The organism is Lysobacter dokdonensis DS-58, from assembly GCF_000770795.1.
Taxonomy (GTDB): Bacteria; Pseudomonadota; Gammaproteobacteria; order Xanthomonadales; family Xanthomonadaceae; genus Noviluteimonas; species Noviluteimonas dokdonensis.
Genome location: NZ_JRKJ01000003.1, coordinates 57,672 through 114,536, shown reverse-complemented (window position 1 = coordinate 114,536; position 56,865 = coordinate 57,672). Strand labels below are relative to the sequence as shown.

Here is a 56,865-nt window from a genome sequence, read left to right as displayed (position 1 = left end):
TGCTCACGTGCGACATCCTCGACCCGGCGACGATGCAGGCCTACGGCCGCGATCCGCGCGGCGTGGCCAAGCGCGCCGAAGCGTTCCTCAAGTCCAGCGGCATCGCCGACCAGGCCTTCTTCGGCCCGGAGCCGGAATTCTTCATCTTCGACAGCGTCCGCTACGCCAATGACATGGGCCACACCTTCTTCCACATCGATTCGGAAGAAGCCGCGTGGAACTCCGGCCGCGAATACGAAGGCGGCAACACCGGCTACCGCCCGATGGTGAAGGGCGGTTACTTCCCCGTCGCGCCGCTCGACTCGCTGCACGACCTGCGCGCCGAGATGTGCAAGACCCTCGAACAGGTCGGCATGGAAGTCGAAGTGCACCACCACGAAGTCGCGAACGCGGGCCAGTGCGAGATCGGCACCAAGTTCAACTCGCTGGTGAAGAAGGCCGACGAACTGCTGACGATGAAGTACGTCATCAAGAACGTCGCCCACCGCAACGGCAAGACGGTCACCTTCATGCCCAAGCCGATCGTCGGCGACAACGGCAGCGGCATGCACGTGCACCAGTCGCTCGCCAAGGGCGGCGTGAACCTGTTCTCGGGCGACGGCTACGGTGGCCTGTCGCAGATGGCGCTGTGGTACATCGGCGGCATCTTCAAGCACGCCCGCGCGATCAACGCGTTCGCCAACTCGACGACCAACTCGTACAAGCGCCTGGTGCCGGGTTACGAAGCGCCGGTGATGCTCGCGTACTCCGCGCGCAATCGCTCGGCCTCCTGCCGCATCCCGTACGTGGCCAACCCGAAGGCGCGCCGCATCGAGATCCGCTTCCCCGATCCGATGAACTCCGGCTACCTGATCTTCGCCGCGCTGATGATGGCCGGCCTGGACGGCATCAAGAACCAGATCGATCCGGGCGCGCCGAGCGACAAGGACCTGTACGACCTGCCGCCGGAAGAAGAGAAGAACATCCCCACCGTGTGCCACTCGCTCGACCAGGCGCTCGAAGCGCTCGACAAGGACCGCGAGTTCCTCAAGGCCGGCGGCGTGTTCACCGACGACTTCATCGACGGCTACATCGCGCTGAAGATGCAGGAAGTCACGCGCTTCCGCGCGGCGACGCATCCGCTCGAGTACCAGATGTACTACACGCTGTAACCGGTAACGCGTGACCCCACCCAACCCCTCCCCTGCATGCAGGGGAGGGGCTTCGAACGGGAGACGGCATGGTCGACAAGGGCGACGTCGCGTGGATGTTCGTGTCCACCGTGCTGGTGATGCTGATGATCGTGCCCGGGCTCGCGCTGTTCTACGGCGGCCTGGTCCGCGCGAAGAACATCCTGTCGGTGTTGATGCAGGTCCTCGTCGTCGCTTCGCTCGCGCTCGTGCTGTGGGTGGGGTACGGCTACTCGCTCGCCTTCGATGGCGGCAATGCGTGGATCGGCGGATTCGGCAAGGCGATGCTCGCCGGTGTCGGGCCGTCGTCGACCGTCGCGACGTTCACGCAGGGCGTCGTGATTCCCGAGCTGGCTTACATCGCGTTCCAGGGCGCGTTCGCTGCCATCAGCTGCGCGCTCGTCGTCGGTGCGATCGCCGAACGGGCGAAGTTCGCCGCGGTGTTGTTGTTCGCGGCGTTGTGGTTCACCTTCGCGTATCTCCCGCTCGCGCACATGGTGTGGGCGGGGAACGGATTTCTCTTCAAACTCGGTGCGCTCGACTTCGCGGGCGGCACCGTCGTGCACATCAACGCGGGCGTCGCGGGGCTGGTCGGCGCCTACATGCTCGGGCCGCGCATCGGGTTCGGGCGGGAACGTCTCTCGCCGCACAACCTGCCGCTGACGTACGTCGGCGCGTCGTTGCTGTGGGTCGGCTGGTTCGGATTCAACGCGGGTTCGGCGCTGGAAGCCAACGGCGTTGCCGCGCTCGCGTTCGCCAACACCTTGCTCGCCGCCGCGGCCGCGGTGCTGGCGTGGAGCGCGGTTGAAGCGGTGTTGCGCGGACGCGCATCGATGCTGGGTGCGGCATCCGGCGCGGTCGCAGGCCTGGTCGCGATCACGCCGGCGTGCGGCACGGTCGGCGTCGGCGGCGCGATGGTGATCGGTGCGTGCGGCGGCGCGGCGGGATTCTGGGGCGTCAATGCGTTGAAACGACACCTGCGTGCGGACGACTCGCTCGACGTGTTCGGCATCCATGGCGTGTGCGGCATCGTCGGCGCGGTGTTGACCGGCGTGTTCACCGCGCCTGCGCTCGGCGGCACGGGCGCAGCGGATTTCGACATCCTCCGGCAGGTCGGCGTGCAATGCGCGGGCATCGGCATCACGCTCGCATGGTCCGGCCTGGTCGCCTACCTCGCCTTCCAGATCGCGCATCGCCTGCGCGGACTGCGCGTCGACCACGACAGCGAGCGAGAAGGCCTCGATATCAGCGCCCACGGCGAATCGGCCTACGAGATCTGATCGAAATCCGCCGCAAATCGCAGCGCGTTCCGCACCGCTGATCCTGCAACGCTGAGGACCATCCCGGCCTCCCGCATCGGATGCCGTGCATGGCCAGGCTGCTCGCGTTCTTCCTGTTGTTGTTCGCCGGATGGCCGGCGGACGCGCGCTTCGTCTCCGTCGATCCCGTTCCCGCCGACGCGGACACCGGCGCGAACTTCAACCGCTACGCCTACGCCAACGACAACCCGTATCGCTACACCGATCCCGACGGCCGCTGGGCGGAAGATCTCTTCATCGGCGTCCCGAGCCTCGCGTTCGGTGCGAAGAGCCTGTACGACAACGTCCGCGGCGGTGACATCGGCGCTGCGATCGTCGACGGCCTGGGCATCGGCGCGGATGCCGCGGCGATCCTCATCCCCGGCGTGCCGGGCGGCGCCGGGCTCGGGATCCGTGCAGGCCGCGAGGCGGCGGAGCGGTTGCCGGATGCGGCGACCGTATGCCGAGGCGGAACATGCACCGCCGCGACCTTCAGCAATGGGACCGGCGTAACGCTCGATTCGCAAGGCAAGTTGCAAAACGTTTCAGTCACCAGTTCCGCCACAGGGGATGTTCCGGTGCTTTCGGCCACGATCAAACATGGGAAGGTCGGTTCGACGACGGTCGGTGACGTGCGCGCCGCAGGCGGGGATGTCGTTCCGACGCCGCGGGCCCATAACGTCGATCACTGCACGCTTTGCGGCATCACGGCCGAGCAGGCCGAGGCGCTTTTCAAGGTCGCGCCCAACCCCAATACGAAGAAATGACATGACCGACTGGATCGACGACATCGAACGGCGCGCCAATCGCGCGACACCCGGGCCATGGCGCTCCTACATCGAAGGACGCGACTTCTGGGGCGGAAGCAACGTCATCACGACCGCAGGCGAGGACATCGAGCCTCTGGGCGGGACCTATGCGGAGCAGGATTTCATCGCGCACGCGCGCCAGGACATTCCGCGCCTGCTCGATGAGATCACGCGCTTGAATTACGCCCTGTCGTGGGCAGGAGCGCCACAGCCCGATCACTGGTTGGCCGATATCGCGTCGCGCGTGGATGCGGTCATGGAGGGCCCGTGGCATGCACCGCCGGAGGAAGGCGCACGTCCGAGCGTCCAAGCGCAAGGGACGACGATCCATCTCGATGGCGCAACCCCGCGCGACGTCGATTTCATTGCGCACGCGCGGGACGACATCCCCCGGCTGATCGCGGAGATCCACCGCCTCCGAGGCGCGCTGAAATCCTCAGCTCCGTAGCCGAACCGCCGGCGCCCCCGCGCCCTTGCCTTCCACGAACATCCCCACGCGCTCGCCCACGCGGCGGAACAACAGATCGATGCGCTCACCGCCGAGGGCGACGTCGTGCAACCGCACTTCATCGATGCCGTCGGGCAAGTGCGGACGCTCGACGTGGATCTCGCCGCGCATGCCGTCGATCTCCACGCCCAGGCACGCCTGCAGCAGCATGAACGGTGCGCCGGCCGCCCACGCCTGCGGCATGCAGGCGACGGGGTAGGCGATCGGTGGTGCGCCTTGCACGCGGCGGAATCCGCAGAACAATTCAGGCAGGCGCATGTCGAAATGCACGGCGGTCTCGAATGCGCTGCGCAACAATTCCACGGCCGCGGCGCGGTGACCGTAGCGGGCGATGCCCGCCGCGCACAGCGCGGTGTCGTGCGGCCAGATCGAACCGTTGTGATAACTCATCGGGTTGTAGCGCGCCTGCCCGGAGGCCAGCGTGCGCAGGCCCCAGCCCGTGTGGAAGTCGTTCTGCATCAGGCGCTGCGCAACGGATGCGGCGCGCGCCGCATTCGGCAGTCCGCAGAACAGCAGATGCCCGGGATTGCTGGACCGCACGCCGCACAATGCGCCGTCGCCATCCATCGCGATGCCGTAGAAGCCCTGGTCTTCCATCCAGAACTTCGCTTCCACCGCCGCCTGCATGCGCGCTGCGCGACCGGCCCATACCTGCATGCCGGCTTCGTCGCGCCGCAGTTCGGCGAGTTCGGCCATGGCGCGGAACGCCGCGTACGCATAGCCCTGCACTTCGACCAGCGCGATCGGGCCCTTCGGGAACCGACCGTCGGCGTGGAAGACCGAGTCTTCGCTGTCCTTCCAGCCTTGGTTCGACAAGCCCGTGTTTTCGCCGCGCGCGTAGTCGAGGAAACCATCGCGGTTGGCATCGCACACGCGCTCGATCCAGCCGGTCGCCGCGATCAACGCCGGCCACAACGCATCGACGAACGCTGCATCGCCCGTGCGCCGCGCGTACGCGCCGGCGAGCATCACGAACAACGGCGTCGTGTCCACGCCGCCGTAGTAACGGCCGAAGGGCAACTCGCGCAGCGCGGACATCTCCCCGCGCCGCGTCTCGTGCATGATCTTGCCGGGCGCCGAATCCAGGAACGACGACTCTTCCTGCGCCTGGTGCGCGGCAAGGAACCCGAGCACGCCGCGCGCGATGCCCGGATCGAGCCACAAGGTCTGCAGCGCGGTGATCACCGCGTCGCGTCCGAACGGCGTCGAGAACCACGGAATGCCCGCGTAAGGATACGGACCGGTCTCCAGCTCGCTCGTCAGCAATGCCAGGTCCGCGCGCGAGCGTTGCATCCACGCATCGAACAACGGCCCGCTGCTGCGCACGCGCCCGCCGCGCCGGCCGCGCGAGCGCATGCGCTTGCGGGCCTTCGCCGCCGCGTCGCGATGGCGTTCGCGCGAGGGCATCGGCCCGCCGGGTTCGCTGCCGACCTCGATGAACAGCGACTGCTCCACGCCGGGCACCAACTGCAACAGGAATTCGAAGGTGCCGCCTTCGACGCTGGACGCCGGCTGCGAAAAGGCGATCGCCGATTTGCGCACCACCTGATCGAGCCCCTCGTAGCGGAAAATCACGCCGTTCGGGCCCATCAATGCTTCGGCATCGAGCAATTTGCCGCGCGCAGGCCGCACCTGGCCGCGCACTTCGAACATGTCGCGGAAGTCCGCGGCCACTTCCAGGCGCAACGGCGCCATGAACGCGTTCGTGCCGTAGTTCATCAGCGTGATGCGTTCGAACAGGCGCTCTTCGAACAGGAACCGCGCACGCAACAGATGGATCAACCCGTGCGCCGCCGCCGCGGTCTCGCCCAGCGGCGGCAACTGGCGGTTGGTCATGTGCGCGAGGAAGAAGACGTTGTCCGCGGTGACCGCGGCGCTCAGCAACGCGGGCTGCGTATCGCCCAGGCGCAGGCGGAACATCGACAGCAGGCGCGTGTCGTCGCGGAACAGGCCGGTGCTGCCTTCCTCGACATCACCGTAGCCGTTGGCGACGAGGAAGCTGTCGCCATCTTTCAGGACATGCGTCGAATACAGCGCGGCGGTCGCGGCCGGATCCATCCTCCGTCACGCCATCCGCAAACCGAGATCCTGCGCGCGGCTGCGCGCGAGCTGGGCATACAACCTGGCGTAGCGCTCGGCCATCACCTGCGCGGTGAAGCGGCGCTCGAACGTCGCGCGGATCCCGGCGCGGTCGTAGCGCATCACCGCGCGCACCGCGGCCACGGCATCGCCCTCGTTGTCGACGATGCGCCCGGTCACGCCCTCGTCGATCACCTCGGGCACCGAACCGCAGCGCCAGGCGACCACGGGCGTTCCGCATGCCATCGCTTCGATCATCACGATGCCGAACGGCTCGGGCCAATCGATCGGGAACAACAACGCGGCGGCATTGCCGAGGAATTCGGGCTTCTGCGCATCGCCGATCTCGCCGACGAACTCGACATCGTGCGAGCCGCGCAGCAGCGGCGCGATCTCGCGTTCGTAATAGGCCTTGTCCGCGCCATCGACCTTCGCGGCGATCTTCAGCGGCATGCCGACGCGGCGCGCGATGGCGATCGCGCGATCGACGCGCTTCTCCGGGGAGATGCGGCCGAGGAAAGCGAGGTAGCTGCCGCACGGATTCGGATTGAACGGCAGCAGATCCGCCGGCAAGCCGTGGTGCACCGTGCCGATCCAGTTGGAATTGCGCAACGGGCGGCGCTGGTCCTGCGAAATCGACGCGAGCGGAAACTGATGCCAACGCCGATACACGACCGGCAGATCCTTGAGATCGAGCCGACCGTGCAAGGTCGTGAGCGTGTGCGCCGCGCAATCCTCGAAGAACGGGAAGTGGATCATGTCCACGTGGAAATGCAGGACGTCGAACTCGTCCATGCGCTGGCGCACTTCGTGCAGCATGCCCATGTGCGCGGCGAGATCGGATTTCAGTTCGGCCGGGTCGAGGCGGATCGCCTGGTCGCGCACGGAGACAAGCTCGGCGCGCGTCTGCGCTTCGGCCGAGGCGAACAACGTGACGTCATGGCCGGCATCCACCAGTGCATCGGTGAGCCAGGCGACGACACGCTCCGTGCCGCCGTAGAGTTTCGGTGGGACCGCTTCGTAGAGCGGCGTGATCTGCGCAATTTTCAAACGTCGTTCCCCGCAGGCCGCGATTCGTGGTGGCGGCCGTTGCGTCAAGGTAACGACGGCTTCGTAAACGAAGCGTGCGTATCACCGCCGGTACAAACGGTTACACGCGCGCTTGCCCTGTTCAGCCACGCAAGACTCAGCCGCGCGGGCCGCCCATCACCGGCAGGATGACGCCGTTGACGTACGAGGCCGTCACCGGGGATGCGAGGAACACGAACGCCGGCGAGATCTCTTCGGGCTGCGCCGGGCGCTTCATGTCGCTCTTCTTGCCGAATTCCGCGACCTTCTCCGCCGGACTGTCGGCGGGATTGAGCGGCGTCCATACCGGGCCGGGTGCGACGGCATTCACGCGGATGCCGCGTTCGAGCAGGTTCGAAGCGAGCGACTTGGTGAACGCATGGATCGCGCCCTTGGTGGCCGAGTAGTCGAGCAGCTTCTCGCTGCCGAACAACGCGGTCTCCGATCCGCAGTTGATGATCGACGCGCCCTCCTCCATGTACGGCAGCGCCGCGCGCGCCATGTGGAAGTAGCCGCCGATGTTGGTCTGCAGCGTTTCCTGGAAACGCTCCTCGGTGATGTCTTCGATGCGATCGCTATGCAACTGGAACGCCGCGTTGTTCACCAGGATGTCCAGCTTGCCGAAGGCCTTGATCGTCTTGCCGACCGCCTCTTCGCAGAAGCGCACCGACTTGACGTCGCCCGGGATCAGCACGCACTTGCGGCCTTCGCGTTCGACGCATTCCTGCGTCTTGCGCGCGTCTTCGTGCTCGGACAGGTACACGATCGCCACGTCCGCGCCTTCGCGTGCGAACAGCACGGCCACCGCGCGGCCGATGCCGGAGTCGCCGCCGGTGACGATCGCGGCCATGCCATCGAGCTTGTCGCTGCCGACGTAATCGGGCGCGAGGAAGCGGGGCTCGAGTGCGAGGTCGTGCTCGTTGCCGGGCTTGGCCAGGTGTTGCGCGGGAAGGTCCGTCGGTTGCGCGCGCGTACCGGCCTGCGTCGCTTTCTTCGTGGCCTTCTTCGCCTTCGGCTTGCCCGCGTCCTTCGCATCCTGTTGCTGCTGCATGGCGCGTTGCGCGCGCGCCGCGGTCTCGCCCGTGCCCTTGCCGACGGTCTTCTTCGCCATGTCGCACACCTTCTGGCTCGTGGGATGCACGGACGTTAGACAGGTGCGCGTGGAACGCGCATGAATCGAGGCGCCATCACGTTGCGCAGCCAACGGCCGCGCTAGCGTTTCCGGCGTTCATGGAATGCAAGGAGTCCGTCATGCCGCGCGACACGTCCGGCGATTCGCATCGCAGCCACATCGAGCACCGCGACCCCCGCATGGCCCATCGGCCGCACGACGAAGACGTGCGCATCGACCGCCGCGACCGCGACATCTACGACGGGCTCCCGTCGGTCACCAACCGCAACTTCTCCCCCGTCAGCCAGGGCGACGGTTTCGGCTACGCCGGGCAGGGCGGCTACGGGGACAACGTCGAACAGCAGGGCTACAAGGGCGTCGGGCCCACGGACCGCTGGCGCACGGACGCGCGCATCGAAGAGTTGTTGCATGTCCACCTGACCGACGCCGATTCGATCAACGCCACCGCCGTGATCGTGGCGGTGAGCGAAGGCAACGTCACGCTCAACGGATGGGTTCCCGAGCGGAAAATGAAACACGAAGCCGAAGAGCTGGCCTGGAACATCGCGGGCGTGAAGGACGTGACCAACCGCATCACCATCGGCGAGTCGCCCGATGCGCTCGGCAAGCCGGGCGAGGCGATGCGTTCGGGCGGGGATCAGCAGGGCAGTGGTTTTTCCAGCTCGCAGCGCGTCGACATCTCCGACACTGCGCTCGGCGACGAGGATGAAGACGCCACCGGCAACGACCGGACCAACGGCAGGACGTGACGCGCACTCACATCGCGTCCACCCCGGGCTCACGGCGGTTCGGGAGAATGGAGCGGATGGAATCGCGTGACGTGCCCTTGACCGAGGGCGGCTTGCCGTTGCCGCCGTCGCCCGCGCCCGACTGGGCCTTGTTCCTCGATGTCGATGGATGCCTGCTGGACTTCGCGCAGCATCCTTCGCAAGTGGTCGTGCCCGTGCACCTGCAGCGCGACATCGTGCGCCTGTCCGATCTGCTCGGCGGTGCGCTCGCACTGGTGAGCGGACGGTCGCTGGAATCGATCGACGAGATGTTCGGTGAATTGCGCGCGCTTCCCGCGGCGGGCATGCACGGATTGGAACGCCGCGAACCCGACGGCCGCCGGACATTCCCGCCGATCGCGCCGCAAGCCTTGGATGGCGTGTACGCCGAGGCGCGGCAGTTGGCGATGAGCCATCCGGGCGCGATCATCGAACGCAAGGGCCCCAACCTGGCGCTGCATTGGCGTGCCGCGCCCGAAGCGCGCGATGCATTGCGCGCCTTCGCCGCGGCTGCGCTGCGTGTGTTGCCCGACTATCGCGCGCAGGGCGGCGACATGGTGCTCGAACTGCGGCCGGGTGGATCGTCCCCCGACAAAGGCACGGCGGTCGAAGGCTTCATGGCGCAAGCGCCGTTCCGTGGCCGCACGCCGGTGTTCGTCGGCGACGACCTCACCGACGAACACGCCTTCTCGATCGTCAACGCGTGCGAAGGATTCAGCGTGCTCGTCGGCGATCGCCATCCGAGCGCCGCGCGTTGGCGTCTTCCGAATCCCGCCGCGGTGCGCGACTGGCTCGCACGCGCAACGCTCGGCGCCCACGATGGAGTGCACGCATGATCCGGCCGTCGAACCTCGACCTGGGCGTCATCGGCAACGGCACGTTCGGTGCGTTGCTCGATTCCACCGGCACGGTGGTGTGGTGCTGCCTGCCTGCATTCGACGGCGACCCGGCGTTCTGTTCGCTGCTCTCGCCCAAGCGCGATGGCGGGATGTGGTCGGTGGAAATCGAACACTTCGCCGGCAGCGAGCAACAGTACATCCCCAACACCGCCATCCTGCGCACCATCCTGCGCGACAAGCATGGCGGCGCGGTGGAAATCACCGACTTCGCGCCGCGCTGGCGCCACTACAACCGCCTGTACCGGCCCGTCGGCCTCTATCGCCGCGTGCGCCCGATCGCGGGCGCGCCGCGCATCCGCATCAAGCTGCAGCCGCTCGCCGACTGGGGCGCGCGCGAACCCGAGCGCACCTGGGGCAGCAACCACATGCGCTGGTTGTTGCCGGGGCACGTGCTGCGGTTGACCACCGATCTGTCGTTGCGCCTGCTGCGCGACGAGCTGCCGTTCGTGCTGGATCGGGAACTGCATTTCGTGCTCGGCCCCGACGAGACGTTGACGCAACCCATCGCCGCCTACATCCGCGACGCCGAAGAACGCACGATGATCTACTGGCGCGAATGGACGCGTTACCTCTCCATTCCGCTGGAATGGCAGGACGCGGTGATCCGCAGCGCGATCACGCTGAAGCTGTGCCAGTACGAAGACACCGGCGCGATCATCGCCGCGATGACCACGTCCATCCCCGAAGCGCCGCACACGCAGCGCAACTGGGATTACCGGTATTGCTGGCTGCGCGACGCGGCCTTCGTGGTGCGCGCGCTCAACCGCCTGGGCGCGACGGCGACGATGGAGGAATACATCCGCTACATCTTCAACCTCGTCACCGGTGAGCGCGCGGACCTGCAACCGGTGTACGGCATCGGCTTCGAGGCGGCGCTGCACGAAGACGAGGCCGAAGCGCTCGAAGGCTATCGCGGCATGGGCCCGGTGCGCGTCGGCAACCTGGCCTGGAAGCAGGTGCAGCACGATGTCTACGGCAGCGTGATGCTCGCCTCGACGCAATTGTTCTTCGACCAGCGCCTGCAACAACCGGGCGATGCGTCGACGTTTTCGCGGCTGGAACCCCTCGGCGAACAGGCCTGGTTGATGCACGACCAGCCTGACGCCGGGTTGTGGGAGTTCCGCGGCCGCACGTCGGTCCACACATACTCGTCGGTCATGTGTTGGGCCGCGTGCGACCGCCTCGCGAAGATCGCCGCCCGCTTCGGCATGGGCGATCGCGTGGAGCATTGGCGCGGTCGCGCCGATCGCATTCGCACGGCCATCCTCGACAATGCGTGGAACGAAGAACGCGGGCACTTCGCCGACGCCTTCGGCGGCGACCGGCTCGACGCGAGCCTGTTGCTGCTCGCCGACACCGGTTTCATCGACGCCGACGATCCGAAGTACGTCGCGACGGTGGAGGCCATCGGCAAGGGCCTGCGCCGCGGGCACGGCTTGTATCGCTACATCGCGCCCGACGATTTCGGCGCGCCGGAAACCAGCTTCACGATCTGCACGTTCTGGTACGTCGAGGCGCTCGCCGCGATCGGCCGCACCGAAGAAGCGCGCGCGTTGTTCGAGAGCGTGCTCGCGCGCCGCAATCCGCTCGGATTGTTGTCGGAAGATCTCGGCTTCGAGGATGGCGAGGCGTGGGGCAACTTCCCGCAGACCTACTCGCACGTGGGCCTGATCAGTGCCGCGATGCGCCTCTCGCGCCCGTGGCAGGAAGCCACGTGATGCCGGGCCGTCGACGATGAGTCGCCTGGTCGTCGTCGCCAACCGCGTCGCGATGCCGAACGAACATCGCGCCGGCGGGCTGGCCGTGGCGATGCGTGCAGCGCTGAAGGAGCACGGCGGCATGTGGTTCGGCTGGAGCGGCAAGCGGGTGCGCGATTCGTCGGGCACGCTGCACATGCTCGAGGACGGCAACACCACGTATTGCACGATGGACCTGTCGGTCGAGGACTTCGATCACTACTACAACGGCTTCGCGAACCGCACGCTCTGGCCGCTGCTGCATTTCCGCCTCGACCTCGTCGATTACCGGCGCGACACGCAGGATGGCTACCGCCGCGTCAACGCGTTGTTCGCCGAGAAGCTCGCGGGACAATTGCGCAAGGACGATATCGTCTGGGTGCACGACTACCACATGATCCCGCTCGCGCAGCGCCTGCGCGAACTGGGCGTCGGCAATCGCATCGGGTTCTTCCTGCACGTGCCGATGCCCTCGTCGGACCTGCTCGCCGCGTTGCCCAACCACGAAGTGTTGTTCGGTGCGCTCGCGGCCTACGACCTGGTCGGCTTCCAGACCGAGCGCGACCTGGACCGCTTCCAGAGTTACATCCGCCTCTATCTCGGCGGGAAGACCTTCGCCGATGGCCGCATGCGCATGGCCGACGGCCGCGAGTTCCGCGCAGGCGCGTTCCCGATCAGCATCGACACCGAGCACATCGCACGCCAGGCGAAGGCGGCGAGCACGCGGGCGTCGGTGCTGCGATTGCGCGAGAGCCTGGGCAGCCGCGTGCTCGCGATCGGCGTGGATCGCCTGGACTACTCGAAGGGATTGCCGGACCGCTTCCGCGCATTCGAACGCTTCCTCGACCGCTACCCCGAGATCCACGGACAAATCACGTACCTGCAACTGGCGCCGGTTTCCCGCAGCGAAGTGCCGGAGTACCAGGCATTGCGGCGCGAACTCGAAGGCCTCGCGGGCCACATCAACGGCCGCCACGCCGCGCCGGACTGGACGCCGGTGCGTTATGTCAATCGCGATTTCTCGCATGGCGTGCTCACGGGCTTCTATCGCAGCGCCGACATCGGGTTGGTGACGCCGCTGCGCGACGGCATGAACCTCGTCGCGAAAGAGTTCGTCGCATCGCAGGATCCGAAGACACCGGGCGTGCTCGTGCTGTCGCGATTCGCGGGCGCGGCGGCGGAAATGAAGGAAGCGTTGCTGGTGAATCCCTACGACCTCGACGGCGTCGCCGACGCGCTCGCGCAGGCGCACGCGATGCCGGCCGCCGAACGCAGGGAACGCTGGGAGGCGCTGCACAAACGCCTGAAGCGCCACGACATCACGCTGTGGCGGCACAAGTTCCTCGAAGCGCTGGTGGCCTAGGCTAGGCGCCGCCGGCGTAACCGAGTTGGCGCCAGGCCTCGAACACGACGACGGCGACCGCGTTCGACAGATTGAGGCTGCGGTTGTTCGGTTGCATCGGCAGGCGCAAGCGATGCGGTTCCGGCACCTGCGACAGGACGTCCTCGGGCAGGCCGCGCGTTTCCGGGCCGAAGAGGAAGGCATCGCCCTCGACATATGCCGGCGCGTCGAACCGCGTGCGGCCGCGCGTGCTCAAAGCGAACAGGCGCTTGGGCGCGATCGCGGCCAACGCATCGGCGAGCGACTCGTGGACTTTCAGCGGCGCGTACTCGTGGTAGTCCAGGCCCGCGCGGCGGAGCTGCGCATCGTCGAGGGAGAAACCGAGCGGGCGGATGAGGTGCAAGCGTGCGCCGGTGTTGGCGCACAGGCGGATCACGTTGCCGGTGTTCGGCGGGATCTCGGGTTGATACAGGACGACATCGAACATCCGCGCATTGTGCGACGGATCGAATCGAAAGCGATCAACCCTTGCCGACCGGGATCTGCACCTTGCGCAGGACGTGCAGTGCGCCCGGCAGCATCGAATGGAAATCGACGCGGCGTTCCACCGGAGCGACGGCCTTCGCGGCGGCGGCGGCGACGCAGTCCTCCGACGGTGCGGCGGCGCCCGCGGGCGCGACCGCGCCGACGAGGATCAGCAGGCCGGCGACGGGGAGGGCGAGCAGGCCGCGCTTGAGCTGCAGTTGGAGGGACATGGCGAACTCCTTTCGAACCGCCGGACGGTGGTGTCCGGATATCCCTTTAGATGCACGAGGCGTGCCAATGGTTAACACCTTGATTCGAAACGTATCGTCGGAGGCGAAGCCGGTGTCCGCGGACGTCCGCGCCCCTCACCACGCCATCGGCTGTCCGCGCCAGTCGAGGAACCGGCCACTGTCGGCGTCCCCGAGGCCGGCGATCGTTTCCAGCAAGCCCGCCGCCGATTCCTCGGGCGCGAGTTCGCCGCCGGCGCCACCCATGTCGGTGCGGACCCAGCCGGGGCTCAACGCGACGACCGTGATGCCGCGCGGCTTCAGCGCCAGCGCCAGTTGCACCGTCGCCATGTTCTGCGCGGCCTTGCTCATCGAGTAGCTCGGCGAGCGGAATTCCGTGCGCCCGGCGAACGACGCCATCTGCGTGGAGATGTTCGCCACGCGCGCGCCATCGGCCAGCAATTTCTCCACGGCCTGCACGAGCAGCAGCGGGCCGATCGCGTTGATGCGCAGGCTGTCTTCGAGGATGTCGGCGTGCAACTTTCCCCAGCGCTCGCCGCTGTGCAGCACGCCGGCGTTGTTGATCATCAGGTCGATCGACGCGCCGTCGAGCACGAGCGGCAACTCGCGCGCCAGCTCGTCGCGCGATTTCTCCGATGCCACATCGAGAGGAAGCACATGCAGGCGCCCGGGGTATTGCCCCGTGAGCGTATTCAGCGCGGTGGCCTTGCCGGGATGGCGCGCGGTGGCGACGACGCGGTCGCCGCGCGCGAGCAGGCCGCGCACCAATGCGAGCCCCAGCCCGCGATTGGCGCCGGTAACGAGGCTGTGGGCGGGCGTGGCCATGCGCATCCTTGTCGGTGTGCCGTCCGGCCTAGTGTATCGGCGGCGGGCGCGGGCTAGGATCGAGGGTCTGCACGATCGCCCATTTCCCGGAGCCACATTCGCATGATATCGACCCGCAGGACGCGCGCCGCCCGTCATTCCCGCCCCTTCGCCACCGGCGCCCTCGCGCTCGCGCTGTCCGTCGCCCTCGGCGGGGCGGCCTTCGCGCCCGCGCCCGTGCAGGCGAAGACGCCGGCTGCCTCCAGCGTCGACATCCCCTTCGAAACCTTCACGCTGCCCAACGGCCTGCGCGTGGTGGTGCACACCGATCGCAAGGCGCCGATCGTCGCGGTCAACCTCTGGTACCACGTCGGCAGCAAGGATGAGCCCTCGGGCCGCAGCGGATTCGCGCACCTGTTCGAGCACCTGATGTTCAACGGGTCGGAAAACCACAAGGGCGATTTCTTCCCGCCGCTGGAAACCGTCGGCGCCACCGACCTCAACGGCACGACCAACACCGACCGCACCAACTATTTCGAGAACGTCCCCACCACCGCGCTCGACACCGCGCTGTGGATGGAGTCCGACCGCATGGGCCACCTGCTCGGCGCGATCGACCAGCCGACGCTCGACGAGCAGCGCGGCGTGGTGCAGAACGAAAAGCGCCAGGGCCAGAACCAGCCCTACGGCCAGGTGTGGGAAGTCCTGCAGAAGACGATGTATCCGGCAGGCCATCCGTACCACCACACCACGATCGGATCGATGAACGATCTGAACGCGGCGAAGCTCGACGACGTCAAGACCTGGTTCCGTACCTGGTACGGCCCGAACAACGCCGTGCTCGTGCTCGCCGGCGACATCGACCTGGCCACGGCGAAGCAGAAGGCCGCCGAATTCTTCGGCGACATCCCCGCCGGCCCGTCGATGGCGCAACCGAAGATCGATCCGGCCCGCCGCACGCAGACCACGCGCGCGACGATGGAAGACAAGGTCCCGCAGACGCGCATCTACCGCGTGTGGAACGTCGCCCAGTACGGCGCGGCCGATGTCGAACGCCTGCAGTTGCTCGCGCAGGTGCTCGGCGGCAGCAAGTCGTCGCGCCTGGACAAGCGCCTGCTGTTCGACGACAAGACCGTCGACAGCGTGTCGGCGTACGTCGATGCGTCGCAGCTGGGTTCGAACTTCCTCATCCAGGCCGACGTGAAGCAGGGCGTGGACGAGGCGAAGGTGGAAGCGGCGATCGACGAGGAGCTCAAGCGCCTGATCGCGCAGGGCCCGACGGCCGCGGAACTGGAACAGGCGCGCACCGTGTTCAAGGCCGGCTTCGTGCGCGGCATCGAGCGCATCGGCGGCTTCGGCGGCAAGGCCGACGCACTCGCCGAATGCGCGATCTACATGAACGACCCGGGTTGCTTCCGCGAGAGCCTGAAGACGATCGAGACCGCTTCGGTCGCCGACATCCAGAAGGCCGGCAAGGACTGGCTGTCGCAGGGCGACCACGTGCTCGTCGTGCAACCGGGCGCGCGCAAGGAACTGCCGGAAGACCCGGCAGGCACGCCGGCGCCGTTCGAATTGCCGAAGGCCGATCCGAAGTTCACCACGACCGCCAGCACGGTCGACCGCAGCAAGGGCGTGCCGATCACCGGCGACTACCCGTCGCTGAAGTTCCCGGCGCTGCAGCGCGGCACGCTCAGCAACGGCACGCAGGTGATCCTCGCCGAACGCCACGACGTGCCCGTCGTGCAGATGAGCTACATGTTCGGCGGCGGCTATGCGTCCGACCAGGGCAAGAAGCTCGGCACCTCCGGTTTCTCGATGGGCATGCTCGACGAAGGCGCGGGCGACATGGACGCGCTGGCGTTCGGCAACCGCGCCGAAGCGCTGGGCGCCAACCTCGGCGCGTCGGCGTCGCTGGACGGTGCGACCGCCTACCTGTCGGCGCTGAAGGAAAAGCTCGACCCGTCGCTCGACCTGTTCGCCACGATGCTGCGCAACCCGCGCTTCGACCAGAAGGAAATCGATCGCGTCAAGGCGACATGGATCGCCGGCATCAAGCAGGAGAAAGCCAAGCCGCAGGGCGCCGCGATGCGCGTGCTGCCGCCGCTGCTGTACGGCGACAACCATCCCTACGCGATTCCCTTCAGCGGCACGGGCACCGAAGCCTCGATCGGCTCGCTCACCCGGGAAGACCTGGTGAACTACCACCACGCGTGGGTGCGCCCGGACAATGCGACGCTCGTGATCGTCGGCGACACCACGCTGGCGCAGATCACGCCGCTGCTGGAGAAGAAGTTCGGCGACTGGAAGGTCGACGGCAGCGCGCCGAAGCTCGCCACGCCCGCGCAGGTCGCGCTGCCGAAGCAGCCGCGCGTGTACCTGATCGACCAGCCCGGCGCCGTGCAGGCCAACCTGTACGTCGGCCAGTTGCTGCCCTCGAGCAAGGACAGCGGTGCGATCAAGGTCGATTTCGCCAACAGCGTGCTGGGCGGCGAGTTCTCCTCGCGCCTCAACATGAACCTGCGCGAAGACAAGCACTGGGCGTACGGCGCGTACAGCATGGCGTCGAATGCCCTGGGCCAGCGTCCGTGGATGGCCTTCGCGCCGGTGCAGATCGACAAGACCGCCGAAGCGCTCGGCGAGCTGCGCCGCGAAATCACCGAGTACGCCAACGGCAAGGCGCCGCCGAAGGCCGAGGAGGTCACGCGCATCCAGAACACCGAGATCCGCGGCATGCCCGGTTCGTACGAAACCGCGGGCTCGGTCATGTCGACCATCGGCGGCATCGTGCGCTACGACCGCCCGGATGATTACGTCGCCAAGCGCATGCAGGAAGTCGAAGGGCTCGATGCCGCGCAGGTCGCGCAAGCGGCGAAGGCGATCGATCCGGATGCGTTGACGTATGTCGTCGTCGGCGATCTGTCGAAGATCGAGCAGCCGGTGCGCGCGCTGAACATCGGCGCGGTGTCGGTGGTCGATGCCGACGGCAAGCCGGTCGGCGCTTCGGCCACCGCCCCGGCGGCGAAGAAGTGATGCGCGCGAAGATCGTGGCGCTCGCCCTGGTGTGCACCCTTCCGGCGTGCACGTGGGTGCACATGGCGCCGGGCGCGAGCGCGGTAAAGGTCGTCACCGGCCAACCCGCGGGATGCGAGAAGCGCGGAGAGGTCGAGGTGTCGGTGAAGGACAGCGTCGCCTTCTACGACCGCAACGAGTTGCGCGTGCGGGACGAACTGGAAACGCTCGCGCGCAACGAGGCGCCCGGACTCGGCGCCGACACCGTGCAAGCGTTGGGTCCGCCGGCGGACGGCAGCCAGCGTTTCGCCGCGTGGAAGTGCCGCTGACGGTGTAACGGCCTGATGTAACGGCCGCTTCGCGCGGCCAGGGCCGGACGCCGTCCTCAACTTCATGAATCCCCGGGCCGTGCGCGGCCCGGGACCTGCATGGAACCGTGTGCAGCGGCGGTGAAGCCGGTATCCTGTCGTGCTCCGTGAACCGGCAATACGCCGCCGTACGCGGAAGTCCCGCTACTGACCGCAAGGCATCGCCCATGTTGTTCCAACACGTCGCCATCGCCGGCCTCGCCCACGTCGACGCGCCGCGTCGCCTGAGCTCGGACGAAATCAACGCCCGGCTCAAGCCCACGCTGGATCGCCTCAACATCAAGACCGACGTGCTGAAGGACGTCGCGGGCATCCATGCGCGCCGTTTGTGGGACGAAGGCATGCAGGCGTCCGACGCCGCCACGCTCGCGGCCGTCAAGGCGCTGGCCGATGCCGGCATCGATCCGGACAAGGTCGGCCTGCTGGTCAACACCTCGGTGAGCCGCGACTACCTGGAACCGTCGACCGCCTCCATCGTCAGCGGCAACCTCGGCCTGTCCGACCTGTGCCAGAACTTCGACGTGGCCAATGCGTGCCTGGCGTTCCTCAACGGCATGGACATCGCCAGCCGCATGATCGAGCGCGGCGAGATCGACTACGCGCTGGTCGTCGACGGCGAGACCGCGGACCTTGCGTACGAAAAGACCGTCGAGCGCCTGCTGCGCCTCGAAACGACGGAAGAAGAATTCAAGAACGAACTCGCGACGTTGACGCTGGGCTCCGGCGCCGCCGCGATGGTGCTCGCGCGTGCCGAACTCGCCCCGGGCGCGCCGCGCTACAAGGGCGGCGTGACGCGCGCGGCCACCGAGTGGAACAAGCTGTGCCGCGGCAACCTCGACCGCATGGTCACCGACACGCGCATGCTGCTGATCGAAGGCCTGAAGCTCGCGCAGAAGACGTGGGCCGCGGCGAAGATCGCGCTGGGCTGGGTCGCCGACGAGATGGACGAATTCGTCATCCACCAGGTCAGCCAGGTGCACACCGCCGCCTTCGTGAAGGCCTTCGGCATCAACCCGAAGAAGGTGCTGACCATCTTCAACGAGCACGGCAACATCGGCCCGGCCTCGGTGCCGATCGTGTTGTCGAAGCTGCGCGAGATGGGCCGCTTGAAGAAGGGCAGCCGCGTGGCGCTGCTGGGCATCGGCTCGGGCCTGAATTGCTCGATGGCCGAAGTCGTCTGGTGAAGCGGGACGGCACGCCGTTTTCGGGCGGCGCGTTTCCCGACTACCCCTTCCAACCGCAGCGGATCGACATCCGCGACGGCATCGCGCTGTCGTACCTCGACGAAGGCCCGCGCGAGGGCGAAGTCATCGTCATGCTCCATGGCAATCCGTCGTGGAGCTATTACTGGCGGCATCTCGTGCTCGGGTTGCGCGATCGGTATCGCTGCATCGTGCCGGACCACGTCGGCATGGGGTTGTCGGACAAGCCGGATGACGCGGCGTACCGCTACACGCTGCAGTCGCGCGTCGACGATGTGGATGCATTGCTGGCCCAGCTCGGCATCGACGGCCCGGTAACGCTCGCCGTGCACGATTGGGGCGGCATGATCGGCATGGGCTGGGCGATGCGCCACGCCGAACGCGTGAAGCGCTGGGTGGTGCTCAACACCGCGATGTTCACGCTGCCGACGGACAAGCCGATGCCATGGCAGTTGTCGCTCGGGCGCGATACGAAACTCGGTGCGCTGGCGATCCGCGGGTTCAATGCCTTCTCGGGCATCGCCTCGTACGTGGGCGTCGACCGCCGCATGCCGGCCGCCGTGCGTCGCGCGTACGTCGCGCCGTACGACACGTGGGCCAATCGCATCGCGACGCTCCGCTTCGTGCAGGACATTCCGCTGAAGCCGGGCGACGCCGCGTGGGATCTCGTGTCCGCAGGCGGCCGCGCTTTGCCGACGTTCGCCGATCGTCCCGCCTACATCGGTTGGGGGCTGCGCGACTTCGTGTTCGACAAGCATTGCCTCGACGAATTCACGCGCGCCTGGCCGAATGCGCAAGTGCACGCATTCGACGACGCCAATCACTACGTGCTGGAAGACAAGCACGAGGTCCTCGTGCCGGAGATCCGCACGTTCCTCGATGCGCACCCGCTGACGTGAGCGCCGCCTGCAACATCGCCGCCTCGTTGCCCGCGCTCGCGCGCGCGCGCGGCGAGCAGGTCGCGATGCGTTGTCCCGGCCGCGACGGGCGTTACGACGTCGCGATCACCTACGCGGACCTGGATCGCCGCAGCGATGCGATCGCCGCGGGCCTGGGCAAGCGCGGGATCGTGCGCGGCACGCGCACCGTCGTGATGGTGCGCCCGACGCCCGAATTCTTCCTGTTGATGTTCGCGTTGTTCAAGGCCGGCGCCGTGCCGGTGCTCGTGGACCCGGGCATCGACAAGCGCGCGCTGAAGCGATGCCTCGACGAAGCGGAACCCGATGCGTTCATCGGCATTCCGCTCGCGCACTTCGCACGCACCTTGCTGGGATGGGCGCGCAGTGCGCGCATCCGCGTCACCACCGGCCGCCGCGCGCTGCTATCCGATGCGACGCTCGCCGACGTCGAACGCGATGGCGCGAATGCCGGCCCGCAACTCGCCGACACACAACCGGACGACATCGCCGCGATCCTCTTCACCAGCGGATCGACGGGCGTGCCGAAGGGCGTGGTGTATCGCCATCGGCACTTCGTCGCGCAGGTCGAAATGTTGCGTGATGCCTTCGGGCTCGCGCCCGGCGGCGTGGACCTGCCGACGTTTCCGCCGTTCGCGTTGTTCGATCCCGCGCTGGGCGTGACATCGATCATTCCCGACATGGATCCCACGCGGCCGGCGCAGGCCGATCCGCGGCGCCTGCTGCAAGCCATCGAACGCTTCGGCGTGACCCAGTTGTTCGGATCTCCGGCGCTCGTCGGCGTGCTCGCGAGGCATGGCGCGCATCTGCCCACGGTGAAGCGCGTGTTGTCGGCCGGCGCGCCCGTGCCGGCCGATGTGGTCGCGCGCATGCGCGATCTGCTGCCAGGCGACGCGCAACTGTGGACACCTTACGGCGCAACGGAATGCCTGCCCGTCAGCGTGATCGAGGGTCGCGAACTCCAATCCACCCGCGAAGCGACCGAACGCGGCGCGGGCACGTGCGTCGGCCTTCCCGTCGCGCCGAACGAAGTCCGCATCATCCGCATCGACGACGATGCGATCGCGCAGTGGTCGGACGCGTTGTTGGTGAAACAAGGGCAGATCGGCGAGATCACCGTCGCAGGTCCCACGGCCACGGATGCCTATTTCCGTCGCGACGACGCAACACGACTGGCGAAGATCCGCGAAGCCACGCCGGATGGCGAGCGCATCGTGCATCGCATGGGCGACCTGGGCTGGATCGACGGGGAAGGGCGCCTGTGGTTCTGCGGGCGCAAGACGCATCGCGTCGTGATGGCCGATGGCACGACGCTCTACACCGAGCAGGTCGAACCGATTTTCAATGCAGCGTTCCGCGGCATGCGCACGGCGCTCGTCGGCGTCGGGCCGAAGGGCGCGCAACGCCCCGTGCTGTGCTACGAGGTGCCGAAGGACGTCGGGCACAACGCGGCGGATCTGCCGGGCGAACTGCGCCACTTCGCCGAAGGCCGCGTGCACACCGCGAAGATCCACCATTTCCTGCCGCATCCGGGGTTCCCCGTCGACATCCGCCACAACGCGAAGATCGGCCGCGAGAAACTCGCGGCGTGGGCGACCAGGCAGTTGGAGAAGCGCGCATGAAGATCCTCGTGACCGGCGGGGGCGGATTCCTCGGCCAGGCGTTGTGCCGCAACCTCGTCGAACGCGGGTTCGAGGTCACGAGCTTCAATCGCGGCCGCTATCCCGCACTCGACGCAATGGGCGTGTCGCAGGTGCAGGGCGACCTCGCCGATCGCGACGCGCTGCTGCGCGCGTCCGAAGGCGCGGGTGCGATCTTCCACAACGCGGCGAAGGCCGGCGCGTGGGGGGCATACGATGACTACTTCAGGGCGAATGTCATCGGCACGCGCAACGTGCTCGACGCATGCCGCACGCACGGCATCGGACGCCTGGTCTACACCTCGACGCCGAGCGTGACGCATCGCGCCACGCATCCGGTCGAAGGCGGCACCGCGGACACCGTGCCTTACGGCAGGGGCTTCAAGGCGCCGTACGCGACGACGAAGACGATCGCCGAACAGGACGTGCTCGCGGCGAACGACGCGACGCTCGCGACCATCGCATTGCGTCCGCGCCTGATCTGGGGTCCCGGCGACAACCAGCTCGTGCCGCGCCTGGCCGATCGCGCGCGCGCCGGGCGCCTGCGCATCGTGGGCAGCGGTGCGAACCTGATCGACACGACGTTCATCGACAACGCAGCGCAGGCGCACGTCGATGCGTTCCATCACCTCGTGCCGGGCGCACCATGCGCAGGCCGGGCGTACTTCATCAGCAACGGCGAGCCGATGCCGGTCGCCGAACTCGTCAACGCGCTGCTGGATGCAGTGGGCGCGCCCAAGGTCGACAAGCACCTGTCCTTTCGTACCGCCTATGCGATCGGCGCGGTGTGCGAAGCGGCCTGGACCGTGCTGCCCCTGCGCGGCGAGCCGCCGCTGACCCGCTTCCTCGCCGAACAGCTCGCCACGGCGCACTGGTACGACATGGGGCCGGCGACGCGCGATTTCGGCTACGTCCCCAAGGTCACCATCGCCGAAGGCCTGCAGCGCCTGGCCGACGCGCACGCACGCGCGCAACGATAGCCCTCCGCTAGAATCGCGGGCATGACCCCCGACGGCCCTGCCTTCAATTGGCGCCTCCACGCAGGACGCGCGCTGGAAGCCGCGCTCAATCGCGCGCTCGCGCTCGACCCCGAGACGCGCGCCGCGCTCAAGCCGCTCGATGGCCGTCGCATCCAACTCGCGGTGGAATCGCCGGCGCTGGCCGCGGAGATCCGCGTCGAGGGCGAACGCCTCGTCGTCGGCCCCGCGGATACCGCGCGCGAGCCCGACCTCGGCGTGCGCGGCACGCTCGGCGGGCTGATCGCGCAATTGCCGTTCTTCAAGCGGGACGACGCACCGCCCGTTGGCCGCGTGCGCGTGTCGGGCGACGCGGATCTCGCGCGCCGCCTGCAACGCATGGCCGAGCGCTTCGATCCGGATTGGCAGCAACCGTTCGTGACGGTCTTCGGCGAAATTCTCGGCGTGCAGATCGCCAAGGGCGTCGCGGCCGCGTTGCGCGAAGCGAAGGCCGCCGGCCAGAGCGTCGCCGGCAGCGCGGCGGAATATCTCACCGAGGAATCGCGCGATGTCGTGGCGAAGGACGAGTTGCATGCGTTCCTCGATGACGTCGATGGCGTGCGCGACGACGTCGAGCGCCTCGCCGCGCGCGTGCAACGTCTCCAGTCGCGCCGGGGAACGGCATGACGCCGGTCCTGCGCGCCGCGCGCATCGGCCGCGTGTTGTTGCGCTATCGCCTCGACGACCTGTTGGACGACACGCCGGCCGAGCGTTGGCTGCGCCTGATGCGTCCGTTCGTGCCGCGCGCCTCGCGCGAGATCGCGGCGCAACCGCGCGGCGTCCGGCTGCGCCTGGCGTTGCAGGAACTCGGGCCGATCTTCGTGAAGTTCGGGCAGATCCTGTCGACGCGCCGCGACCTCGTGCCGCCGGATGTCGCGCAAGAACTCACGTATCTGCAGGATCGCGTCGCGCCGTTCGATGGTCAGACCGCGCGCGCGCTGGTCGAACAATCGCTGGGCCGTCCCATCGGCGTGGCGTTCGCGAGTTTCGACACCACGCCGCTCGCGTCCGCGTCGATCGCACAGGTGCATCCGGCGACGCTGCCCGCCGTCGGCGACGCGCCGCCGCGCGAAGTCGTCGTCAAGGTGCTGCGGCCCGACATCGAGAAGCAGATCTCCGCGGACATCTCGCTGCTCAAATCCATCGCGGCGCTGGTCGACCGCACGCATCCGAGCGCCGACAAGATCCGCCCGCGCGAGATCGTCGCGGAAATCGAGAACACGCTGGCGGCCGAACTCGACCTGCAGCGCGAAGCGGCGAACGCCTCGGTGCTGCGCCGCAATTGGCTCGACTCGAATGACCTCTACGTCCCTGAGCCCATCTGGTCGCACACCGCGCAGCGCGCGTTGACGATGGAACGCGTGCACGGCATCCCGAGCGACGACATCGCCGCGCTCGACGCCGCCGGCATCGACCGCAAGGCGCTCGCGGCCAAGGGCGTGCGCGTGTTCTACACGCAGGTCTTCCGCGACAATTTCTTCCACGCCGACGCGCACGCCGGCAATATCTGGGTCGATGCGACGCGCAAGTCCGATCCGCGGTTCATCGCGCTCGACTTCGGCATCATGGGGCAGCTCTCCAGCGAGGATCAGTACTACCTCGCGGAGAACTTCATGGCGATCTTCAACCGCGACTACCGCCGCATCGCCGAGTTGCACGTGCAGGCCGGGTGGATGCCCTCGCACATCCGCATCGACGAGCTCGAAGCCGCCGCGCGCGCGGTGTGCGAGCCGTACTTCACGCGGCCGTTGTCGGAGATCTCGCTCGCCGAGGTGCTGCTGAAATTGTTCCGCACCGCGCAGCGTTACGAACTCACCCTGCAACCCCAGTTGATCCTGCTGCAGAAGACGCTGCTGAACATCGAAGGCGTCGGCCGCCAGCTGGATCCGAACATCGACATCTGGGCCGTCGCGCGCCCCGTGCTCGAGCGCATCCTCGTCGACCGCTACAGCCCGCAGCAGCTGATGGCCGAATTCCGCAAGCGCCTGCCCGAGATGGTGACGCGCGCGCCGGAGATGCCGCGCCTGCTGCACGCGTGGCTGACGCAACAGGTCGAAGGCCAACATGCGCTGCAGATGCGCTCGCAGGACATCCGCGACCTCACCCAGATGATCCGCGGCGCGCAACGCCGCATGATTTCCGCGGTGCTGGGCACCGGCCTGCTGATCGTTGCCGCCGTGCTCTACGGACTGGAAGCCGGCGGCCCGCGCATCGGCGGCGTGCCCGCGGCCGTGTGGATCGCCGGCCTGGGCGGCGCATGGGCGCTGCTGGCGGCCTGGCCGCGCAGGAAGTGATGGACGCGGTGGGCGAGGCGCCGTCGGCGCTGGCAGTGGTCTATTGCGACCAGCACCTCGCGGTCGTCGACAAACCCGCCGGCCTCATGGTCCACGACTCCGCGCTCGCGCGCGGCGAGACGGATTTCGCCGCCGATCGCCTGCGCGAACAATTCGGCAAGCCCATCTTCCTCGTGCATCGCCTCGACCGTGCGACGAGTGGTTGTTTGTTGCTCGCGTTCGACCGGGAGATCGCCTCGGCGCTGGGCAAGACGCTGATGGCGCGCGACGTCGAGAAGGATTACATCGCGGTCTGTCGCGGGTGGCCGGCAGAGGAACGCTTCGCCATCGAACATCCGCTCGACGGCGGGCCCGGCAAGCCGGTGAAGAAACCGGCGACGACGGCGTTCGAGCGCATCGCCACGTGCGAACTCGAATTCCCGTCCGCGCATTTCCCGACGTCGCGCTACGCGTTGCTGCGCGCGCATCCGCTGACGGGCCGGTTCCGCCAGATCCGCCGCCACCTCAAGCACGTCTCGCACCACTTGATCGGCGACACCAGCCACGGCGACGGGCGGCACAATCGCGCGTTCCGCATGCTCGGGATCCACCGCATGTTGCTGCATGCGCGGCGGCTGGCGTTCGACCATCCCGCCACGGGCGCGCGCATCGATGTGCGCGCGCCGTTCGATGCGGAATTCTCGAAGGCCCTCGCCCTCTTCGGCGCGGTCACCGACGCCTGATACAGTCGCGCCCATGCTGGAAATCGCTCCCGGACTCGACTTGCCCGACGAGGAACTCGTCGAACGCTTCGTGCGTTCGTCCGGGCCCGGTGGGCAGAACGTCAACAAGGTCGCCACCGCGGTCGAACTGCGCTTCGACATCGCCAACTCGCCGTCGCTGACGGAGCCCGTGCGCGCGCGCCTGCTCGCCAAGCGCGATCGCCGACTGACCGACGAAGGCGTGCTGGTCCTGAGCGCGCAGCGTTTCCGCACGCAGGACCGCAACCGCGAGGATGCGCGCGAACGCCTCGCCGCGTTCATCGCCAGTGGGTTGAAGGCGCCGAAAAAGCGCATCGCCACCAAGCCGTCCCGCGCCGCGAAGAAGCGCCGGCTGGACGAAAAGCGCGGGCGCAGTACGATCAAGGCCTCGCGTGGTGCACGCCGCACCTGGGACGAATGACGGCGCGGGGACACAAGGGAATGTCGCCAGAAATCCACAACACGCCCGGCCACGTGCTGCCGTTGCCACCCTCGCTCCCGCGCGTGAAGCCCAATCGGTTCGCGCGCTGGGTCGGGCGCGCGCTGTTGCGGCTCGGCGGATGGCGGATGGTCGGCGCGTTCCCCGACCTGCCGCGCGTGGTGTTGATCGGCGCGCCGCATTCGTCGAACTGGGACGGTGTGTGGGGCTTCGCGGCAAAGCTCGCGCTCGGCCTGGACATCCGCATCCTCGGCAAGCACCAGCTCTTCTGGTGGCCGATGGGCCCGATCCTGCGCAAGCTCGGCGTCATCGCGGTGGACCGCAGCGCGGCCGCGGGCGTGGTCGAACAGGCCGCGGCGCTGATCACCTCGCACGAGAAGTTCTGGTTCGGCCTGGCGCCGGAAGGCACCCGCAAGCCTGTCGAACGCTGGAAGCCGGGGTTCTGGAAGATCGCGAAGGCCGCCGGCGTTCCTGTGGTGCCCGCGTATTTCCACTATCCCGATCGCATCATCGGCATCGGCCCGTTGTTCGAACTCACCGACGACATGCACGCCGACATCCAGCGCATCCGCGCGTGGTACCGCCCATGGCAGGGCAAGCACCACGGCACGCCGTAGCGGTCAGCGTTCGGAATGCCCGCCCTGGGCGAATTCGTCGGGCTGGATCAATTCAATGAACGCACGCGCCTGCGGGGAGAGGAACTTGCCCTTGCGCACTACCACGCCGTAGCTGCGCGAGGGGAAGTATTGCGCGAGCGAGCGCGCGGCCAGCCGCGTGCGATCGGCCTCGGTCAGGCAGATCGCGGTGACGATGCTGATCCCCAGGCCCATCGCGACGTATTGCTTGATGACTTCCCAGCCGCCGACTTCCAGCGCGACGGTGTAGGGCACGCGGTTCTGCTGGAACACCAGGTCGACGAGGCGATAGGTCGTCAGGCGCTTGGGCGGCAGGATGAGTCCGTACGGCGAGAGATCTTCGAGCCGCAGGTCCGCCTTGTGCGCGAGCGGATGGTCGGGCGGCATGATCAGCATCGGTTCGAAGCGATAGACCGGCATGTAGCGCAGGTCGGCGGGCACCTCGAGCATCGACCCGACGGCGAGGTCGACCGCATCGGTGCGGAGCAGGTCGAGCCCGCTCGCGCCGGTGACGTTGTGCAGGGTCAGGCGCACGTCGGACCGCCGCTGGCGGAAGGCTTCGACGATGCCGGGCAACAGATAGAGGATCGTCGACGAGCCCGCGGCGACGTTGAGTTCGCCGGCGTCGAGGCCCTGGACCTTGTCGTGGAAGACCGCGTCGAGGCCGTCGATCCCCTCGACCAGGGGTTTGGCCAGTTCGTAGAGGACCTGGCCTTCGCGGCTCGGCGTGAGACGCCGGCCGACGCGATCGAACAGCTTGACCCCCAGCTCGCGCTCAAGCGCCTGCAACTGGAGGGTGATCGCCGGCTGCGACACGTAGAGCGCCTCGGCCGCCCGTGAGACGGAGCCCAGCCGCGCGGTCTGGCAGAAGGCGCGAAGCGGCTTCAAACGATCCGCCTTGTAGGCGAATCGGGGGGCGGAGGGCTCGGAATCGGGCGGATTGCCCTGCATTTTGGCCATCATCCAGCCTTCATATAAGCGAGGCTTATCAATAGCATTGCGATAACTGTTTTGTCCAATACAGTACCGGCTCGTACGGTCGACCTCAGGCATATGCACGGGACTCGACCATGTCGGCAGTACTGCAGGACCAGGACAGCCTCACCCGCGGGGTCGCCACGACCCGCGCGCTCCCCGGACAGGAGCATCTGCTCACGCCCGCGGCGCTCGCGTTCCTCACCGATCTCCATCGCACGTTCGAACCGCGTCGCCAGCAACGCCTCGAGGCCCGCCGCGTCCGCCAGGCGCAGTTCGACGCCGGCACGCTCCCCGACTTCCGCGAAGACACCGCGCCCATCCGCGCCGGCGACTGGCGCGTCGCGCAAATCCCGAACGCGTTGCTCGACCGCCGCGTCGAGATCACCGGCCCCACCGATCCGAAGATGGTGATCAACGCGCTGAACTCCGGCGCGAACTGCTACATGGCCGACTTCGAGGATTCGACCGCGCCCACCTGGGACAACCTGCTCACCGGCCAGCGCGCGCTGGGCAAGGCGGTGGCCGGCACGCTCGACTGGATGGCCCCCGACGGCAGCAAGCACTACGTGCTCAAACCTTTCGGCGAGCAGGCGGTGCTGATCGTCCGCCCGCGCGGCTGGCACCTCGACGAAAAGCACGTGCGCGTCGATGGCGTGCCGATGTCCGCCTCGTTGTTCGACCTCGGCGTGTTCGCCTTCCACAACGCCAGGGCGCTCGCGGCGAAGGACCGCGGACCGTACTTCTACCTGCCGAAGCTGCAGTCGATGGAAGAAGCCGCGCTGTGGAACGACGTGCTGTCGCACATCGAATCCGCGCTCGGCCTGCCCGATGGACAGATGAAGGTCACGGTGCTCATCGAAACGCTGCCGGCCGTGTTCGAGATGGACGAGATCCTCCACGCGCTGCGCACGCGCATCGCAGGGCTGAACTGCGGCCGCTGGGATTACATCTTTTCCTACCTCAAGACCTTCCGCCGCCATCGCGACCGCGTGTTGCCCGAACGCGCACAGGTCACGATGACGCAGCCGTTCCTCAAGACGTACTCCGAACTGCTGATCCACACCTGCCACAAGCGTGGCGCGCATGCGATGGGCGGCATGGCCGCGCAGATTCCGATCTCCGGCGACGAATCGGCCAACCACCGCGCGATGGAACGCGTGCGCGCCGACAAGGTGCGCGAGGTCGGCGCCGGGCACGACGGCACGTGGGTGGCGCATCCGGCCCTCATCCCGCTGGCGCGCGAGGTGTTCGACACGTGGATGCTCGGCGCGCACCAGCAGGTCGTGCTGCGCAACGACGTGCGCGCGAAATCGGACGCGGAACTGCGCGAAGCGCTGCTGAAGCCCTCCCTCGGCACGATCACCCGCGCGGGCTTCGAGAACAACGTCGAGGTCTGCGTGCGCTACCTGGCCGCCTGGCTCGACGGCAACGGCTGCGTGCCCATCCACTGGCTGATGGAAGACGCGGCCACCGCCGAGATCTCGCGCTCGCAGCTCTGGCAATGGCTGCACAGCGACCCGCCGGTGTTCCTCGACGACGGCACGCCCATCGACTTCACCCTGCTCGAGCGCGCCCTCATCGGCCTGCCCAGCAAACTCGCCGACCGCATGCAGCTGCCCGGCGGCGAACGCATCAACGAAGCGATCGAACTGCTCGATTCGCTCACGCACGCAGACACGCTCGAAGACTTCCTCACCCTTCCGGCCTACGCACGGATCGACTGACCGTCGGGTCACACGACAAGGAGCACCACGATGAAGACGAACACGCTTCCGACTGCCGAACAGCTGCGCATTGACTGGATCAACAACCCGCGCTGGGAAGGTGTCGAACGCCCTTACTCCGCCGAGGACGTCGTGCGCCTGCGCGGCACGGTGCCGATCGAACACTCGCTCGCCAAGCTCGGCGCCGAGAAGTTGTGGCGCTACCTGCAGACCGAGGATTTCGTCAACGCGCTCGGCGCGCTCACCGGCAACCAGGCGATGCAGCAGGTCAAGGCCGGCCTGAAGGCGATCTACCTCTCCGGTTGGCAGGTCGCCGCGGACGCGAACCTCGCCGGCGAGATGTATCCCGACCAGTCGCTGTATCCGGCCAACTCCGTGCCGCAGGTGGTCAAGCGCATCAACAACACGCTGCTGCGCGCCGACCAGCTCCACCACGCCGAAGGCGATGATTCCATCGACTTCCTGCAGCCCATCGTCGCCGACGCCGAAGCCGGGTTCGGCGGTGTGCTCAACGCCTTCGAGTTGATGAAAGCGATGATCGAGGCCGGCGCGGCCGCCGTGCATTTCGAAGACCAGCTCGCCTCGGTCAAGAAGTGCGGCCACATGGGCGGCAAGGTGCTGGTGCCCACGCGCGAAGCGGTGGAAAAGCTCGTCGCCGCGCGCCTGGCCAGCGACGTGCTGGGCGTGCCCACGCTGGTCGTGGCGCGCACCGACGCCGAAGCCGCCGACCTGCTCACCAGCGACGTCGACGACAACGATCGCGATTTCGTCACCGGCGAGCGCACGGTCGAAGGCTTCTACAAGACACGCAAGGGCCTGGACCAGGCCGTCTCGCGCGGCCTGGCCTATGCGCCGTACGCGGACCTGGTGTGGTGCGAGACCGGCAAGCCGGACCTGGCCTTCGCCAAGGCCTTCGCCGAAGCGATCCATGCGAAATTCCCCGGCAAGCTGCTCGCCTACAACTGCTCGCCGTCGTTCAACTGGAAGCAGCACCTGGACGACGCGACGATCGCGAAATTCCAGAAGGAACTGGCGTCCTACGGCTACAAGTTCCAGTTCATCACGCTCGCCGGCTTCCATGCCCTGAACTACTCGATGTTCAACCTGGCGCACGGCTATGCGCGCCGGCAGATGAGTGCGTTCGTCGAGTTGCAGCAGGCCGAGTTCGCCGCCGCGGACAAGGGCTTCACGGCGGTCAAACACCAACGTGAGGTCGGCACCGGCTACTTCGACGCGGTCACGCAAACCATCCAGGGCGCGCAGAGCTCGACCGTCGCGCTGAAGGGTTCGACGGAGGAAGAACAGTTCCACCCGGTGAGTCCCGCCGCCGCAGCGTGACGGACCGCACAAAAAGCTGACCCGCTAGTGACCGTCGCGGGGTGAACGGGGTTGGCGGCGGCCGGGTGGGCCGCCGCAATCCGTACCTTCCAGAATGAACTCTTTCAGGTGGTATCCTCGGCCGCCGGTCACGTCGGGGGATCGTAGTGTGAATCGCGACCGCGCGCCGCGGAGGCGCCGAGCCGACATCGAGATACTCGAACCCGCCGCGTCGTTGACTGCGGAGGAGTACGCGCTGTTCGCGCAGATCGGGCAGCAGCGTCGCGTCGAGCCGGGCGAGAAGTTGTTCCGCCGCGGCGATCTCGGCACCACCATGTACGTGATCGCGCAGGGTTCGGTCGATCTGGATTTCGGCGACGACCTGGTGGCGAAACGTTTGGGCGCGCGTGAGTTCTTCGGCGAACTCGGGCTGCTGATCGGCGATCACGCACGCAGCGCGGATGCGACCGTGTCCAGCCCCGGCATGCTGGTCGAATTGCGCCAGCAGGAATTCGAAACGCTGGTCGAGCGCGACCCGCGCCTGCTCGCCCACTTCCTGCGCCGCGCCATCATGCGCGTGGTGCTGAACGAACAAAGCCTCATCGGCCGCCTGCGCCGCCGCAACCTCGACCTGCAGACCGCACTCGACACGCTGCGCGCGACCACGCATCGCCTCACGCAGACCGAGGAGCTCACCCGAACGGATGAACTCACCGGCCTTGCGAACCGCCGCGGCTTCCACCTGCACCTGCAGCAACGCCGCCGCACCGACGAACAGCCGGGCCGCGGCCTGCTGCTGATCGACTGCGACCGTTTCAAGAACATCAACGACGATCACGGGCACCTCGTGGGCGACCGCGTGCTGCAGGGCGTGGCCAACATCCTGCGCTCGGCCGCTGGCCCCGACGACATCGCCTGCCGCCTGGGCGGCGACGAGTTCTGCCTGATGATCAAGGGCGAGCATCGCGACGACGTCATGCGCGTGGCCGAGTTCATCACGACCACCGCGCATGCATTGCACGAAATGCAGCCGTCGCCGCCGCAGATCGCCACGCTCAGCGTGGGCGCATGCCTGGTCAGCCCCGACACCGAATGGGACGACTGGTATGCCCTGGCCGATGCGGCCCTCTATCGCGCCAAGCGCCTGGGCGGCAACCGCGTGGAATGGCAGGACGACGCACTCGCGCCGGCCTAGGCCGCGAAGGACGCAAGGATCGTGATGAATGACTTCGCGCAGGCCGGCTTCGACCCGGCGAGCAGCCCGCAGGTGCGCACCCTGCTGTTGACGGACCTGTGCGACTCGACGCTGCTCGTCGAACGCCTCGGCGATGCGCCGGCGGCGGAGTTGTTCCGCGCGCACGACCGACTGGTCCTCGAATTGCAGCAACGCTGGCGCGGCCGCCTGATCGATCGCAGCGACGGCTTGTTGTTGCTGTTCGAACGTCCGGTCGACGGCCTGGGGTTCGCGCTCGATTACACGCGTGGTTTGCGCGAACTCGGCGACCGCCCCGAGGTGCGCGACCGCAAGCTCGTGCTGCAGGCGCGCGCCGGGTTGCACGTCGGCGAAGTGCTGACGTGGCAGAACAGCGAAGCGGCGGTGCAGGCCGGCGCAAAGCCGCTGGAAGTCGAAGGCCTCGCCAAGCCGCTCGCCGGTCGCCTGATGACGCTCGCGCGCCCCGGGCAGATCCTGTTGTCCGCGACCGCCGAACCGCTCGCGCGCCGCGCCGCGCGCGAACTGGGCGAACGCAGCGAACACCTGATCTGGAAATCGCACGGCCGCTGGCGTTTCAAGGGCGTGCCCGACGGGCAGGAAATCTTCGAAGTCGGCGAACCGGGCTACGCACCGCTGCGTGCGCCGAAGCAGAACGGCGGCAAGGCGTGGCGCGACATTCCGATGTGGCGCCGCCCCAACGCATTGGCCGCGGAACTGTTCCTCGTCGCAGGCCTGGCCACCGGCGCGTGGTTCCTCACGCGCCCGACGCCCGCGATCGCGTTCAACGAACGCGACTGGGTCGTCGTCGGGGATCTGCGCAACCTCACCGGCCAACCGGTGCTCGACGAATCGCTGGAACAGGCCTTCCGCATCAGCCTGGAGCAGTCGCGCTACGTCAACGTGCTGAGCGACCTGAAGGTGCGCGACACGCTGACCCTGATGAAGCGCGGGCCGGCGACCACGCTCGACCGCGCGACCGCCAGCGAAATCGCGATCCGCGACGGCGCGCGCGCGGTGATCCTGCCGACGGTGGCCGAAGTCGGCGGCCGCGTGCGCGTGAGCGCCGAGGTCATCGATCCGCACACGCAAACGACGGTGTACGCCGAGTCCTTCGATGGCGTGGGCGCGAAGTCGACGCTGGAATCCATCGACAAGGTGACCGCCGAACTGCGCGAGAAGCTCGGCGAAGCCGTGGCCTCGATCGAACAGACTTCCGCGCCGCTGCCCGAAGTGAGCACGCCCAACCTCGACGCGCTCAAGGCCTACGCGCTCGGCAACCGCAACCGCGCGAAGGGCAACGACCGCGACGCGCTCGCGTTCTACACGCGCGCGGTGGAACTGGATCCGGACTTCGCGCTCGGATGGCTTGCGATCGGCCAGATGCACGGCAAGTTCGGCGACTTGCCGGCCTCGCGCCGCGCGGTGGAACGCGCAAGCGCGTTGCGCAACCACCTCAGTGCCCGCGAGAAATACATCCTCGACGCGAACCTGGCGATGTTCGGCCCGGTCGAGCTGCAACTGCAACGCTGGCGGCAGATGATCGAGACCTACCCGGATGCGCACCTGGCGCAGTTCGGCCTGGCGCAGGGCGGCCTGTTCTACGCGAATCAGTTCGCGGCGAGCATCGCGCCGGCGAAAGCCGCGGCGGTGCCGCAGTACGAGCGCCGCGCGCACGCGATCTACCTGATGGGCATGCTGCAACTCGGCCTGGAGCATTACCAGGAGGCGCAGCGCGCGTTCAAGGACGCCGAGAACAACAATCCGGCGTTCCGCACGCGCATGTACGACCAGCTCTATCCCTTCGCCGCGCTGCGGCAGTGGAAGACGGTCGATACGATGCTCGCGCAACGCAAGGGCAGCGGCATCGCCACCGACGACGTCGCGCGCCCGTACCACCACATGCTGTTCGCGATCGACCGCGGCGATTGGAAAACGGCGGTGGCCTCCGCGCAGGAAGCCCGCACGCTCGCGGAAAAAGCCGAACCGCTGGTCGCCGGACGCGCCGCATCCCTGCGCAACGATGCGCTCGATGCGATCACCGAAGGCGCCAAACGCGATGCGTTGGAAGCCCGCCTGCTCGCGCACCTGGCCGACATCCGCGAAAACGCACCGGCGCTGCAGGCGGCCTACGCCAACTACGATCAATTGCTCGCGCTGCACGTGGGCTATCTCGCCTCGCGCATCGACTCGGCCACCGTCCTCAACCGTGCGTTGGCGCAGGTCGACGGCGCCGGCATCGCCGGCTATCCGCCGCTCACCGACATGCGCGAAGTGCTGCTGGCCGAACGCGACCGCCTCGCGGGCAAGCCCGCGCTCGCGGTCGTCCGGCTGAAGCCGCTCGCCACGCGCGGCGAGGCGACCTTCCCGGTCCACGCCGCGCTCCTGCGCGCCGCGCGCGCGGCGAAAGACACCGCCACCGCGCGCGACCAGGCGCTGTGGATCGCGACGCACCGCGGCCGTGCGTACGTCGAGATGGGCCTGGATTACCTGCCGTCCATGCTCAACGTGGCCGACAGCACGCTGGCGCTGCTGGACATGGCCGAGATGTCGCAGGCCGCCGGCAACAGCGTGGAGGCGGCCAAGTCGTTGCAACGATTCGAGACGGCGTGGCCCCGCGCGGCCCTGCCGCCGGCCATCGCGAACCGCACCGACGCGCTCACGCGTGCGCTGGGCAAAACGAAAGGGGCGGGGTCGCGCTGACCCCGCCCCTGTATTCGAACGCGCGACCGATCAGTCGTTGTAGAGCGCGCGCGGTGCGTCGAAGTTGATGATCGCGGCCAGCGTGCGCTCCAACTGCGGACGCGCGGCGGCGATGTCTTCCTTCGAGGCGAGCGTCGCACCGGACTTCATCAGGCAGCTGCCGCCGGAGAGCTTCGCTTGGTCGACGGGCGCCAGGCTGGCCGCGGCCGATGCCGGCGCCTTCCAGCCCGCCTCGACGAGCGCGGCGTGTGCATCGTTCTGGAACAGTTCGCGGAAGTCGTCGTCGGTCGACAGGCGGTCGAGCAACGTGCGGACGACCTTCGGATCGAGCTCTTCGGTCGGCCCGCCCTTCTTCATTGCCATCGTTCTTCCCCTTGGTTGTGTGTGGAAAACCCCCGGGACGCGACGCTACCGTTGTTCGACGGCCGTCACAAGGTCTTGCGACGACCACGACCGCAAATCTAAGGTCGCGCATCGGATCGGGGGACGAGCGGCATGCAGGTGAGGCGTTGCGGGGTGGTGTGGCTGGAGCCGCGGGAGGTCGCGCGGTTCGAGCTCGACGATCTGCTGGGCGGCGGCACGGGCGTGGTCAACGACGTGCATTGGCATGCGCACGCGCCGCATCTGTCGCAGAGCATCGAGATCGACGCGGAGGCCGCGGCCATCGTGGGCGGGCTCGGCGCGACTGCGTGGGTCGATGCGCAAGCGCTGATCGACGCGCACGGCACGCAGCGGATCGAAGGCCTGCTCGCCGCGGGACTGATCGTCTCTGACGACACCCGGCACGCCGCCCATCGCGCGGCCGACGAGACCCATCGCGCGCAACAGTGGTTCGGCTTGTCGTCGGTGATGCACGCGGCATCGCGCTGGTCCGGCGTCGACGCGGCGGCGGAGGTGCAGGAGGCCGGCCTGTATTCGCCGTTGGGCCTGCGCAATGCGTACGGCATTCCGCCGCCGACGTTCCATGATCGTGGTGAGCCCGACACGCGCATCGCGCTCGAACGCGCACCGCGCACCGATTTCGACGAACTCCTCGACCTGCGCAGCACCTGCCGCAACTTCGACACCACGCGCGCATTGCCGCGCGCGCAGTTCGCCAACGTGCTCGAACGCGTGTTCGGCGCGCGCGGGCAGGTCGAGGCCGCGGAGGATTTCGAGGTCATCAAGCGCACCAGCCCGTCGGGCGGCGCGATGCATCCGACGGAGGCGTACCTGATCGTGCGCAACGTCGAAGGCATCGACGCGGGCCTCTATCACTACCGGCCGGGCGACCACGCACTGCAACCGCTGCCGCCCGTCGACGACCTGGAGAAGCTCGCGTTCTTCGCGGTCGGCGGCCAGCAATGGTTCGCCGACGCGCACGTGCTCGCCGTGCTCGCGCCGCGCTTCCAGCGCAACTTCTGGAAATACCGCAACCACCCGAAGGCCTACCGGGTGACGATCCTCGACATCGGCCACCTGTCGCAGACCCTGTTCCTCAGCGCGATCGACCTCGGCCTGGGCGCCTACATCACCGCGGCGATCAACGAAGTGGACATCGAGAAAGCCTTCGGACTGACGCATTACATCGAAGGCCCGCTCGCGGTGTGCGGCTTCGGGCTGCGCGGGGGCGAAATGGTGACGTCGGAATTCGACCCGAACCGCAAGGCCTGGCCGCGCAAGTCACCGCCCGCCGAGTAGGCGCTCGCCGACGCCGGTGAACTTCAGGCCGACCTGCGCGACGCGCTCGTCCTTCACGCTACGCACCACCAGCACCGCCTTGCCGAGCGCGAGGCGGTCGCCGACCTGCGGTTGTTCGTCGAAGCGTTCGTCGAACAACTGCGCAGCCGTCGCATCGTTGAACCGCGCCGGAATCTGCAGGCCGTAGAACGACGCGATTTCGCCGAGCGGCACGTCGCCGGGCAAGGTGAAGCTGCCGAACAGATCGCGTTCGGCCGATTGCGCATCGCTGCCTTCGGCGAACAACCAGTCCAGGCGTGGCGCCTGTCCGGTGGGCGCGAGCACGTACGCGTAGTCGTTGGCGATGAGCGCACCGGCGTCCTCGGGCAACAGCACGCGACCCTCGCGGCACACCATCGCCAGCCGCACGCGGCCGGGCAGGGTACTGCCGCGCAGCAACGCGCTCCCCGGCGCGATGCGATAGCCGACCATGTCGTATTCGAGCTGGCCGGGGAGGTCGAGCTGGATGCGGCGCGTATTCGGATCCGCACGCGGCACCGCGACTTCGAACATGTGCGCCGCGCGCGCCAGCGACCACCCTTGCACGACGAGCGACACGAACACGACGACGAAGGCCACGTTGAAGTAGACGGTCGCGTTGGGCAATCCGGCGAGCAGCGGGATCGATGCGAGGAAGATGCCGACCGCGCCGCGCAGGCCCGTCCACGCGATGAAGCCGATCTCCTGCCGGCGATAGCCGAACGGCGCGAGGCACGCGATCACCGCCGCGGGACGTGCGACGAACATCAGGAACGCCGCGACGCCGAGCGCGGGCCACAGCAACTTCAGCAGGTTGTGCGGCGTGACCAGCAGGCCGAGCAGCAGGAACATCACCAGCTGCGCGAACCACGTCGCCGCGTCCTGCACGGACAGCACTTCGTTGCGGGCGCGCATCGGCCGGTTCGCGACGACGATGCCCGCCAGGTACACCGCGAGGTAGCCGCTGCCGCCGACGAGGTTGGTGATCGAGAACAGCGCGACGGCGCCGGAGAGCGCGAGCCACGGATGCAGGCCGGGCGGGAGTTCGAACGTGTTGAGCGTCCACACCATCAACCGCCCGCCGAGGTAGCCGGCGACGAGGCCCGCGCCGATCGCCCATCCCAGCTGCAGCGCGAGCATCCACGGATCGTGCGTGCCGGTGCCGGCGATCCATGTCGTCATCGCGAGCGTGAGGAAGATCGCCATCGGATCGTTGCTGCCCGATTCGACTTCGAGCGTGGCGTTGACGCGGCGTTCGAGATGCAGGCCGCCCGCGCGCAGGAGGAAGAACACGGCGGCCGCGTCGGTCGAGGAGACCACGACGCCGAGCAGCGAGGCTTCGAGCCACGGCAGCGCCAGCAGGTATACCGCCGCGACGGCCGTGAGCGAGGCGGTGATCACCACCCCCGCGGTCGCGAGCACCACCGATGGCAGCACCGCACCGCGCACTTGCGCTGCGCGCGTGCGCAACCCGCCGTCGAACAGGATCACGGCCAGCGCCAGCGCGCCGACGAAATAGGTGAAGCCCAGGTCCGAATACTTGATGCCGCCCGGCCCGTCTTCGCCCAGCACGACGCCGAGCAGCAGGAACACCAGGAGCAACGGGGCGCCGAAGCGACGCGCGAGCAGCGACGAGGCGATGCCCAGCAGGATCAGCAGCGCCCCGAAGAGCAGGCGCAGGTCGATGGCGTGCAGGTGCTCCAAGTGGGTTCCTTGTCCTTGGCAGGCCGAGTGTAACGGTCGCCGGCGTGATACCGCGCGACACAACATCGTGGATTGACATCGGCCACAACCGCGATATCTTGGGGTCGTCGGTTCCGCGGGCGCAGGCTCGCGGATGAAAAGGGAAGCCGGTCGAATACCGGCGCTGCCCCGCAGCGGTAGGTGGAAACGAAGTCGCGCACGCACTGGGGCGGTGGCCCCGGGAAGCGGCGACGAGTAGGTGACGCGGGGTCCGCCCCGCGTCGTGTCCACGAGCCCGAAGACCTGCCGACAGCCGCGCGATGCACGCCGCGCGGTGCCGGCCGCGGAATCTCCGGGGGGAGATGGCTGGTGACGCATCGCCGGCCGCGTTTCGATTCGCGCGTGTCTTAGGTGTTGCGACGCCGCCCGACCACCGTGTGGTTCCAGACCGACTGTCGATCGCCGAGGGAGCGACGACGACGGTGCGCCACCACGGAGCCACCCATGTCGCACGACACGCTCGCAGACCGCGCCGCGTCCACGCCCGCGTTCGACCTCACCCCGCCGCCCACCGCCACCACCATGCGCGTCACCAAGCGCAACGGAGTGTCCGAACCGGTCGACCTCAACAAGATCGTGCGCGCGGTGACGCGCGCGGCCGACGGATTGCACGCCGTCGAACCGATGCGCGTGGCCACGCGCACCATCTCCGGCCTCTACGACGGCGCCACGACCCGCGAACTCGACGAGCTCTCCATCCGCACCGCCGCGCTGCTCACCGCGGAAGAACCCGAATACGGCCGCCTGGCCGCGCGCCTGCTTTCGGGCGTCATCGCGAAGGAAGTCGCTGGGCAGGAAATCCATGCCTTCTCGCAATCCATCGCGCGCGGCCACGAAGTCGGCCTGATCAACGACCGCCTGCTCGGCTTCGTGCAAGCCAACGCGCGCAAGCTCAACGACGCGATCGACCCCGCCCTCGACCTGGGCTTCGACTACTTCGGCCTGCGCACGCTGTACGACCGGTACCTGCTGCGCCACCCGCGCACGCGCAAGGCCATCGAAACCCCGCAGCAGTTCTTCCTGCGCATCGCCTGCGCACTGGGCGAAGACGTGCCCGGCGCGCTCGCGCTGTACCGCGCGATGGGCAACCTCGACTACCTGCCGTCCTCGCCGACGCTGTTCAACAGCGGCACCAACCACGAGCAACTGTCCTCGTGCTTCCTGCTGGACTCCCCGCAGGATTCGCTGGAATCGATCTACCAGCGCTACGGCGACATCGCGCAGTTGTCGAAATTCAGCGGCGGCATCGGCGTGAGCTTCACGCGCGTGCGCTCGCGCGGCTCGCTGATCAAATCGACCAACGGGCATTCCAACGGCATCGTGCCGTGGCTCAAGACGCTCGATGCCTCCGTCGCCGCGGTGAACCAGGGCGGCAAGCGCAAGGGCGCGGCGTGCGTGTACCTCGAGCCGTGGCACGCGGACGTCGAGGAATTCCTGGAACTGCGCGACAACACCGGCGACGAAGCGCGCCGCACGCACAACCTCAACATCGCCAACTGGGTGCCGGATTTGTTCATGCGCCGCGTGGAGGCAGATGCCGAGTGGTCGCTGTTCGATCCGCGCGTCGTGCCGGAGTTCACGGACCTCTACGGTGATGCCTTCGACCGCGCTTACGAACAGGCCGAAGCGCAGGGCAAGGCGACGCGCACGATTCGCGCACGCGAGCTGTACGCGCGGATGATGCGCACGCTGGCGCAGACAGGCAATGGCTGGATGACGTTCAAGGACAAGTGCAATCGCGCGAGCAACCAGACGCTGCGCGCGCAGAACGTCATCCACCTGTCGAACCTGTGCACCGAGATCCTCGAAGTCACCTCCGCCGAGGAGACCGCCGTGTGCAATCTCGGCTCGATCAACCTGGCGCGCCACGTCGACGCGGACGGCGCGTTCGATTTCGACAAGCTCGCCGAGACCGTCCGGCTCGCGGTCCGCCAGCTCGACCGCGTGATCGACCTCAACTTCTACCCGATCGAAACCGCGCGTCGCGGCAACCTGCGCTGGCGTCCGGTGGGCTTGGGATGCATGGGGTTGCAGGATGTGCTGTTCGCCCTGCGTTTGCCGTTCGACGGCGATGCGGCGCGCGCGTTGTCGACGCAGATCGCGGAGACGATCTACTTCCACGCCCTCGATACCTCGTGCGAGCTCGCGGTGGAGCGGGGGATGCATCCGGCCTTCGCGGAGACGCGCGCGTCGGTCGGCGAACTGCAGTTCGACGCGTGGCGCGTGACGCCCGACGCGAACGACAAGTGGGACGCGCTGCGCGAGCGCATCAAGACCCACGGCTTGCGCAACTCGCTGTTGGTCGCGATTGCGCCGACGGCCACCATCGCGTCGATTGCCGGCTGTTACGAATGCGTCGAGCCGCAGGTGAGCAACCTGTTCAAGCGCGAGACGCTGTCGGGCGATTTCCTGCAGGTGAACAAATACCTGGCCGAAGAGTTGAAGAAGCTCGGCCTGTGGACGCCGGAGATGCGCGACGCGATCAAGCTCGCGGAAGGCTCGATCCAGGGCATCGCGGCGATTCCAGAACCGCTGCGCACGATCTACCGCACCGCATGGGAACTGCCGATGCGCGCGCTGATCGACATGGCGGCCGCGCGCGGGGCGTACATCGACCAGTCGGCGTCGCTCAACCTCTTCATGGAGCAACCGTCGATCGGCGCGTTGTCGTCGATGTACATGCATGCGTGGAAGCAGGGCATCAAGACGACGTACTACCTGCGGTCGCGTCCGGCGACGAAGATCCAGAAAACCACCGTCGGCCCCGCGCCGACGCCGGCGGAGGCGGTCGCCTGCTCGCTCGAAAACCCCGAATCCTGCGAGGCCTGCCAGTGACCGCGCGCCTGCTCGACCCGGGATTCGAACTGACCTTGCGCCCGATGCGCTACCCGCGCTTCTACGAGATGTACCGCAATGCGGTGCGCAATACGTGGACGGTGGAAGAGGTGGACTTCTCGCTCGACCTCAATGACCTGCACCACAAGTTCGGTCCCGCCGAACGCCACCTCGTCGAACGCCTCGTGGCCTTCTTCGCCACCGGCGACTCGATCGTCTCCAACAACCTGGTGTTGAACCTCTACCAGCACATCAACGCACCCGAGGCGCGCATGTTCCTCTCGCGCCAGTTGTACGAGGAGGCGCTGCACGTGCAGTTCTACCTTACGTTGCTGGATACCTATCTGCCGGATCCGGCCGAACGCGCACGCGCCTTCGCCGCCGTGGACAATATTCCGTCGATCCAGCGCAAGGCGGCGTTCTGCTTCAAGTGGATGGAGTCGATCCGCGACGTCCAGCGGCTCGAGACGCGCGCGCAACGGCGCCAGTTCCTGCTGAACCTCGCATGCTTCGCCGGGTGCATCGAAGGCCTGTTCTTCTTCGGCGCGTTCGCGTACGTGTACTACCTGCGCTCGCGCGGCTTGCTGCACGGCCTGGCGGCGGGCACCAACTGGGTGTTCCGCGACGAGAGCGGGCACATGGCCTTCGCGTTCGACGTTTTCCGCACCGCGCGCGAAGAGGAGCCCGACCTGGTCGACGACGACTTTCGCGCGCAAGTGGTCGCGATGATGGAGGAAGCAGTGGAGTGCGAAGTGGCCTTCGCCGAAGACACGCTGTCCGGCGGGGTGGCCGGCCTGTCGATCCGCGACATGCGCGAATACCTGCAGTACTGCGCGGACCAGCGCCTCGCGCAACTTGGCCTGCCGCCGCGCTTCCGCTCGCGCAATCCCTTCCCCTTCATGGATCTGCAGGACGTGCAGGAAGTGACGAACTTCTTCGAACGGCGCGTGTCGGCCTACCAGGTGGGCGTGCAGGGCGAGGTGGCGTTCGACCACGCGTTCTAGGCGTCGCGGGGGACGCCTGGTTCGTCGCGCCAGCAGGCGAGCGCGCCCAGCAACAGGGGCGCGACGAGCCCCGGGAGCGTGCGCGGATCGTGCAGCACGACGGGAATGGCGGCAGCGACGAACGCGATCGTCGCGATGCGCCAGAGCCAGCGCACTCGCCGCGCCAAACGCCGTGCCGCACGCGCGCGTGCGGCCTGTGCGATGCGCCAGGGAGGCGGCGGCGTCGGCGCGGACGTGCGCAACGCGCGCGCGTCCGCTTCGAACATGGCCCGGAATTCCGTGTCGTCATGCATGGTCGTGTTCCTCCTGCAACGTCTTGAACCGCGCCCGCGCACGCGACAGCAGCACGCGGATGCTGCCTGCGGCCAGGTGCGTGATCGATGCAATTTCGTCGTGCGTGAATCCTTCGGCGTACGACAGCCAGAGCAGCTGCCGCTCCCGCGTGGTGAGGCGCCGCCAGACGTGTTGCGGGATCTCCGCATCGCCAGGGGTCGCCGCTGCGACGTCCGTCACCGCATCCCAGGCGACTTCGCGCTTGCCGCGTCGCGCGTGGTCGAAATACAGATTCAGCGCGACGCGGTACAGATACGCGCGGGCATTGCCTTCGAATGCGGCGTCGTTCCGCTCGAGCCAACGTACGAACGTCTCCTGCGTCAGGTCCGACGCCAGCGCATGCGATGCGCCCATCCGAACGAGATACGCCCACAGCTTGGCGTGGTGTTCCGCGTAGAAGGACGCGAAGCCGTCCGCTCGCATCGATCAATCGCCCAGGACGCGCCACTTGCGGGCGATGGCTGCACTCACGCCGCTCGCGATCACCAGTCCGATGCCGAGCCCGATCGCGAGCCAGCCCCACCAGCGCGCCTCATCGGCTTCGCGCACGAGGTTGATGTCTGCGCCCGCCGGCGGCGCCACGCCATTGACGAGGAAGGCCACGCCGATCGCGCACGCGACGATGCCGAACTGCAGCAACCCGAGGATGCGATGCGCCATCGCGGCCGGCGCGTACTCGTTCTCCATGAGCACGCGGCCTTCGGGGGAGCGTGCGAATGCCACGAAGGCATCGCCCTCGCCGAAGCGCTCGGCCAGGCGCAAGGTCATCGCGTCGCGGCTCATCCGCCGTTTCGCCTGCAATCGGCGACGCGCCAGATGCACCACCGCCAACGCCACGATCCCCACCACCAACACCGCGAACATCACCAGTTCATCGCCGCGCATGGCGCTCTCCCGTTCCAAGACCGTTGGAATCCTGCGGACGCAACCACCGCAGTACGTTGCGCGCGAAGGCGACGTTGTCGCAATCGGGCGACTGCATGCCGAAGGGCTGGCGATCGGCCACCTGCGCGGTGAGCATCGCCGCCTCGCCGAGCACGACCACGCGCCCCTTGCCGTAATCGAACGCCAGTCCCTGCGACGCACCGGCCGGCGTTTCGCGCAGTGTGCCGTGATCGTCGATGGTTTCCACTGTGCCGCGCGGCAGGCGGAGCAAGTTCGCCGCGCCGGCCGGGGCGTCGAGCGACTGGCCGGTGAAGGTCTGCACGCAGGCCACCGGTGCGCCACCGCCGGCGCCGGACACGATGGGATGCGCGACATCGAGCCGCGCGTTGCCGCGCGTGAAGCGCAACGGGTCCGACACCTCGCCCGGCACCTCCGCGAACCCGGCATGCATGCGCACGCCGAAGGCGGACGCGAGCGCCGCATTCGCTGCACCGAACGGCGCGTGGTCGGCGATGAGCAGCAATCGTCCGCCGTCCGCGACCCAGGTCCGCAGCGCCGCGATTTCCGCGGCGGTGAAGGCGGGCGCGCTGCGATCCGCCCCGCCGCCCCACGGCAGGTTGATGCCCAGGAACTGTGGTTTGGCACCGCCCGAGGCATTGGCGATCACGAGGACCTGCGCCGCACCGAGCATCGCGGGCGTGAACGCGGCTTCGGAGTAGCGCACGCGATAGCCGTCCTCGCGCAGCAATCGGCCGAAGGGCCAGTAACGCCCCCACCAGTTCGCGGTCGACGCGTTGTGGTGCCCGTGGTCGATCGCGACCGTCGGCCCCGTACCCACCGCGTAAGCCGGGCGATGCGGCGACGGCCGCCACCCGTAGTCGGCGCGCTGTGCCGTCCAGGCGGCGTAGCCGAATACTCCGGCCAAAACCATCGGCGGCACGGCAAGTGCCGCAAGTCCCCATCGCTATCGCACCTTCGCCATCGTCGCGTCTCCTCGCATCCTGTCGCCTACATGACGCGCGGGAGGGTTCGCGCGTTAACACCCCCGAGGAGATCGACGAATGCCCGCGATGCACCGCCGCCTTGCCCTGTCGCTGATCGCCACCGCCCTGGCCTCCGCGGGCGCCGCCGCCGCCGCGCCGCCGACGGATCCGCAACCCGACGCCGATTTCCTGTTCGTCGGCAGCTTCCACATGGATAACCCGGGCCGCGACGTGCACAACACGCGCGCCGACGACGTGCTCGCCGACAAGCGCCAGCGCGAGATCGCGCAGGTCGCCGAAGCGATCGCCCGGTTCAAGCCCACGAAGATCATGGTCGAAGCGCAAGTCGCCTCCCAGGCGAAGCTCGACGATGCGTTCGCGGCGTCCTGCCATGGCAAGCGCCCGCTGACGCGCGACGAAAGCGAGCAGCTCGGGTTCCGCATCGCGTGCGACCAGAAATTGCCGGGTGTGATCGCTGTCGACTGGAACGACATGGGACCGATCAAGGACGAGGCGAGCGTCGATTACCTCCAGGCCATCGAGCGCCACGGACAGCAGGCGCAGCGCGCAGCGGACATGGCCGCCGGCAAGGCGAAGGCCGACGAAGACCAGCGCACGCTGGCCAACGGCACGATCGGCGACATGCTCGTGCGCCTGAATTCCCCCGAATGGATCCAGGCGAATGCGCGCGCGTATTTCCGCATCGGCTTGTACGGCACCGCCGACGATCCCATCGGCGCGAACTGGGACATGCTCTGGTACGGCCGCAACCTGATGATCTTCAACAACATCGTGCGCAAGACCGAACCCGGCGACCGAGTGCTTGTGATTTACGGCGCGGGGCACGGCAACTGGCTGCGCCAGTTGGCGGCGGACTCGGGGAAGTACCGGTTGCAGGACACGCAGCGGTGGTTGCCGCAGGCTGCGGCGTCGAAGTGACGCGAATCAGTACTCCATGACACGGTAGCTGATCGCCTCGGAAAGGTGCGGCGTCGCGATGTCGTCGCTGCCATCGAGGTCGGCGATGGTGCGGGCGACGCGCAGGATGCGGTGCAGCGAGCGCGCGGAGAGGTCGAAAGCGGTGATCGCGCGCTCGAGCAGCGCGCGGTCATCGGGCGCCAGTCGGCACGTCGCGTTCGTCGCCGCCTGGTCGAGCAGCGCGTTGGGCACGCCGGCGCGTTCGAGCTGACGGGTGCGCGCGCAGGCGACGCGTGCACGCACATCCGCGCTCGCTTCGCCTTGCGGTGCGTCTTCGCGGAGCACCTCGGGCGGCACGCGGGCGACATCGACGTGCAGGTCGATGCGGTCGAGCAACGGGCCCGACACGCGGGCGCGATACCGCTCGACGGTCTGGGGCAGGCACCGGCATTTGCCGCTCGCATCGCCGGCCCATCCGCACGGGCAGGGATTCATGGCGGCGACGAGCTGGAAGCGCGCGGGATATTCGGCGCGCGTCGCCGCGCGCGCGACCACGACGCTGCCGGCCTCGAGCGGTTCGCGCAGTACCTGCAGCGCGTGCCGGCCCCACTCGGGCAATTCGTCGAGGAACAACACGCCATTGTGCGCGAGCGAGACTTCACCGGGCCGCGCATCGGGGCCGCCGCCCACCAGCGCGACGGCGCTGGTGGTGTGGTGCGGTGACCGGAAGGGGCGCAACCGCCAGCGCGCGGCGTCGACGCCGCGGCCGCTGATCGATGCGACCGCCGCCGATTCCAGCGCTTCTGTCTCGGTGGCCTCGGGCAACAGGCCGGGCAGGCGCGATGCGAGCAGCGTCTTGCCGCATCCCGGCGTGCCGATGAACAGCAGATGATGTTGTCCCGCGGCCGCGATCTCGAGCGCGCGGCGCGCGCGCAGCTGGCCGCGCACGTCGCGCAAGTCAGGCGCCGATTGCTCGACCACATCGGCCACGGATTCTGCGCGCGGCAATGTCTTCTCGCCGCCGAGCGCGGCGCAGACCTCGAGCAGCGTGCGCGCGACCACGACATCGGCCGATGCGACGAGCGCGGCTTCGGCGCCGTTGCCGGCGGGGACGACCAACCGGCGCCCAACCTCCGCCGCGGCGACCGCGGCGGGCAGCACGCCGTCGACCGTGCGCAACTCGCCGGTCAATCCGAGCTCGCCCAGGAACTCGACATCGCGCAGCGCGTCGTTCGACAGTTGCCCGCTCGCTGCAAGGATCCCGAGCGCGATGGGCAGGTCGAAACGCCCGCCGCGCTTGGGCAGGTCCGCCGGCGCGAGGTTCACCGTGATGCGGCCGTCGGGAAACACGAATTGCGCGCATTGCAACGCGGCCCGCACGCGGTCCTTCGCCTCGCGCACGGCGGCGTGCGGCAAACCGACGATGGTCAGGTTCGGCAGGCCGGCGCCGACATGCACTTCCACCCGGACGGCAGGCGCGCGCACGCCGTCGCGTGCACGCGTGTGCACGATCGACAACCCCATGGCGGTGCGCTCAGTGGCGCGGCGGCGAGGACGGGTCGAGCTGCGCTTCGAGGTCTGCGACGGTGCGCTGGAGCTCGTCCAGCTTTTCACGCGTGCGCAGCAGGACCGCGCGCTGCACTTCGAATTCCTCGCGCGTGACGAGATCGAGCTTGGTCAGGCCGGTTTGCAGGACGGACTTGAAGTTTTCCTGCAGCTCGTCGCGACCTTCCCGGAGGGACGGCGGGACGAGGCTGCTGAGGCGCCGCGCGAGGTCGTCCAGTTTTTCCAGGTCGATCATGATGGTCATGTCCCTCAAATCCTCGGTCTGCGCGAGCTTGTCCAATTCCGCCGGCCGGCGCCATCAGGCGATGCAGCGACGACGGGTGGGTATTTTCCTACAGCCGGTCCAAGCAACGGTATGCTGCGGGGACGCGACATGGAGACGACGTGATGAAGATGGTCATGGCGATCATCAAGCCCTTCAAGCTGGACGACGTGCGCGAGGCGCTGTCGGAAGCGGGCGTGGCGGGCATCACCGCCACCGAGGTCAAGGGCTTCGGGCGCCAGAAGGGGCACACCGAGCTGTATCGCGGCGCCGAATATGTCGTCGACTTCCTGCCGAAGATCAAGCTCGAGGTCGCCGTCACCGACGACCAGGTCGACGCCGTGGTCGAAGCCATCATGCAGGCCGCCGGCACCGGGAAGATCGGCGACGGCAAGATCTTCGTGTGGGCGCTCGACAAGGTCGTGCGCATCCGCACGGGCGAATTGGACGGCGACGCGCTTTAAGCGCCGCCCAGCGCCTCGGCCACGAACGGAATCGACGCCGTCGCGCCCTGGTGCACGTCGGCCGTGTAGTACTTCGTCTTGAAGGTCTTGGCACGCGCGTCCTGCACGCGGTAGTCGAAGCCGCCGGACTTGCGCGCCAGCGTGCAGCTCCACCAGCCGGTCGGGTAGCACGGCTGCGGGAAGGGCAGGGTCTGGAACGTGGTGAAACCGGCCTTGCCCATCTCGCCGCGCATCTCCTTGATCAGGTCGAGGAGCACCAGCGGCGATTCGGATTGCTGCACCAGGATGCCGTCGTCTTTCAGCGCGCGGAAGCACGATTCGTAGAAGGCCTTGTTGAACAGGCCTTCGGCGGGGCCGACCGGGTCGGTCGAATCCACGATCACGATGTCCACGCTGCCGGCCGGGCAATTGGCCATGTACGCGATGCCATCGTCGAACAACAACTCCGCGCGCTTGTCGCCGTTGGAATCGCACAGCTCGGGGAACCACTTCTCCGCCATGCGCGTCACCTGCTCGTCGATGTCGCACTGCGTGGCCGATTCCACGTCGGGGTGCTTGAGCACTTCGCGCAACGTGCCGCAGTCGCCGCCGCCGATGATGACCACGCGCTTCGGGCTCGCATGCGTGAACAGCGCCGGGTGCGACATCATCTCGTGGTAGAGGAAGTTGTCGCGCGTGGTGAGCATCATCGCGCCGTCGATCAGCATCACGTTGCCCCAGTCGGTGCTCTCGAAGATCTCGATCTTCTGGAACGGCGACTGCACCTCGTCGAGCTTGCGCGTGATGCGATAGCCGATGGCCGAACCGGCGGGCTCGAAGTTCTCGTACATCCAGGTGGGTTCGGTCATCGCGGCGGGTCCGGCGGGGGCGAGGGGGTGCGGATTGTAGCGGAGCCCGCGTGGGCAACCGGCCGCGCGCTAAAATCCGCCCCGATTCAGGGGGAGTCGTACGGATGGGTTCGATCGCACAACACCGCCGCCTCGTGGCGCGGCTGGAACATGACGCGCAGGTGTCGCCCGGCGCCTACAAGATGCGGGTGGCCTTGCTCGCCGCGCTGGGATTCGGCGTGCTGGGGTTGTCGCTCGTGCTCGCGCTGGGCGTCTCGGTCGGCCTGGTGGTCACGCTGATCGCGATCAGCCCGATCCTGTTGCTCAAACTGATCAAGATCATCTGGATCCCGCTCGCGCTCGGGTGGATGGTCCTGCGGGCGCTGTGGATCCGGTTCACGCCGCCGGACGGCCACCGGCTGGCACCGGGTGAGGCGCCCTTGCTGCAGGCCGAAGTCGAGCGCATCCGCGTGGCGGCCGGCGCGCCGCGGCTGCACGGCATCTACATCGACGGCGACCTCAACGCCGCCGCCTGCATGATGCCGCGCGCGCTGGGCCTGTTCGGCCATCGCCATTACCTGGTGCTCGGGCTGCCGTTGATGCAGGCGCTCGACCGCGACCAGTTCGCCGCGGTGGTCGCGCACGAGTTCGGCCATTTCGGCGGCGGGCACGGGCGTTTTTCCGGGTGGATCTACCGCGTGCGCCTGAGCTGGTATCGCCTGCTCGAAGCGCTGCACGTGCAACGCTCGTGGTTCGCGCGCCTGTTCTCGCGCTTCTTCGAATGGTATGCGCCGTATTTCAACGCCTACAGCTTCGCGCTGGCGCGCCAGCAGGAGTTCGAGGCCGACAACACCGCCGCGCGCATCGCCGGCCGCGCCGCGATCGGGCAGGCGCTGGTGCGGATGTCCGCGGCGAGCCATGGCCTGCAGGGCCGGTTCTGGCCCGGCCTCGACGTCGCGATGCGCGCCGGCACGGCCCCGCCCGACGTCGTGCATCGCGATATCGCCGCGTTCCTGCGCACGCCGGTGGACGATGCCGAAGCGCTCGCGCAGCGCATCCTGTCGGAAACGACGTCGCCCGAAGACACCCATCCCGCCCTCGCGGTGCGCCTGCAGTCGCTGGGCGTGGACGAAGTGGTGATCCACGCGAGCGCGGGCAGTGCCGCGCAGGCGTTGCTGGGCGATTTCCTGCCGACGCTGGAGGCCGAGCTGAGCGCGCAGTGGCGCGCGTTCGCCGCGCCGATGTGGGAAGAAGTGGGCGCGCGCTGCAAGGCCGGCGCCGAGCGGTTGGTCGAACTCGAGGCGAAGGCCGAGCGCACCGCGGACGAACACGTCGAATACGCACGCATCATCGACGAGCTGCGCACGCCGGAAGACGCGATCGCCGCGTTCCGCATCGCGGTCGCCGCCAATCCCGGTGATGCGTACGCGCAAGCCCGGCTCGGCGTGCTGTTGCTGGAGCGCGACGACGCCGCAGGCGAGGCTTTCCTCCGCGAAGCGATGCGGCTCGAGCCCGAATCGCGGAACGTGCTGCTCCCGCTCGTGGATGCGTATTACGCACGCACCGGCGCCGACGATGCGCTGCGCGAGGACGTCGCCGAACAGTTGCGTCGCCAGCGCCGCTCGGACGAGGCGATCGACCGGATCCGCAACACCGTCGACGGCCGGAACCTGGTGGCGCACGGGCTCGACGATGCCGCGCTCGAGACGCTGCGCGAGACGCTTGCATCCCACGGCAAGGTGAAGAAGGCCTGGCTCGTGCGACGCGATCTCGGTGCCGATGCGAGCGTCCCGCATTTCGTCCTGCTCGTGGCTTGGCGGGGCATGCTGCTCGGCAGCGAAGAGAAGCAGTTGCGCAAGATCGTCGATGCCCTCCAGGTGCCGGGCACGATCATCGTGTGCACCGCCCCGCACCGCCGCTGGATCGCCCACAAGATCCGCAAGGCCTGCGGCAAGCCCACCTATCACCATCGCTGAGGGCGCGGGGGGTTAGAATCCGCGCCCCTTTCCGTCTCACCCGAGGTACTCCGCCGATGAGCGCATGGTCCGTCGACCAGGCCCGCAAGACCTACTCCATCCCGCATTGGTCGGAGGGGTATTTCGATGTCGACGGCGCCGGGCGCGTCACGGTGTTGCCGCGCGGCGCCAACGGACCGGCGATCGCGCTCTCCGAGGTGGTCGACAAGGCCAAGGCCAATGGCGCCAAGCTGCCGCTGCTCGTGCGTTTCCCCGACATCCTCGGCGACCGCCTGCGCAAGCTCCAGGGCGCGTTCGCGCAGGCGCAGGCCGAGTGGGACTACCAGGGCGGCTACACGGCGGTCTATCCGATCAAGGTGAACCAGCACGCCGGCGTCGCGGGCACGCTGGCCTCGCATCGCGGCGAAGGCTTCGGCCTGGAAGCGGGCAGCAAGCCCGAGCTGATGGCCGTCCTCGCGCTGAGCCGCCCGGGCGGGCTGATCGTCTGCAACGGTTACAAGGACCGCGAGTACATCCGCCTGGCGCTCATCGGCCGCAAGCTCGGTCTGCAGACCTACATCGTGGTCGAGAAGCCCAGCGAGCTGAAGTTGATCATCGAGGAAGCGCAATCGCTCGGCGTGCGCCCCGGCATCGGCGTGCGCATGCGCCTGGCCTCGCTCGGCGCGGGCAAGTGGCAGAACAGCGGCGGCGACAAGGCGAAGTTCGGCCTCTCGCCGCGCCAGGTCCTCGACCTGTGGAAGACGCTGCGCGACAGCGGTTACGGCGATTGCCTCGGCCTGCTGCACTTCCACATGGGCTCGCAGATTTCCAACGTGCGCGACATCGCCAACGGCATGCGCGAGGCGGTGCGTTACTTCGTCGAGTTGTCCAAGCTCGGCGCGCAGGTGAAGTTCATGGACGTCGGCGGCGGGCTCGGCGTCGACTACGAAGGCACGCGTTCGCGCAGCTACTGCTCGATCAATTACGGCGTGGCCCAGTACGCGAACAACATCGTGCAGCCGCTGGCCGAAGCGTGCGAAGCGCATGCGTTGCCGCAGCCGCGCATCGTCACCGAATGCGGGCGCGCCATGACGGCGCACCACGCGGTGCTGGTGGCCAACGTCTCCGAAGTCGAGGAAGCACCCGAAGGCCGCGTGCCGCCGGCGCACGACGACGAACCCGCCGTGATCCGTCACTTGCGCGAGCTGCACGACGAGCTCGATTCGCGCCCGGCCGTGGAGCTCTTCCACGATGCCCAACACCACCATGGCGAAGGCCTGTCGCTGTACGCACTCGGCCAGATCGACCTGGTGCACCGTGCGCGCATCGACGATCTGTTCTACGCGATCGCGCACGCGGTGCGCGCGCGGCTCGACGTGGGCGAGCGTTCGCACCGCGACCTGCTCGATGAATTGAACGAGCGCCTGGTCGACAAGTACTTCGTGAATTTCAGCGTCTTCGAATCCATGCCCGACGTGTGGGCCATCGACCAGGTGTTCCCGATCGTGCCGATCGAACGCCTGGATCAGGCGCCCGATCGCCGCGGCGTGATCGCGGACATGACGTGCGATTCGGACGGCAAGATCGACACGTACGTGGAGAACGAAGGCCTCGACAGCTCGCTGCCGCTGCATCCGCTGCGCCACGGCGAGGTCTACCGCCTCGGGTTCTTCCTGATCGGTGCGTACCAGGAAATCCTCGGCGACATCCACAACCTGTTCGGCGACACCGATGCGGTGGAAGTCCACCTGGAAGGCGACGGGTACGCGATGAGCCAGCAGCGCCGCGGCGATACGACGGACGTGATGCTGGATTACGTCGGGTACAGGCTCGATGCGCTGCGCGAGGCGTACGCCAGGAAGGTCGACGACGCGGGCTTGCCGGCGGAAGAAAGCGCGCGCCTGAAGGACGCGCTGGAAGGCGGGCTCACGGCGTACACGTACCTGAGCGACGAACCGGTCTAGTCGCGCGCGATCTGGAATCCCGCGAACGACTGCCGCGTCGGCATCATTTCAAGGCGATTGATATTCAGGTGGGGCGGCAGGTTCGCCACCCACCAGATCGTGTCGGCGATGTCGTCGGCCGTCATCGGTTGCGCGCCCTTGTACAGCGCATCCGATGCGGCCTGGTCGCCGTGCGTGCGCACGAGGGTGAACTCGGTCTCCGCCATGCCCGGTTCCAGCGCGGTGACGCGCACGCCGGTGCCGTGCAGGTCGGCGCGCAGGCCCAGCGAGAATTGCGAGACGAAGGCTTTCGTGCCGCCGTAGACGTTGCCGCCTGCGTAGGGATACGTCGCGGCCGTCGAACTGACATTGATGACCGCGCCCTTGCGTTCGATCAGCCCAGGCAACAGCGCATGCGTGAGCACGACCAACGCGCGCACGTTGGTGTCGATCATCGTGTGCCAGTCGGTGAGCTCGGCCTTCTGCGCGGGCAGCGTGCCCTGCGCGAGGCCGGCGTTGTTGACCAGCAGGTCGATGCCGGCGAACGCGGGCGGGATGGCGTCGAGCGCTGCGCGCATCGCGGCCTCGTCGCGCACGTCGAAGACCAAGGGGTGCACGCGGTCGGCGCCGAGTTGCCCGACCAGCGCCTGCAGGCGATCGGCGCGCCGGCCGGTGGCGATGACATTCCAGCCGCCGGCGACGAACCGCTTCGCCGCCGCGAGGCCGAAGCCCGACGTGGCGCCGGTGATGAACGCGGTGCGGGGCGTTGTCGTCATCGCGTGTATGGGATCAACGCGCCTTGATCGCCATCGCCGGCAAGCCGCCGCCGCTGAGGCGCTTCTTGGCATCGGCGAGTTCGGACGCGCTGCCGTATGGCCCCATGCGCACGCGATAGACGGTCTTGTCGGCGATCTGCGCCGATTCGACGCGCGCGCTCAGGCCGAGCATCGCGATCTTCGCCTTCACCGCTTCGGCATCGCCGCTGGCCTGGAACGCACCGGCCTGCAGGAGGTAACGCGTGCCGTCGTCCTTGGGTTCGGGCTTGGTCGCCGAAGCGGCCGTCGCCTGCGCGCCGGCCGGCGTGTTGCTGGCGACCGTGTTGGTCGCAACGGCCGGTTGCGCGATGTCCGCCGCGTCCGGATTGGCGGCTGCGGCGGTTGCCTGCAGCTGCTTTGCCGCCGCGGCTTCGCGCGCTTCTTCGGCGCGCGCCGTTTCCGCGAGCTCGGCGTCCGACAACGGCACTTCGTTCGACGGCAGCAGCGTGTAGAAGTCGTACTGCGTTTCCTTCGGCTTGCCGGCCTTGGCCGGCGCCTGCGTGGATTCGGGGACCAGTGCGTCGTCTTCCTCCGCGCTCGCAGCCGCCTTCGGCTGCGCGTCGGGATTGGGCTTCGGGCGGAAGAACCCGTCGCCGCCTTCGCCCTTCGGCAGCAGTTTGGGCACCGCAATGATCAGGACGACGCCGAGCGCCAGGCCCGCGAACAACCAGATCCAGGCCGGGTTGGAGTCTCCTCCGTTGCGCCTGGCCTGCGATTTCCCCCGTCGTGCCGCCATCACATCTTCTCCGGGGCCGATACGCCCAGCAAATCCAGTCCGTTCTTCAGCACCTGTCCGGTGCCGACGCTGAGCGCAAGGCGCGCATCGCGTTGGTCGCCATCATCCACCAGGATGGGCTGTGCGTGGTACCAGACATGGAATGCATTGGCGACTTCGCGCAGGTATTGCGCGATGGCGTGCGGTTCCAGCGTGACGGCGGCCGCTTCGACGACTTCCGGGAAACGCGAAAGCTCGATGAGCAGCGCCTGCGCCTGTTCATCCACGAGCGTGTCCACGTGGCGCAAGCCGTTGGAGAGGTCGACCGTGAAGCCCTTCTCGCCAGCCTGGCGCAGCAGGCTGCACACGCGGGCGTGCGCGTACTGCACGTAGAACACCGGGTTGTCGTTGCTCTGCGAGCGCGCCAGGTCGATGTCGAAGGTGAGCTGCGAATCGGGCTTGCGCGCGATCAGGAACCAGCGCGTCGCATCGCGGCCGGCTTCCTCGATGAGGTCGCGCAGCGTGAGGTAGCTGCCCGCGCGCTTGGAGAGCTTCACTTCCTGGCCGCCGCGCATGACGGTGACCATCTGGTGCAGCACGTACTCCGGCCAGTTCCGGGGGATGCCGCAGTCGAGCGCCTGCAGGCCCGCGATGACGCGGGCGAGCGAGCCGTGATGGTCCGCGCCGAGCTCGGTGATCGCGCGTTCGTAGCCGCGCTGCCACTTGCTGCGGTGGTAGGCGACGTCCGGCAGGAAGTAGGTGAACGTGCCGTCGGACTTGCGCATCACGCGGTCCTTGTCGTCGCCGAAGTCCGTCGTGCGCAGCCACAGCGCGCCGCCTTCCTCGTAGGTGTGGCCGTGGGCGACGAGCTCGCGCACCGTTTCCTCGACCTTGCCCTGCGTGTACAGCGAGGATTCCAGGAAATAGACGTCGAATGCCACGCCGTAGGCGGCGAGGTCGGCGTTCTGTTCGCGACGCAGGTAGGCGACGGCGAACTGGCGCACGGCGTCGAGGTCGTCCGGGTCCTTCGCGGCCTGGACGATGTGGTCTTCGAACTCCACCGTGTCGCCGCGCAGGTACGCGTTGGCGACGTCGACGATGTAATCACCGCGATAGCCGTCCTCCGGCCACGACGGATCGTCCGGCGTCTTGCCGAGCGCGCGCGCCTGCACCGAGCGGGCGAGGTTGTCGATCTGCGCACCGGCGTCGTTGTAGTAGAACTCGCGCATCACGCGCCAGCCGTTGGCGTGCAGCACGCGCGCGATGCAATCGCCGATGGCCGCCGCGCGGCCGTGGCCGACGTGCAACGGGCCGGTGGGATTGGCCGAGACGTATTCCACGCCCACCGTGCGGCCGGCGCCGCTGGCGTTGTGGCCGTACGAGGAACCGCGCGCGACGATCTCGCGCAGCTCGCGGCCGTAGGCGGCGGGCGCGAGATGGAAGTTGATGAAGCCCGGGCCTGCGATCTCCACCTTCGCGACATCGTCGGAGGCGGGCAACGCGGCGAGCAGGGCCTGCGCGAGCGCGCGCGGATTGGTGCGCGCGGCCTTGGCGAGCACCATCGCGGCGTTGGTCGAGAAATCGCCGTGCGCGCGCTGGTTGGGGCGCTCCACGACGAAGGCGGGAATCTCGAGGTCCTGGGGAAGCGTGCCGGCGGTGCGGAGGGCAGCGATGCCCTGCTCGACGAGGGCGTTGATGGAAGCTTTCACGACGGTTGCCGGAGGCCGATACGACGGCCGCATAGTCTAAGGCACGCATGAGAAGAGCCCTCGTGCGGCCATCGACACCGGCGGGCCGTCCCCGATGATCACGTGGTCCAGCAGGCGGATGCCCAGCAGCCGCAGCGACGTGCGCATCTCCAGCGTGCTCTTGCGGTCGTCGTCGCTGGGCTCGGGGACGCCGCTGGGGTGGTTGTGGCCGACGACCACGGCGGCGGCGTTGAGCGCGAGCCCCCGCTTGGCGATCTCCCGCGGATACACCCCCGCCTCGTCCACGGTGCCCTGGAAGAGTTCCTCGAAGGCGATCATCCGCAGCCGGGCGTCGAGGAACATCACCGCGAAGGTCTCGGCGCGCTTGTCGCGCAGGCGGCGATGGAAGAACTCGTAGACCGCGCCAGGGTCGCTCATCATTTCGCGAGGCGGCAGCGTCTGCGCGTAGTGGCGATGGCCGAGTTCCAGCGCGGCGATCAACAGGCAGGCGCGCGCGCGGCCGATGCCGCGCAGCTGCTCCATCAGCGGGAGCGGCATGTCGAGGATGGCGCGCAGCGAGCCTTGCCCGTTCAGCAGGTGGCGCGCGGTGGTGACCGCATCCTGCCCGCGCAGCCCCGAACCGAGGAACAGGGCGAGCAGCTCGGCGTCGGACAATGCGTTGGCGTTGCCGCGGGCGGCGAGTTTTTCCCGGGGGCGTTCGAGGCTGGGCCAATCGCGGATGCGCATCGCCGCAGCGTGTCGTGTGGGCGGACGGGCGTGTATCGGGGGAACGGAGGGCTTCGGGTAAGCTGATTACCTGTTTCGTCGTGGGGATTTCCTGACCGTGAAGGCCGAACCCATCGCCGCCCTGCACGGCCGCAATGTGCTGCTCTGCGTGTGCGGCGGCATCGCCGCGTACAAGGCGGCCGACCTCGTCCGTCGCCTGCGCGACGCGGGTGCCACGGTGCAGGTCGCCATGACGGAGAACGCTCAGCGCTTCGTCGGCGCACAGACGTTCCAGGCGCTCTCCGGGTCTCCTGTGCGCACCTCGTTGTGGGACGCCGCCGCCGAACAGGCGATGGGCCACCTCGAACTCGCGCGCTGGGCCGACATCGTCCTCGTCGCGCCCGCCACTGCCAACACCATCGCGAAGATCGCGCATGGCTTCGCGGACGACCTCATCGCCACGCTGTGCCTGGCCACCACCGCGCCGATCACGGTGTGCCCCGCGATGAACCACCGGATGTGGCTGCACACGGCGACGCAGGCGAACGTCGCATTGCTGCGCGAGCGCGGCGTGCGCATCGTCGGCCCGGCCGAAGGCCCGCTGGCCGAAGGCGAATCCGGCCCCGGCCGCATGGTCGAGCCGCTCGACATCGTCTCCGCGCTGGCGAGGGCGTCCGCTTGAGCCTGGCCGGCCTTCGCGTCGTCGTCAGCGCGGGCCCGACCTACGAGGACCTCGATCCGGTCCGCTTCCTCGGCAATCGCAGCAGCGGGAAGATGGGGTTCGCGATCGCCGCGGCCGCCGCGCGCCGCGGCGCGGAGACGGTGCTTGTCGCCGGTCCGGTGCATCTGCCGACGCCCGAAGGCGTCGCGCGCATCGACGTGCGCAGCGCCGCGCAGATGCACGCGGTCGTGCTCGACGCCTTGCCGGC

Annotated in this window: 50 protein-coding genes, 1 pseudogene and 1 riboswitch (2 of these 52 running past the window's edge); of the genes and pseudogenes, 31 read left to right on the top strand and 20 right to left on the bottom strand. The window is 68.1% G+C overall.

Annotated features, from left to right (window positions below; translation table 11 throughout):
- The 4 genes from glnA to LF41_RS17095 all read left to right on the top strand — a co-directional run.
- Nucleotides 1-1,151: the 3' portion of a type I glutamate--ammonia ligase gene (gene glnA / locus LF41_RS03830; protein ID WP_036166116.1), read on the top strand. The gene continues 259 nt to the left of window position 1, outside the view; 1,151 of the gene's 1,410 nt are visible here — the last part of the coding sequence; the start codon falls outside the window, past its left edge; its stop codon occupies nt 1,149-1,151.
- Nucleotides 1,152-1,183: 32 nt separating this feature from the next.
- A complete protein-coding gene (gene amt / locus LF41_RS03825) occupies nt 1,184-2,449 on the top strand; it encodes an ammonium transporter (protein ID WP_425599466.1) in 1,266 nt (421 codons plus the stop codon).
- Between the two features lie 89 nt (nt 2,450-2,538).
- Nucleotides 2,539-3,234 (top strand): RHS repeat-associated core domain-containing protein, encoded by a 696-nt coding sequence (locus LF41_RS17100; protein ID WP_052116111.1) that lies wholly within the window; start codon nt 2,539-2,541, stop codon nt 3,232-3,234.
- A 1-nt stretch (nt 3,235) separates the two neighbouring features.
- A complete protein-coding gene (locus tag LF41_RS17095) occupies nt 3,236-3,724 on the top strand; it encodes a hypothetical protein (RefSeq protein WP_202594016.1) in 489 nt (162 codons plus the stop codon).
- Here the strand turns inward: LF41_RS17095 and LF41_RS03805 are convergent.
- From LF41_RS03805 to LF41_RS03795, 3 genes are all read right to left on the bottom strand, one after another.
- A complete protein-coding gene (locus LF41_RS03805; protein WP_052116110.1) occupies nt 3,713-5,842 on the bottom strand; it encodes an amylo-alpha-1,6-glucosidase in 2,130 nt (709 codons plus the stop codon). The two genes, LF41_RS17095 and LF41_RS03805, sit on opposite strands and share 12 nt — an antisense overlap.
- 6 nt (nt 5,843-5,848) lie before the next feature.
- Nucleotides 5,849-6,913 (bottom strand): glycosyltransferase family 4 protein, encoded by a 1,065-nt coding sequence (locus LF41_RS03800; RefSeq protein WP_036166112.1) that lies wholly within the window; start codon nt 6,911-6,913, stop codon nt 5,849-5,851.
- A gap of 136 nt (nt 6,914-7,049) precedes the next feature.
- Nucleotides 7,050-8,042, bottom strand: coding sequence for an SDR family oxidoreductase (locus LF41_RS03795; RefSeq protein ID WP_052116109.1), 993 nt, complete (start codon nt 8,040-8,042; stop codon nt 7,050-7,052).
- A gap of 140 nt (nt 8,043-8,182) precedes the next feature.
- Here LF41_RS03795 and LF41_RS15985 point away from each other — a divergent pair, with 140 nt between their 5' ends.
- The 4 genes from LF41_RS15985 to otsA are packed head-to-tail and all read left to right on the top strand — an operon-like array spanning nt 8,183 to nt 12,828.
- Nucleotides 8,183-8,812 (top strand): BON domain-containing protein, encoded by a 630-nt coding sequence (locus LF41_RS15985; RefSeq protein ID WP_161786911.1) that lies wholly within the window; start codon nt 8,183-8,185, stop codon nt 8,810-8,812.
- A gap of 56 nt (nt 8,813-8,868) precedes the next feature.
- Entirely contained in the window at nt 8,869-9,666 is a 798-nt protein-coding gene (gene otsB / locus LF41_RS03785; protein WP_084073340.1) for a trehalose-phosphatase, read from the top strand.
- Nucleotides 9,666-11,447, top strand: a complete 1,782-nt coding sequence (locus LF41_RS03780) for a glycoside hydrolase family 15 protein (RefSeq protein WP_425599465.1) — start codon at nt 9,666-9,668, stop codon at nt 11,445-11,447. The genes otsB and LF41_RS03780 overlap by 1 nt, the downstream gene beginning before the upstream one ends.
- A gap of 16 nt (nt 11,448-11,463) precedes the next feature.
- Nucleotides 11,464-12,828 carry an alpha,alpha-trehalose-phosphate synthase (UDP-forming) gene (otsA, locus tag LF41_RS03775; protein WP_036166107.1) on the top strand — a complete coding sequence of 455 codons (1,365 nt, stop codon included), beginning with the start codon at nt 11,464-11,466 and terminating at the stop codon, nt 12,826-12,828.
- Nucleotide 12,829: 1 nt separating this feature from the next.
- On the opposite strand, the gene trmL is transcribed toward otsA, so the two are convergent.
- From trmL to LF41_RS03760, 3 genes are all read right to left on the bottom strand, one after another.
- Complete coding sequence (trmL, locus tag LF41_RS03770; protein WP_036166106.1) at nt 12,830-13,294, bottom strand: tRNA (uridine(34)/cytosine(34)/5-carboxymethylaminomethyluridine(34)-2'-O)-methyltransferase TrmL; 465 nt, start codon at nt 13,292-13,294, stop codon at nt 12,830-12,832.
- Nucleotides 13,295-13,328: 34 nt separating this feature from the next.
- Entirely contained in the window at nt 13,329-13,562 is a 234-nt protein-coding gene (locus tag LF41_RS03765) for a hypothetical protein (RefSeq protein WP_036166104.1), read from the bottom strand.
- Nucleotides 13,563-13,697: 135 nt separating this feature from the next.
- On the bottom strand, nt 13,698-14,405 hold the full coding sequence (locus tag LF41_RS03760; protein ID WP_036166101.1) for an SDR family oxidoreductase: 708 nt from the start codon (nt 14,403-14,405) through the stop codon (nt 13,698-13,700).
- Between the two features lie 102 nt (nt 14,406-14,507).
- On the opposite strand from LF41_RS03760, the gene LF41_RS03755 reads away from it, so the two are divergent.
- The 11 genes from LF41_RS03755 to LF41_RS03705 all read left to right on the top strand — a co-directional run bounded on the left by LF41_RS03755 (nt 14,508) and on the right by LF41_RS03705 (nt 26,626).
- Nucleotides 14,508-17,414, top strand: a complete 2,907-nt coding sequence (locus LF41_RS03755) for a M16 family metallopeptidase (RefSeq protein ID WP_052116107.1) — start codon at nt 14,508-14,510, stop codon at nt 17,412-17,414.
- Nucleotides 17,414-17,722, top strand: coding sequence for a DUF4156 domain-containing protein (locus LF41_RS03750; protein WP_036166098.1), 309 nt, complete (start codon nt 17,414-17,416; stop codon nt 17,720-17,722). Before LF41_RS03755 ends, LF41_RS03750 begins: the two co-directional genes overlap by 1 nt.
- Nucleotides 17,723-17,928: 206 nt before the next feature.
- Nucleotides 17,929-18,945, top strand: a complete 1,017-nt coding sequence (locus tag LF41_RS03745) for a 3-oxoacyl-ACP synthase III (RefSeq protein WP_036166095.1) — start codon at nt 17,929-17,931, stop codon at nt 18,943-18,945.
- On the top strand, nt 18,942-19,862 hold the full coding sequence (locus LF41_RS03740; protein ID WP_052116106.1) for an alpha/beta fold hydrolase: 921 nt from the start codon (nt 18,942-18,944) through the stop codon (nt 19,860-19,862). Before LF41_RS03745 ends, LF41_RS03740 begins: the two co-directional genes overlap by 4 nt.
- Complete coding sequence (oleC, locus tag LF41_RS03735; protein ID WP_036166093.1) at nt 19,859-21,502, top strand: olefin beta-lactone synthetase; 1,644 nt, start codon at nt 19,859-19,861, stop codon at nt 21,500-21,502. The genes LF41_RS03740 and oleC overlap by 4 nt, the downstream gene beginning before the upstream one ends.
- The gene (gene oleD, locus LF41_RS03730; protein WP_036166090.1) at nt 21,499-22,500 is read left to right on the top strand and encodes a 2-alkyl-3-oxoalkanoate reductase; all 1,002 of its coding nucleotides are present in this window, start codon (nt 21,499-21,501) and stop codon (nt 22,498-22,500) included. The genes oleC and oleD overlap by 4 nt, the downstream gene beginning before the upstream one ends.
- A gap of 21 nt (nt 22,501-22,521) precedes the next feature.
- On the top strand, nt 22,522-23,163 hold the full coding sequence (locus LF41_RS03725; RefSeq protein ID WP_036166087.1) for a ubiquinone biosynthesis accessory factor UbiJ: 642 nt from the start codon (nt 22,522-22,524) through the stop codon (nt 23,161-23,163).
- A complete protein-coding gene (gene ubiB, locus LF41_RS03720) occupies nt 23,160-24,830 on the top strand; it encodes a ubiquinone biosynthesis regulatory protein kinase UbiB (RefSeq protein ID WP_036166084.1) in 1,671 nt (556 codons plus the stop codon). The genes LF41_RS03725 and ubiB overlap by 4 nt, the downstream gene beginning before the upstream one ends.
- The gene (locus LF41_RS03715) at nt 24,794-25,552 is read left to right on the top strand and encodes a pseudouridine synthase (protein ID WP_084073325.1); all 759 of its coding nucleotides are present in this window, start codon (nt 24,794-24,796) and stop codon (nt 25,550-25,552) included. The genes ubiB and LF41_RS03715 overlap by 37 nt, the downstream gene beginning before the upstream one ends.
- A 13-nt stretch (nt 25,553-25,565) precedes the next feature.
- Nucleotides 25,566-25,991, top strand: coding sequence for an alternative ribosome rescue aminoacyl-tRNA hydrolase ArfB (gene arfB, locus LF41_RS03710; RefSeq protein ID WP_036166081.1), 426 nt, complete (start codon nt 25,566-25,568; stop codon nt 25,989-25,991).
- A gap of 20 nt (nt 25,992-26,011) precedes the next feature.
- Nucleotides 26,012-26,626 carry a lysophospholipid acyltransferase family protein gene (locus LF41_RS03705; RefSeq protein WP_036166078.1) on the top strand — a complete coding sequence of 205 codons (615 nt, stop codon included), beginning with the start codon at nt 26,012-26,014 and terminating at the stop codon, nt 26,624-26,626.
- A 3-nt stretch (nt 26,627-26,629) separates the two neighbouring features.
- On the opposite strand, the gene LF41_RS03700 is transcribed toward LF41_RS03705, so the two are convergent.
- The gene (locus LF41_RS03700; protein WP_237577621.1) at nt 26,630-27,604 is read right to left on the bottom strand and encodes a LysR family transcriptional regulator; all 975 of its coding nucleotides are present in this window, start codon (nt 27,602-27,604) and stop codon (nt 26,630-26,632) included.
- A 110-nt stretch (nt 27,605-27,714) separates the two neighbouring features.
- Between LF41_RS03700 and aceB the strand changes: the two genes are divergently transcribed.
- From aceB to LF41_RS03680, 4 genes are all read left to right on the top strand, one after another.
- Nucleotides 27,715-29,346: a malate synthase A gene (gene aceB, locus LF41_RS03695; RefSeq protein WP_036166075.1), complete on the top strand. Its 1,632-nt coding sequence runs from the start codon at nt 27,715-27,717 to the stop codon at nt 29,344-29,346.
- A 30-nt stretch (nt 29,347-29,376) separates the two neighbouring features.
- Nucleotides 29,377-30,684 (top strand): isocitrate lyase, encoded by a 1,308-nt coding sequence (aceA, locus tag LF41_RS03690; RefSeq protein WP_036166072.1) that lies wholly within the window; start codon nt 29,377-29,379, stop codon nt 30,682-30,684.
- Between the two features lie 148 nt (nt 30,685-30,832).
- Nucleotides 30,833-31,858 (top strand): GGDEF domain-containing protein, encoded by a 1,026-nt coding sequence (locus LF41_RS03685; protein WP_036166067.1) that lies wholly within the window; start codon nt 30,833-30,835, stop codon nt 31,856-31,858.
- Nucleotides 31,859-31,882: 24 nt separating this feature from the next.
- On the top strand, nt 31,883-34,576 hold the full coding sequence (locus LF41_RS03680) for a putative peptide modification system cyclase (RefSeq protein ID WP_036166064.1): 2,694 nt from the start codon (nt 31,883-31,885) through the stop codon (nt 34,574-34,576).
- Between the two features lie 30 nt (nt 34,577-34,606).
- Here the strand turns inward: LF41_RS03680 and LF41_RS03675 are convergent, their stop codons facing one another.
- Nucleotides 34,607-34,939, bottom strand: a complete 333-nt coding sequence (locus LF41_RS03675; RefSeq protein WP_084073315.1) for an NHLP-related RiPP peptide — start codon at nt 34,937-34,939, stop codon at nt 34,607-34,609.
- Between the two features lie 132 nt (nt 34,940-35,071).
- Between LF41_RS03675 and LF41_RS03670 the strand changes: the two genes are divergently transcribed.
- Nucleotides 35,072-36,256 (top strand): putative peptide maturation dehydrogenase, encoded by a 1,185-nt coding sequence (locus LF41_RS03670; RefSeq protein WP_036166058.1) that lies wholly within the window; start codon nt 35,072-35,074, stop codon nt 36,254-36,256.
- Here the strand turns inward: LF41_RS03670 and LF41_RS03665 are convergent.
- On the bottom strand, nt 36,239-37,978 hold the full coding sequence (locus tag LF41_RS03665) for a potassium/proton antiporter (RefSeq protein ID WP_052116104.1): 1,740 nt from the start codon (nt 37,976-37,978) through the stop codon (nt 36,239-36,241). The genes LF41_RS03670 and LF41_RS03665 overlap by 18 nt on opposite strands.
- Before the next feature lie 91 nt (nt 37,979-38,069).
- Nucleotides 38,070-38,282, top strand: a riboswitch (cobalamin riboswitch).
- Between the two features lie 179 nt (nt 38,283-38,461).
- On the opposite strand from LF41_RS03665, the gene LF41_RS03660 reads away from it, so the two are divergent.
- Nucleotides 38,462-40,852: a ribonucleoside-diphosphate reductase subunit alpha gene (locus tag LF41_RS03660; RefSeq protein ID WP_036166054.1), complete on the top strand. Its 2,391-nt coding sequence runs from the start codon at nt 38,462-38,464 to the stop codon at nt 40,850-40,852.
- Between the two features lie 44 nt (nt 40,853-40,896).
- Nucleotides 40,897-41,856 (top strand): ribonucleotide-diphosphate reductase subunit beta, encoded by a 960-nt coding sequence (locus LF41_RS03655; RefSeq protein WP_084073336.1) that lies wholly within the window; start codon nt 40,897-40,899, stop codon nt 41,854-41,856.
- Here the strand turns inward: LF41_RS03655 and LF41_RS03650 are convergent.
- Genes LF41_RS03650 through LF41_RS03635 form a run of 4 tightly spaced genes read right to left on the bottom strand, consistent with a single transcriptional unit; the run spans nt 41,853 to nt 44,005 of the window.
- Complete coding sequence (locus tag LF41_RS03650; RefSeq protein WP_036166051.1) at nt 41,853-42,149, bottom strand: hypothetical protein; 297 nt, start codon at nt 42,147-42,149, stop codon at nt 41,853-41,855. The two genes, LF41_RS03655 and LF41_RS03650, sit on opposite strands and share 4 nt — an antisense overlap.
- Nucleotides 42,142-42,612, bottom strand: a complete 471-nt coding sequence (locus LF41_RS03645) for an RNA polymerase sigma factor (protein WP_036166048.1) — start codon at nt 42,610-42,612, stop codon at nt 42,142-42,144. Before LF41_RS03645 ends, LF41_RS03650 begins: the two co-directional genes overlap by 8 nt.
- A 3-nt stretch (nt 42,613-42,615) precedes the next feature.
- Nucleotides 42,616-43,074, bottom strand: coding sequence for a hypothetical protein (locus LF41_RS03640; protein WP_036166045.1), 459 nt, complete (start codon nt 43,072-43,074; stop codon nt 42,616-42,618).
- Nucleotides 43,061-44,005: a DUF4350 domain-containing protein gene (locus tag LF41_RS03635; RefSeq protein WP_052116103.1), complete on the bottom strand. Its 945-nt coding sequence runs from the start codon at nt 44,003-44,005 to the stop codon at nt 43,061-43,063. The genes LF41_RS03640 and LF41_RS03635 overlap by 14 nt, the downstream gene beginning before the upstream one ends.
- 130 nt (nt 44,006-44,135) lie before the next feature.
- Here LF41_RS03635 and LF41_RS03630 point away from each other — a divergent pair, with 130 nt between their 5' ends.
- Complete coding sequence (locus tag LF41_RS03630; protein ID WP_036166040.1) at nt 44,136-44,996, top strand: DUF5694 domain-containing protein; 861 nt, start codon at nt 44,136-44,138, stop codon at nt 44,994-44,996.
- Nucleotides 44,997-45,002: 6 nt separating this feature from the next.
- On the opposite strand, the gene LF41_RS03625 is transcribed toward LF41_RS03630, so the two are convergent.
- Nucleotides 45,003-46,499, bottom strand: a complete 1,497-nt coding sequence (locus tag LF41_RS03625) for a YifB family Mg chelatase-like AAA ATPase (protein ID WP_036166037.1) — start codon at nt 46,497-46,499, stop codon at nt 45,003-45,005.
- Between the two features lie 10 nt (nt 46,500-46,509).
- Nucleotides 46,510-46,776: a ubiquinone biosynthesis accessory factor UbiK gene (gene ubiK / locus LF41_RS03620; RefSeq protein ID WP_036166180.1), complete on the bottom strand. Its 267-nt coding sequence runs from the start codon at nt 46,774-46,776 to the stop codon at nt 46,510-46,512.
- Nucleotides 46,777-46,928: 152 nt separating this feature from the next.
- On the opposite strand from ubiK, the gene LF41_RS03615 reads away from it, so the two are divergent.
- Nucleotides 46,929-47,267: a P-II family nitrogen regulator gene (locus tag LF41_RS03615; protein WP_036166034.1), complete on the top strand. Its 339-nt coding sequence runs from the start codon at nt 46,929-46,931 to the stop codon at nt 47,265-47,267.
- On the opposite strand, the gene speE is transcribed toward LF41_RS03615, so the two are convergent.
- Nucleotides 47,264-48,115 (bottom strand): polyamine aminopropyltransferase, encoded by an 852-nt coding sequence (speE, locus tag LF41_RS03610; protein WP_036166031.1) that lies wholly within the window; start codon nt 48,113-48,115, stop codon nt 47,264-47,266. The genes LF41_RS03615 and speE overlap by 4 nt on opposite strands.
- Before the next feature lie 104 nt (nt 48,116-48,219).
- Between speE and LF41_RS15980 the strand changes: the two genes are divergently transcribed.
- Both LF41_RS15980 and speA read left to right on the top strand, forming a co-directional pair.
- Entirely contained in the window at nt 48,220-50,070 is a 1,851-nt protein-coding gene (locus LF41_RS15980) for a M48 family metallopeptidase (RefSeq protein ID WP_052116102.1), read from the top strand.
- Between the two features lie 56 nt (nt 50,071-50,126).
- On the top strand, nt 50,127-52,013 hold the full coding sequence (gene speA / locus LF41_RS03600; protein WP_036166028.1) for an arginine decarboxylase: 1,887 nt from the start codon (nt 50,127-50,129) through the stop codon (nt 52,011-52,013).
- On the opposite strand, the gene LF41_RS03595 is transcribed toward speA, so the two are convergent.
- The 4 genes from LF41_RS03595 to radC are packed head-to-tail and all read right to left on the bottom strand — an operon-like array spanning nt 52,010 to nt 55,957.
- Complete coding sequence (locus tag LF41_RS03595) at nt 52,010-52,768, bottom strand: SDR family NAD(P)-dependent oxidoreductase (protein ID WP_036166025.1); 759 nt, start codon at nt 52,766-52,768, stop codon at nt 52,010-52,012. The genes speA and LF41_RS03595 overlap by 4 nt on opposite strands.
- A 13-nt stretch (nt 52,769-52,781) precedes the next feature.
- Nucleotides 52,782-53,543, bottom strand: a complete 762-nt coding sequence (locus LF41_RS03590) for an SPOR domain-containing protein (protein ID WP_036166022.1) — start codon at nt 53,541-53,543, stop codon at nt 52,782-52,784.
- A complete protein-coding gene (gene argS, locus LF41_RS03585) occupies nt 53,543-55,231 on the bottom strand; it encodes an arginine--tRNA ligase (RefSeq protein WP_036166019.1) in 1,689 nt (562 codons plus the stop codon). The genes LF41_RS03590 and argS overlap by 1 nt, the downstream gene beginning before the upstream one ends.
- Before the next feature lie 36 nt (nt 55,232-55,267).
- A complete protein-coding gene (radC, locus tag LF41_RS03580; protein WP_036166017.1) occupies nt 55,268-55,957 on the bottom strand; it encodes a RadC family protein in 690 nt (229 codons plus the stop codon).
- 97 nt (nt 55,958-56,054) lie between these two features.
- Between radC and coaBC the strand changes: the two are divergent.
- Nucleotides 56,055-56,865 (top strand): annotated as a pseudogene (gene coaBC / locus LF41_RS03575) (bifunctional phosphopantothenoylcysteine decarboxylase/phosphopantothenate--cysteine ligase CoaBC); it runs 418 nt beyond the window's last position.

Coding starts and splice junctions, on each gene's coding strand:
- LF41_RS17100 (WP_052116111.1), top strand. CDS start 2,539: ATGGCCAGGCTGCTCGCGTTCTTCCTGTTGTTGTTCGCCGGATGGCCG.
- LF41_RS17095 (WP_202594016.1), top strand. CDS start 3,236: ATGACCGACTGGATCGACGACATCGAACGGCGCGCCAATCGCGCGACA.
- LF41_RS03805 (WP_052116110.1), bottom strand. CDS start 5,842: ATGGATCCGGCCGCGACCGCCGCGCTGTATTCGACGCATGTCCTGAAA.
- LF41_RS03795 (WP_052116109.1), bottom strand. CDS start 8,042: ATGGCGAAGAAGACCGTCGGCAAGGGCACGGGCGAGACCGCGGCGCGC.
- LF41_RS15985 (WP_161786911.1), top strand. CDS start 8,183: ATGCCGCGCGACACGTCCGGCGATTCGCATCGCAGCCACATCGAGCAC.
- otsB (WP_084073340.1), top strand. CDS start 8,869: ATGGAATCGCGTGACGTGCCCTTGACCGAGGGCGGCTTGCCGTTGCCG.
- otsA (WP_036166107.1), top strand. CDS start 11,464: ATGAGTCGCCTGGTCGTCGTCGCCAACCGCGTCGCGATGCCGAACGAA.
- trmL (WP_036166106.1), bottom strand. CDS start 13,294: ATGTTCGATGTCGTCCTGTATCAACCCGAGATCCCGCCGAACACCGGC.
- LF41_RS03765 (WP_036166104.1), bottom strand. CDS start 13,562: ATGTCCCTCCAACTGCAGCTCAAGCGCGGCCTGCTCGCCCTCCCCGTC.
- LF41_RS03760 (WP_036166101.1), bottom strand. CDS start 14,405: ATGGCCACGCCCGCCCACAGCCTCGTTACCGGCGCCAATCGCGGGCTG.
- LF41_RS03755 (WP_052116107.1), top strand. CDS start 14,508: ATGATATCGACCCGCAGGACGCGCGCCGCCCGTCATTCCCGCCCCTTC.
- LF41_RS03750 (WP_036166098.1), top strand. CDS start 17,414: ATGCGCGCGAAGATCGTGGCGCTCGCCCTGGTGTGCACCCTTCCGGCG.
- LF41_RS03745 (WP_036166095.1), top strand. CDS start 17,929: ATGTTGTTCCAACACGTCGCCATCGCCGGCCTCGCCCACGTCGACGCG.
- oleD (WP_036166090.1), top strand. CDS start 21,499: ATGAAGATCCTCGTGACCGGCGGGGGCGGATTCCTCGGCCAGGCGTTG.
- LF41_RS03725 (WP_036166087.1), top strand. CDS start 22,522: ATGACCCCCGACGGCCCTGCCTTCAATTGGCGCCTCCACGCAGGACGC.
- ubiB (WP_036166084.1), top strand. CDS start 23,160: ATGACGCCGGTCCTGCGCGCCGCGCGCATCGGCCGCGTGTTGTTGCGC.
- LF41_RS03715 (WP_084073325.1), top strand. CDS start 24,794: ATGGGCGCTGCTGGCGGCCTGGCCGCGCAGGAAGTGATGGACGCGGTG.
- arfB (WP_036166081.1), top strand. CDS start 25,566: ATGCTGGAAATCGCTCCCGGACTCGACTTGCCCGACGAGGAACTCGTC.
- LF41_RS03705 (WP_036166078.1), top strand. CDS start 26,012: ATGTCGCCAGAAATCCACAACACGCCCGGCCACGTGCTGCCGTTGCCA.
- LF41_RS03700 (WP_237577621.1), bottom strand. CDS start 27,604: ATGGCCAAAATGCAGGGCAATCCGCCCGATTCCGAGCCCTCCGCCCCC.
- aceB (WP_036166075.1), top strand. CDS start 27,715: ATGTCGGCAGTACTGCAGGACCAGGACAGCCTCACCCGCGGGGTCGCC.
- aceA (WP_036166072.1), top strand. CDS start 29,377: ATGAAGACGAACACGCTTCCGACTGCCGAACAGCTGCGCATTGACTGG.
- LF41_RS03680 (WP_036166064.1), top strand. CDS start 31,883: ATGAATGACTTCGCGCAGGCCGGCTTCGACCCGGCGAGCAGCCCGCAG.
- LF41_RS03675 (WP_084073315.1), bottom strand. CDS start 34,939: ATGGCAATGAAGAAGGGCGGGCCGACCGAAGAGCTCGATCCGAAGGTC.
- LF41_RS03670 (WP_036166058.1), top strand. CDS start 35,072: ATGCAGGTGAGGCGTTGCGGGGTGGTGTGGCTGGAGCCGCGGGAGGTC.
- LF41_RS03660 (WP_036166054.1), top strand. CDS start 38,462: ATGTCGCACGACACGCTCGCAGACCGCGCCGCGTCCACGCCCGCGTTC.
- LF41_RS03655 (WP_084073336.1), top strand. CDS start 40,897: ATGCGCTACCCGCGCTTCTACGAGATGTACCGCAATGCGGTGCGCAAT.
- LF41_RS03650 (WP_036166051.1), bottom strand. CDS start 42,149: ATGCATGACGACACGGAATTCCGGGCCATGTTCGAAGCGGACGCGCGC.
- LF41_RS03645 (WP_036166048.1), bottom strand. CDS start 42,612: ATGCGAGCGGACGGCTTCGCGTCCTTCTACGCGGAACACCACGCCAAG.
- LF41_RS03640 (WP_036166045.1), bottom strand. CDS start 43,074: ATGCGCGGCGATGAACTGGTGATGTTCGCGGTGTTGGTGGTGGGGATC.
- LF41_RS03635 (WP_052116103.1), bottom strand. CDS start 44,005: ATGGTTTTGGCCGGAGTATTCGGCTACGCCGCCTGGACGGCACAGCGC.
- LF41_RS03630 (WP_036166040.1), top strand. CDS start 44,136: ATGCCCGCGATGCACCGCCGCCTTGCCCTGTCGCTGATCGCCACCGCC.
- LF41_RS03625 (WP_036166037.1), bottom strand. CDS start 46,499: ATGGGGTTGTCGATCGTGCACACGCGTGCACGCGACGGCGTGCGCGCG.
- ubiK (WP_036166180.1), bottom strand. CDS start 46,776: ATGATCGACCTGGAAAAACTGGACGACCTCGCGCGGCGCCTCAGCAGC.
- LF41_RS03615 (WP_036166034.1), top strand. CDS start 46,929: ATGAAGATGGTCATGGCGATCATCAAGCCCTTCAAGCTGGACGACGTG.
- speE (WP_036166031.1), bottom strand. CDS start 48,115: ATGACCGAACCCACCTGGATGTACGAGAACTTCGAGCCCGCCGGTTCG.
- LF41_RS15980 (WP_052116102.1), top strand. CDS start 48,220: ATGGGTTCGATCGCACAACACCGCCGCCTCGTGGCGCGGCTGGAACAT.
- speA (WP_036166028.1), top strand. CDS start 50,127: ATGAGCGCATGGTCCGTCGACCAGGCCCGCAAGACCTACTCCATCCCG.
- LF41_RS03595 (WP_036166025.1), bottom strand. CDS start 52,768: ATGACGACAACGCCCCGCACCGCGTTCATCACCGGCGCCACGTCGGGC.
- LF41_RS03590 (WP_036166022.1), bottom strand. CDS start 53,543: ATGGCGGCACGACGGGGGAAATCGCAGGCCAGGCGCAACGGAGGAGAC.
- radC (WP_036166017.1), bottom strand. CDS start 55,957: ATGCGCATCCGCGATTGGCCCAGCCTCGAACGCCCCCGGGAAAAACTC.